Here is a 57145-nt window from a genome sequence, read left to right on the forward strand (position 1 = left end):
CCGAGTCGTGGAGGAGCAGCCATTTCACGATTGATGAATTGTACCCATAAGTGCTTGCGGACTAATGGGCTTATTCCTTGTCCTCACCTTCACTAGGCTCTGTCCCCAGAAACACTCAAGGCCTGAACGCTCTGAGCGTTTCATCCTACGCCGACTGCTGTGCGAACACAGCCCCTTGGACAGAGCCTTATGATGAAAAACAAATTAGCAATTGCTCCGCGCTACAACCGCTCGCTAACGGGCTTACTGGCCCTGACCTTGTGGGTTGGCATGGCACCTGGATTTGCGGCACAAACTACCGCGTCAACAGGTGGAGCCCCTCAAGGCCAAACTACTGCGAACGTACTTTCTTCCAAACAACAGGCCATCCCCCGGATTGCAGCTGCCATGGCCACCAGTGACCTGCCCAGGCTCAATGAAGCGTTGAACAGAGGATTGGACGCAGGGCTGACCATTAGTGAAAGCAAGGAAATCCTTGTGCAGTTGTACGCGTATGTCGGCTTCCCGCGCAGCCTTAATGCCCTGAATGAGTTGATGCAGGTGGTGGAGGCACGCAAGCAGCGGGGTATCCAGGATGACCCTGGACGTGAGCCCAGCCATCGCGCACCAACAGGTGATGCCTTGTTGGAAGCCGGTACAGCAAACCAGACCCGAATTTCGGGTGGCGCCGTAAAAGGGCCGGTATTTGATTTCGCCCCCGTCATCAACCAGTTTCTTCAGGCCCATCTGTTCGGCGATATCTTCGAGCGCGACAACCTTGATTGGCAAAGCAGAGAGCTGGCAACCGTCGGCGCACTGGCGGCAACGCCTGGCGTAGAACCGCAGCTGCGCTCCCATATGGCTGCCAGCCTGCGCGTTGGGTTGAGCGCATCGCAACTGCGGCAGGTGGTCACACTGCTCGAGGAAGCTGGAAATGAACAAGCGGCCAGACGCGCAGACAACGCCCTTACTCAGACATTAGCTGCTTTGGAGGACTGATCATGACAGTGAGAAGGAAACTGCTTTGCCTTACCCTGCTGAGCATGGTTACCGCCTGCTCAACTCAGTCAGTAAGTACCAATAACGGCAATGCCCCTCTGATGATTGCGCAACAAGGCAGCTTCGCCGCCGGCGGTATCGTCACTACCGCGCCGGGCACGTTCGATCCGCGCAAGCCTTTGAACCCTGCGGGCCAGACTTACCACGGTGACCATGCCTATGCGTTCTACCAGATACCGGCAAACGCGCGAAAGCTCCCTATCATCATGTGGCACGGCGCAGGCCAGTTTTCCAAAACCTGGGAAACCACGGCAGATGGCCGCGAAGGCTTTCAGAACATTTTTCTGCGACGCCAGTTCGGTGTGTACCTGATTGATCAGCCTCGTCGCGGTGGTGCTGGGCGCAGCTCAGTCGAGACCACCGTCACGCCCACGCCCGACGAACAGCTCTGGTTCAATCAGTTCCGGATCGGGCTGTGGCCCAATTATTTCGACGGTGTGCAGATGGCCCGCGATGCACAGTCGCGGGAGCGGTTCTTCCGTGCGATGACACCTAACACCGGCCCATTCGACATGAACGTGGTTGCCGACGGTGTGTCGGCCGTGTTCCAAAGAACCGGCCCCGGCATCCTGTTCACCCATTCGCAAGGAGGCGGGCCCGGCTGGCTGACCGCGATCAAGAACGACAAAGTCAAGGCAATCGTGGCCTTCGAGCCGGGAAGCAGCTTTATCTTCCCCGAAGGTGAAGTCCCGGCGCCGATGCCCAGTGCATTCGATACGGTGCAAGGTGCAGCGGTACCGATGGCACAGTTCATGGCGCTCACCCGCATCCCGATCCTTGTGCTGTACGGCGACAACATCCCCGATCACGCAGTGGACTTGCCTGCACAAGACAGTTGGCGTGCACGCCTGGCGATGGCCCGGGCATGGGCCGATACCGTCAATCGACATGGCGGCGACGTGCGGCTGATTCACCTGCCTGAGATAGGCATCAAGGGCAACACCCATTTCCCCATGTCGGACCTGAACAACCTGGCGATCGCCGACCTGGTGTCCAAGTTCCTCAACGAGAAAAACCTGGACTGACTTCCCCTTTGACCCAAGCGTTTTCGTCCCAAGAGGCTTATTCATGCGAAACACTATTGTAAAGGCCACGTTCATGGCCGCCATGGTCGGCTTGTATGCGGGCCCAGCCGCCGCAGCCGATTACAAGAAAAATCCCTTTACCTTGGCGTATGAGGGCGCCCTCACGAAGAATGAGCCAGGCAAGGTCAATATCCACCCGGTCAGCTACAAGCTGAATGACCTGGCTATCGCGGCGAACGTATACACCCCGGCCAATTACGATCCAAAGAAGCGCTACCCGACCGTGGTGGTCGCTCACCCCAATGGTGGCGTGAAGGAGCAAGTCGCCGGGTTGTATGCCCAGCGCCTGGCTGAGCAGGGTTATATCACCATTACTGCAGATGCGGCCTACCAGGGTGCCAGCGGTGGCCAGCCGCGCAGTATCGACAAGCCAGCCTATCGCATTGAAGACATCCACGGCATGGCCGACTTCATCACCCAGTACGCCGGGGTCGATGGCAACCGTCTGGGCCTTCTGGGTATTTGCGGCGGCGGGGGCTACTCCTTGGCGGCGGCGGAAACCGACAAGCGTTTCAAATCGGTAGCGACCGTCAGCATGTTCAATTCCGGTCGGGTGCGGCGCAATGGTTACAACGATTCGCAGCTGGATACCATCCCGCAACGTCTGCAGCAGGCCTCTGCCGCCCGCGCACAGGAAGCAGCCGGTGGCGAAGTGCTCTACTCCGGTGACGCCAACCTGACCGATGAGCAGATCGCAAAACTCCCGTTTGATCTGTATCGTCAAGGCTACGAGTACTACTGGAAAACCCACGCCCACCCCAACTCAACCTTCAAGTACACCACCAGCAGCCTGCTGGATCTGATGCGCTTCGACGCGACCAACCAGATCGAACTGATTGATCAGCCATTGCTGATGATCGCCGGCAGCAAGGCCGACAGTCTGTACATGACCCAGGATGCGTTCCCCAAGGCTATCGGGGCAAAAGACAAGGAAATGTTCATCATTGAGGGTGCGACGCACATTGAAACGTACTGGGTTCCCAAGTACGTGAGCGCGGCAATCGGCAAATTGACCGCTTTTTATGCTCGAACGCTCTGAGTTTCGAACCTACAGTTGAACAATACATGCCATACGATCCAGTGGGACAGGATTGCATGGCATGAACCTACGCCAGCTCAAAAAAGGTCATCGTCGATGTCCCGCTCGAACCTGAACGACCTCCAAGCCTTCGTGATCATCGCTCGCGAAGGCAGCTTCACCCGCGCCGCTGCCCAGCTCGGCATATCGCAGTCGGCCTTGAGCCACACCATGCGCGCGCTGGAAACCCGGCTTGGCGTACGATTGCTGACGCGAACCACCCGCAGCGTTTCACCCACTGAGGCAGGCCAACGGCTGTATCTGGCCATGGCACCGCGGTTTGAAGAGATAGAAATGGAGCTCGCCGCAGTCAGCGAGTTTCGCGACAGCCCTGCAGGTAGTGTGCGCATTTCTGCTTCCGAGCATGCCGCGAACAACATCCTCTGGCCGAAGCTGATGAAGGTTCTCCCGGACTATCCAGACATCAAGGTCGAAATCACTGTCGACTATGCGCTGTCCGACATTGTTGCGCAGCGTATCGATGCAGGCGTGCGCCTGGGTGACCAGGTGGCCAAGGACATGATTGCCGTCGCGATCGGCCCTCGCCTGCGTATGGCAGTCATCGCATCACCCACGTATTTCCAGAAACGGCCTGCGCCACAAACGCCGGGAGATCTGGCCGCGCACAACTGCATCAACCTCCGCCTCGCCACCCATGGCAGCTTGCTGCAATGGGATTTCGAGAAGGATGGCCACGAACTGAAAGCGCGTGTCGACGGGCAATGGACCTTCAACAGCAGCGTCCCGATCTTGAGAGCTGCAGTGGCAGGATGCGGATTGGCATTTCTACCCGAGGACATGGTGGCCAGGGAGCTCGCCGAGGGTAGCCTGGTCCGGGCCATGGAGGATTGGTGCCAGCCCTTTGCGGGCTACCACATCTACTTCCCCAATCGCCGCGAACACTCGTCAGCATTCAGGGTAGTGATTGATGCATTGCGTCATAGCGAATGATCTAGGCTCTATACGCAATCCCAAGAAACCGAGTCGCCGCCCCTCCAGCGCTGAGATTTTGTAGAGTCCTCCGCCGTCGACGGAAAGGAATCCCGTGATGGCAAAGCGTTACGAACTCTCGGATGAGGCCTGGGCTGTGGTTGCTGATCTCTTCTCCGAAACCCATGGCTGGGGGCCGCCCCGCCTGAGCGCCCCCTGATGCTCTGTGGTTTATTGATCGCTGCCCGCTTCGACAACCTGCCAACTGTCATCCGGATCGAAACGTTTCATGCCCTTGGCCAACGCTTCGCCCTCGGGCCCCAGGTCCTTCTCGAACACCTGCCCGTCATGGCTGACCATGAAGCTCATCACGCCGGTGTCGTTGTACCTGGCCGGCCAGGCGACCATGGCGAAGCCACGGCTCATATGCTTGCCGATCAGGTAACTGTACGCACCACCCGGTGCCGAAGGGCCTTGAGCCTCGAGGATGCGGAAGTGGTAGCCGTACCAGTCATCACCGGGTGCATTCTGGCCGAACAGCGGGCCCAGCGGGCTGACCTGCCCGCCCGTTTCGTCCGCCCAGTACAAGCCGTCGCGCTTGCCGGGTGTGCTGAAAACCTGCCGGGCGTACTCCAGTGCGCCATCACCGTTATGGTCCTGCGTGGCGTAGTCCATCTGCGCATCGTGATAGGCAAGCAGCGACTGCACAGCGGCCAACTCGTCGCGGCCAATGCGCCGGGCACGAATCTCGGCACTGCCGGCCTTGAGGTCAAAGCGCCAGCCGCTGGCAGTTCGAGTGAGCGGAATGGGCAAGGTCCACTGCTCGCTGCCCACCGCCAGAATGGCCTGCCGGTCACCGTGCATCTGGATCTGGTGCTGCTGGTGGTACTGCTGCACGAACGCATCCACGTCGCTGCGCTGCACACCTTCGCGGGGGATGTAGGTGCGCCAGTCGTCACCGAGCAACTGCGTCAGGCGCGCCTGGTCTGCCTGCTCCACCCCCAGCGCCTCGACGAAGGCTGCGGCGGCCTTCTCCGGCGTGGAGAATGCCTGCTGCGCGGTGGCCAGGCATGACCAGGCGGCGCCAAGGGCAAACAGCCACAGGCCCAGCGACGACTTGCTTTGGCTCATGTTCATCGACGCCCCCCTCCACCACGGTGCATGGCCGCACTGGGCCGGGAGATGGTATGGCCCGCCGCACGCGATGCACTCGGCCGCTTGGCGAGCGCCTGGCTGGTGCGGCCACGGTTGGCCTGCGCCGCAGAGCGTGAGGGGGATCGCACGCCGTCGAACGCATTGTTCTTCGCCCTCCCAGCGCTATTGCCCGGTTTGTTGTGCAGCGCCTGGCGTGCCTGGCCGTTTGCCTGCCGGTGCTCCGCAGCACGGGGCCTGCTGGCCTGGGCTTCGCGAGCCCGGTCACGGGCTTCACGATTGCTGGTGGCCGGGCGTTCGATACCCGCCCGGTCCATCGAAGCACGGGCGCGATCGCGTGCCTGTGCACGCTGGGCATCGTCGCCACGGTAAGCTGCACGCTGGCTGGCACCGTCGAGCTGGCGGCCGAATTGCTGGCGGCTGCGGTTGTCACGGTACGGCACCCCATCGCGGTGCACGGCGTTGTGCTGCCAGGTGTTCTGGTTGTTGGCGATGCGGTTGTTGACGTTGATGTTGTTGTAACGATTGACGTCGATATCGATGTCGTTGCGCCCCCAGTCGCAATCGCCCCACAGCGAATTGACGATCGCAACGCCAGTACCGAACGCAAGCCCGGCCAACAGCGCGCTGCCGGCGTAGTACAGCGGCGATGGCGGGTAATACACCGGCGGTGATGCGGGGTAGGCCCAGGTTCCGTAAGCGGTGGTCGGGTTGTAGGTGGGCACATACACCACCTGCGGGTCGGCCGGCTGGATGATGATGGTGCTGGAGGACGAACTGCTGGCCGGCGCCGCTTGCGAGCTGGGCGCGGCTGCCGGGGCAGCCTGCACCGTGACGTTCTGGTACTGGTTGCTCTGCAGGTTGCCTGCGGCCTTGGCCTGCTGGCGCAGACGCTGCACGGCACCCATCACATCATCAGGCTGGGCCAGAAACGCATCCCCAAGGCGCTGCACCCACACCGGGTCCTGCCCGAGAACCACCAGTACCTGCGGGAACGCCACCAATGCCTGGACACTCGGGTCCCAGGCCTGCGTCGCCACTTGTTTGACAGCCTCATCACCCTGAGCCTTGGGATTGGCCTTGGACCACGTCACTGCTTCGGCCACTTCACCGGGATAGGTGGCGGCCATCAGTACCTGTGCCAGCAGCGCGTCGGGATACAGCGCAATCGGCGCGAGCATCTGGTCCAGTTGCTCGGGGTTGAACACCGCCTGCTTGGCGGGTGCCGCCTCGGCGGCCGGTGCAGGCTCTTGCGCCTGGACCAGGCCTGGTTCACCACCCAGGCAAAGCAGAAGCGCCACGGCACATAACAATGGCATGCGCATCACAGTATCCCTCTGGCCCATACCGCGTGGAACTTAAGGTTAGCAAAGGCTGCCGTTCTCACACGGTGCTATCGATAGTCACTATCGAGAATGGCAATTTCTAATGATCGCGTCGGCTCAATAATCTTGCTCCATCGATTCGTCACACACCCATCTCCCGAATCCTGGAGCTTGCCGATGAACACTACGGCCCGCCTGCTGTTCGCCACCCTGTCCGCCGCTGCCATTGCCGTGCTCAGCGGTTGCGCCACCCACCCCGAACTGCGCCCCTACACCGCAGAAGAAACCCGCCAGCTGCAGCTCGAAGCCATCCAGCGCCAGGCACTCTCCCTGGATGAGTACGAGCTGCGCAAACGCGTGATCCTGCGCGCCGCCAGCGAACAGGTGGTGACCGAGGTGGCGGAGCCGGCCGGGGCGATAAAAGGTTGAATTGAAAGCCAGGCCATACGCTCACGTGCGGCCCCTGATCGACATCACCACCCGTTTGAAGCAGACCACGCTGTTTTCCCCGCCAGCCAACACGGGTATCCTGTGCCGCTCAAGCGCAAGCCTTCCAGGACGGTGACCATGACCAGGCCCCTTCTGTTGCTCAGTGCGGCCCTGCTGTTCAGCCCGGTGCTGCAAGCGCAGCAGATCCAACGCCAACTGGGCGATTTCGACTTCAAACTTGGCACCACGCCTTCACGCAGCATGGCCCAGGGGCTGATCTCGCCCAGCGCCAGCGGCGCCTTTCACGGTGGCCTGGACCTCAGCCACCCAAGCGGTTGGTACGTGGGCCAGTACGCGCCGAGCATGGGCGTGACGCCTGATTCCACACTGCGCCTTGACAGCTACCTGGGCTACAAGCACCACTTCGACAGCACACTGGGTTACGAAGTAGGCCTGATCCACTACAGCCAGCCGAACATCGCAGGGCCGGACAGCTATGCGTTGTATGGCGGCATTTCGGTCATGGGCAGCCGAATCGGCGGGGCCTGGCGTGACAACCCGGACAATCGCACCGGCACCCTGTTCGCCGATTTTGGCCAGCTGCCGCTGTTCGACATCGACCTCACGGTCAAACTCGCCCATCACCGCCTGGGCACGCCCTTCACCATCGGCGACGGCAGCCAGGTGAATGCGTTCTCCGACTGGTCGCTGGAGCTGTCGCGCCCCTGGCTGGGCATCGACCTGAACCTGATCTACAGCAACTCCGACCTCAACGGCGGGGGCTGCGGTGCCTATGCCGGTATCAACACGTATTGCGAGAGCATGCTGACGTTCAAGGCTCAGCGCAGTTTCTTCTAGGGGGCCGGGGGCGGTTGCAGTGCGCTGTCTGCCCCCTCAGGCATCAAGGTGGCGATCAACGCCCTCACCGTCCCTGGCAACGCATCCAGCTCGCGCACCAGAATGCTGCGCTCGCGCACGGCCCACGCTTCATCCAGCTCGATGGTGACCAGGTTCATGGTCTGGCTGTGCCGGACAGCCGCCGACTCGGGGATGATGCCAATCCCCACGCCCGCCTCCACCAGCCGGCATATGGCCTCGAAGCTCGACAGCTGGATACGCAGCGACAGATTCAGGCCCATGCGTTCGACATGGTCGCGCAGGAAACTGAGCAAGGTGCTGCCGTCGTGCAGGCCGATATGCTGAAACGCCAGTGTCTGCTTGAGCGTGACCTGCCTGCTGGCAGCCAGCTCATGCCCTGCCGGCACGATCAGTACCAGCCGGTCGGTACTGAAGTGCAGCACCTGCAAACCGCTGGCTTCCACGGGGCCGGCAATGATGCCCATGTCGCTGCTGCCATCGAGTACACCGCGCACGATATCCCGCGACAGGCGCTCCTGCAGGTCCACGGTCACGCCGGGACGTTTGGCGAGAAAGCCCGCCAGCACTTCGGGCAGGAATTCGGTGACCGCGGTGGTGTTGGCAAAGATGCGGATATGCCCGGCCGAATCGGTGCCGAACTGGGCGAATTCGGCTTTCAGGTAGTCCACCTGGCGCATGATCAACCGCGCGTGCATGAGCAGTTTTTGCCCGGCCGGGGTCAGTTCGACGCCGCGACTGTCGCGGTACAGCAGGCGCGTGTCGAGCTGCGCCTCCAGGGCCTTGACGCGCGCACTTGCAGCTGCCGGTGAGAGGAATGCGCGCCGCGCGCCTTGGGTCAGGCTCGGTGACTCGCCGATATGAATGAACAGCCTCAGGTCTGCCAGATCAAAATGCATGGGCCTATCCGAATGTGGAGCAGGCGTTCAGCATACATGAACGCTGCCTTACATAAATGCAAATTCACAGAATGCCAGGTGCCTCGCATGATCGCTGCATAACAACAAATGCAGAGGCCAATGGTTATGACTGCTACGCACCCGCCCACGGATTACAGCGCCTGGATCGGCCGCACGGAAGAGGCCGTCGATGAGCTCAGCCGCAACCTGATCAAACGTATCGCCGCCACCTTCGGCGAAGCCGCCCCCGCCGTGGGGCAGCCCCTGCCGCCGCTATGGATGTGGTGCTTTTTCCAGGAACCGGTGGCCGAAACGCTACTGGGCAGCGATGGTCACCCGGCGCGCGGCGGCTTTCTGCCCCCCGCCGATAACCGCAACCGCATGTGGGCCGGGGGCCGTGTCGAGTTCATTTCCCCGCTCAAGGTCGGCGCCGAGGCCCATCGCCTGTCGACCATCGTAAATATCGAGGAAAAGCATGGGCGCAGTGGCGCATTGCTGTTCGTCACGGTGCGCCACGAGTACTCCCAGCAGGGCGAACTGTGCGTACGTGAAGAGCAGGATATCGTCTACCGCGAACCGAACCCGCCCAAATTGAGCAGCGCCGCGCCAACCGCCCCAGGCGACTGGAGCGAGGCCGTCACGCCCTCCCCGACTCTGCTGTTCCGTTACTCCGCCGTCACCTTCAACGGCCACCGCATCCACTATGACCACCCCTATGTCACCGGCACCGAAGGCTACGCCGGCCTGGTCGTGCACGGCCCCTTGATCGCCACCCTCACCCTGCGCGCCTTCCTGCGCGCCAACCCTGGCAAGCGCCTGCGCCAATTCGCCTATCGCGGCGTACGCCCACTGACCGTGCCCACGCCATTCGAAGTGGCCGGGCGCATCGGCGCACCGGGCCAGGCGCAACTGTGGGCCGGCAATGCCGACGGCGTGGCGCAGAGCGCCGACGTGTTTTTCGACTGAGAACTGGACAGGGAACCCCGCATGCATACGTACGACAGTGATGACCTCAATGCCATCCGCGAAGGCGTGCGCGCCTTGTGCGCCGAATTCGACGCCAGCTACTGGCGCAAAATCGATGAAGAAAAAGGCTTCCCTGAAGCCTTTGTAAAAGCCATGACCGATGCCGGGTGGCTGTCGGCGATGATTCCGGAGCAGTACGGCGGATCGGGCCTGGGCCTGGCTGAAGCCTCGGTCATCCTCGAAGAAGTGAATGCCTGCGGTGGCAACTCCGGCACCGTGCATGGGCAGATGTACAACATGTTCACCTTGCTGCGCCATGGCAGCGAGGAACAGAAGCGCCACTACCTGCCCAAGCTGGCCAGTGGCGAGCTGCGCCTGCAGTCGATGGGTGTGACCGAGCCCACCACCGGTACCGACACCACCAAGATCAAGACCACCGCGGTGCGCCAAGGCGACAAGTACGTGATCAACGGGCAAAAAGTGTGGATCTCGCGGGTCCAGCATTCCGACCTGATGATCCTGCTGGCCCGCACCACGCCTTTGCCTGAGGTGAAGAAAAAGTCCGAGGGCATGTCGATCTTCCTGGTCGACCTGCGCGACGCCATTGGCAAGGGCCTGACCGTGCAGCCGATCGCCAACATGGTCAACCACGAGACCAACGAGCTGTTCTTCGACAACCTGGAACTGCCGGCCAGCAGCCTGATCGGCGAAGAAGGCAAAGGCTTCAGGTACATCCTCGACGGCCTCAACGCAGAGCGTACCTTGATTGCCGCCGAGTGCATCGGTGACGGCCGCTGGTTCGTCGAAAAAGCCAGCGCCTATGCCCGTGACCGCGTGGTGTTCGGCCGGCCGATCGGGCAGAACCAGGGTGTGCAGTTCCCCATCGCCGAAGCGCACATCGAAATCGAAGCCGCCGACCTGATGCGCTGGCGCGCCTGCGCCGAATATGACAGCGGGCAGAATGCCGGGGCCAGCGCCAACATGGCCAAGTACCTGGCGGCGAAGGCCTCGTGGGAAGCCGCCAATGCGTGCCTGCAAACCCATGGCGGGTTTGGCTTCGCCTGCGAGTACGACGTCGAGCGCAAGTTCCGCGAGACCCGCCTGTACCAGGTGGCGCCGATTTCCACCAACCTGATCCTGTCCTACGTGGCCGAGCACCTGCTCGAACTGCCGCGCAGCTTCTGAGGGCCTGAGCATGCAGCATACCCACGCCCTGGCCGGCTTTCTCGCCGACCTGCGCTACACGCACCTGCCCGGCCACGTGCTGGACCGCACTGAAGACCTGTTCCTGGACTGGCTTGGCTCGGCCTTTGCCAGCCAAGGCGCGCACCCGATCCCGCTGTTCGAGCGCTATGCCGAACGCATGGGGCCTGCGCAGGGCAATGCTCGAGTATTGACCAGCGGGCGCACGTCATCCCCCTACTTCGCTGCCCTGGTCAATGGCGCGGCCTCGCACCTGGTCGAGCAGGACGACCTGCACAACAGCTCGGTGCTGCACCCGGCGACCGTGGTGTTTTCTGCCGTACTGGCGGCGGCACAGGACCTTGGCAAGTCTGGCCAGGACCTGCTGCTGGCCGCAGTCGCCGGCTATGAAGCCGGCATCCGCATCGGTGAATTCCTCGGTCGCTCGCACTACCGCATCTTCCATACCACCGCCACTGTCGGCACCCTGGCCGCAGCCGTCGGGGTGGGCAAACTGCTGGGCTTCAACCAGGCGCAGTTCATCAACCTGCTCGGCAGCGCCGGCACCCAGGCCGCCGGGCTCTGGGAGTTCCTGCGCGACGCCGCCGATTCGAAGCAGTTGCATACCGCCAAGGCCGCCGCCGACGGCCTGCTGGCCGCCTACCTCACCGCCGATGGCCTGAGCGGTGCACGCAATATCCTCGAAGGCGAACAGGGCATGGCCGCCGGCATGTCCAGCGATGCCGACCCGGCGCGCCTGAGCGACCGCCTGGGCACGCGCTGGGCGCTGGTGGAAACCTCGTTCAAGTACCACGCTTCGTGTCGCCACACCCACCCCGCCGCCGATGCCTTGCTGCTGCTGATGCAGCGCGAAGGCCTGGGCCATGAACAGATCGCCAGGGTCGTCACCCGCGTGCATCAGGGTGCGATCGATGTGCTTGGCCGCGTCACCACACCTGCCACCGTGCACCAGGCCAAGTTCTCAATGGGTACCGTACTCGGCCTGATTGCAGTGCATGGCAGTGCGCAACTCATCGACTTCCGTGACCTGGCGCTGACCGACCCACAGGTCGCGCACTTTCGCGAGCACGTAGAGATGCAACTGGACGCCGAAGTGGACGCCGCCTACCCCAAGCGCTGGCTGGGCCGCGTGGACGTTACCTGCACCGATGGCCGCAGCTTCAGCGCCGCCATCGACGAACCTAAAGGCGACCCCGGCAACACCCTGTCGCGCCCGGAGCTTGCGGCCAAGTTTCAGCGCCTGCTGGCGTATTCCGGCGCGCGCAGCCCGGCCCAGGGCCAGGCATTGATCGAGCGCGTCTGGCAACTGCGCGACGCCCGCTCGCTGGCTGATCTGCACTGAACACCAACAGGTGACCCTATGACCCAAACAACGCCCCGCCCGCTGGACGGCATCACCGTGATCAGCCTGGAGCACGCCATCGCAGCGCCCTTCTGCACCCGCCAACTGGCCGACCTCGGCGCCCGCGTGATCAAGGTCGAGCGCCCTGGCAGCGGCGACTTCGCCCGCGGCTACGATCAGCGTGTCGATGGCCTGGCCTCGCACTTCGTATGGACCAACCGCTCCAAGGAAAGCCTCACCCTGGACCTCAAGCAGGACGCCGCCGACGGTATTCTCGAGGCCCTGCTGGCCAAGGCGGATGTGCTGGTGCAAAACCTCGCACCGGGCGCGGCAGCGCGCATGGGCTTGTCGTTCGACGCCCTGCACGGGCGCTTCCCACGGCTTATCGTGTGCGATATCTCGGGGTATGGCGAAGGCGGCCCTTATGAAAAGAAAAAGGCCTACGACCTGCTGATCCAGAGCGAAGGCGGCTTTCTCTCGGTAACCGGTGGCCCTGGCGAAAACGACATGGCCAAGGCCGGCTGCTCGATCGCCGATATCGCCGCCGGCATGTACGCCTATACCGGCGTGCTCTCGGCGTTGCTGCTGCGTGACAAGACCGGCATCGGCAGCCGCATCGACGTGTCGATGCTCGAAAGCCTGGTGGAGTGGATGGGCTACCCGATGTACTACGCCTACAACGGCGCCCCGCCTCCCCCGCGCGCCGGCGCTTCGCACTCCACCATCTACCCGTATGGGCCGTTCCCAACCGGCGGTGGCGGCACCATCATGCTTGGCCTGCAGAACGAACGGGAATGGGCCTTGTTCTGCGAAAAGGTGCTGCTTGACCCGGCGCTGGCCAGTGATGACCGCTTCAATGCCAACTTCAAGCGCTCAGATAACCGCGAGGTGCTGCGGCAGATCATCATCGAGGGCTTCGCCAGCCTGTCGCTGGACGAGGTAGTGGCACGCCTTGAAGATGCGCAAATCGCCAACGCCCGGGTCAACGACATGCACGGGGTGTGGCAACACCCGCAGTTGCAGGCCCGCGGCTGCTGGCGTGAAGTGGACAGCCCGGCCGGCAAGCTGCCCTCGCTGCTGCCACCAGGGCGCAACGCGGCCTTTGCCCCGCGCATGGACGCCGTGCCGGCGCTGGGGCAACACACCCAGGGCATCCTCGGCGAGCTGGGCTTCAGCCCGGCAGAGCAAGCCAGCCTGGCCGCAGGTGGTGTGGTATGAACAGCGTGCGCTCTGCACTGTTCGTACCCGGCAGCCGGCCTGAGCGTTTCGCCAAGGCGCTGGCGGCAGGGGCCGATGCCGTCATCGTCGATTTCGAGGATGCCGTGGAGGAACCCCTCAAGCGCCAGGCCCGGGACCACCTGGAGGCGTTCCTGCAGGCCACGCCATTGGCGTCGGTGTGGGTCCGGGTGAATGCGCCGCAGCACGCCGAGCATGCGGCAGACCTGGCCTTCTGCGCGCAGCAGCCTGGCATCGCCGGCGTGCTGCTGCCCAAGGTGGAAAACGCCGCACAGGTGGCCGTTGCCCGGCACACCGGCAAACCGGTATGGCCCATCATCGAAAGCGCCAAGGGCCTGCTCGCGCTGGAGCAGATCGCCCATGCCGAGGGGGTCGAGCGGTTGTCGTTCGGCAGCCTCGACTTGGCGCTGGATCTACACTTGAACACCGACAGCGCTGCTGCCAGGCAGTTTCTCGACCAGGCGCGCATGGCCGTGCAGCTACACTCGCGGGGTGCCGACCTGCTGCCGCCGCTCGATGGTGTGTTTCCTGCCATTGGCGACGCCGAAGGGTTGCACCAGGCGATGCGGCATGCCTACGACCTGGGGTATGGCGGGGCGTTGTGCATTCACCCCAGGCAAGTGCCGGTGATTCACGCGGCACTCGCACCCGACGCCCAAGCGCTGGCCTGGGCCCGGCGGGTGCTGGCGGCGAGCGCCGCAGCGAACGGGGCCGGTGCGTTTCAGCTGGACGGGCAGATGGTGGATGCGCCGGTCGTGTTGCGGGCGCAGCGGTTGTTGGCACAGGCGTCCGGTTGAACTGGGTTGGCGTTCGGCTATACCGAATGCCGCCTTACACAAATGCTAATTCACCACACGCAAGCCATTGGTCCATCGTTACATCCATCCTCCTACAAAAATAAATCAGAGGTGACATCGATGTTCAAGCTGACCCAGGCGCTGTTCTGCGCCGCCGCAGTGTCCATGGCCGGCCTTGCACAGGCTGCCGACCCGATCATCATCAAGTTCGCCCACGTGGTGGCCGACAGCACGCCCAAAGGCCAAGGTGCACTGATGTTCCAGAAGCTGGTGGCGGCGGACCCGCAGCTCAAGGACAAGGTCAAGGTCGAGGTCTACCCCAACTCGTCGCTGTTCGGCGACGGCAAGGAGATGGAAGCGCTACTGTTGGGTGATGTACAGATGCTGGCGCCTTCACTGGCCAAGTTCGAGCACTACAACAAACAGGTGCAGATCTTCGACCTGCCGTTCCTGTTCGACGACCTGGCGGCCGTCGACCGCTTCCAGCAAGGCCCGCAGGGCAAGGCACTGCTGACCTCGATGGACGACAAAGGCATCCACGGCCTGGCCTACTGGCACAACGGCCTCAAGCAGCTGTCGGCCAACAAGAAAGTGATCCTGCCCAAAGATGCCCGCGGCCTGAAATTCCGCGTGCAAGCCTCCAGCGTGCTCGAAGAGCAGTTCAAGGCGATCCGTGCCAACCCGCGCAAGATGAGCTTTGCCGAGGTTTATCAGGGCCTGCAGACCGGCACGGTCAATGGCACCGAAAACACCTGGTCGAACTACGAAAGCCAGAAGGTCAACGAGGTGCAGCCGTTCTTCACCGAGACCAACCACGGCCTGATCGACTACATGGTGATCACCAACGCCAAGTTCTGGAACGGCCTGCCTGAGGACGTACGTGGCGAGCTGCAAACGCTCATGGACCAGGTCACCGTCGAGGTGAACAAACAGGCCGAAGCCCTCAACCAGACCTCCAGGCAGAAAATCATCGATGCCAAGACCAGCGAGATCGATGCCCTGACTGCCGAGCAGCGCCAGCAATGGCGTGAGGCCATGCGCCCGGTGTGGGACAAGTTTTCCGATCAGATCGGCGCTGACTTGATCAACGCAGCCGAGGCCGCCAACAAGGCTTCCTGACAGCCGCCCGCCCTGCCCCGGCCACCTGTTGCACAGGTGGCCAGCCCTCTCTCTGTCTGGAGAATTCCTATGCAATCGCTCAGGCGTGTCTGGGAGCACTTCGAGGAGGGCATGATCGCCCTTCTCCTGGCGGCCATGACCTTGGTGACCTTCGTCTACGTAGCACTGAACAACCTCTATACCGTGTTCTACACGCTCAGTGACCACTGGGCTTTTGCCAGTGACCTGCTGCTGGGCATCGGCGACCACCTGATGGGTTACGCCCAGGAAATGACCTGGAGCATCGCCCTGACCAAGGCGCTGTTCGGCTGGCTGATCTTTTTCGGTATTGCCTATGGCGTGCGCACCGCAGGCCACCTGGGGGTGGACGTACTGGTGCGGCGCACCCGCAAGCCAGTGCAACGGGTGCTGGCGATGATCGCCTGTGCCTGTTGCCTGGCGTACGCCGGGCTGTTCCTGGTGGCCAGCATCAAATGGGTAAGCGCAGTGCTGGTGGCCGGCATCGGCGCCGAAGACCTGGACCGCTATGGCATCAAGGTTGGCCATATTGCGCTGATCGTGCCCTTCGGTTTCGCCTTGGTCATTGTCCGCTACCTGGAGATCCTCTATCGCCTGTTCACCCATCGCCAGTATGGCCTGGGCCTGGCCGACGAGGCTGCAGAGGCGAGCAAGCTGGCCAACCCGGGTGAGGAGCATCACTGATGACGGTTATCTGCCTGTTCCTGTTGTTGTTCGTGTTCATGTTCCTGGGGGTGCCGATCGCAATTTCGCTGGGCTTGTCGGGCGCACTTTCAATCCTGATGTTCAGCCAGGACTCACTGAGCTCGCTGGCGATCAAGCTGTTCGAGACCTCCGACAGCTACACCTTCCTGGCCATCCCGTTCTTCCTGCTGTCGGGCGCGTTCATGACCACCGGTGGCGTGGCCCAGCGGCTGATCGACTTCGCCAACGCCTGTGTCGGGCACATACGCGGCGGCCTGGCCATTGCCGCAGTGCTGGCATGCATGCTGTTCGCCGCGCTGTCGGGCTCGTCGCCGGCCACGGTCGCGGCGGTGGGCTCGATTGCCGTTGCCGGCATGGTGCGCTCCGGTTACCCCCGCGAGTTCGGCGCGGGGATCATCTGCAACGCCGGCACCCTGGGCATCCTGATTCCGCCATCGATCGTCATGGTGGTGTACTCGGCGGCGACCGAGACCTCGGTAGGCAAGCTGTTCATGGCCGGTGTGGTGCCAGGCATCCTGCTGGGCCTGGCGCTGATGGTGACGATCTACATCGTCGCCCGGATCAAGAAACTGCCCGCACAACCTCGTGCCAGTTTTGCCGAATGGTTGAGCACCGCCAGGCGCGCGTTCTGGGGGCTGTTGCTGCTGGTGATCATCCTGGGCGGCATCTACAGCGGCATGTTCACCCCCACCGAGGCGGCCGCCGTGGCAGCGGTGTACTCGGCGTTCATCGCACTGTTCGTGTACAAGGACATGCGCCTGCGCGACTGCCCGAAGGTGTTGCTGGAGTCGGGCCGGCTGACCATCATGCTGCTGTTCATCATCGCCAACGCCATGTTGTTTGCCCATGTGCTGACCACCGAGCAGATCCCTCAGCAGATCACCCAGTGGGTGATGTCCGAAGGACTGACGCCGATCGGTTTCCTGATCATGGTCAACGTGGTGCTGCTGGTGGCGGGCAGCTTCATGGAGCCGTCGGCGATCATCCTGATCCTGGCGCCGATCTTCTTCCCGATCGCCATGAAGCTTGGGATCGACCCGATTCACCTGGGCATCGTCATGGTGGTGAACATGGAGATCGGCCTGGTGCATCCGCCGGTGGGGCTGAACCTGTTCGTGACTTCAGCGGTGACGGGCCTGACGCTGGGGCAGACGATTCGCGCCGCGCTGCCGTGGCTGTCGATCCTGCTGCTGTTCCTGGTACTGGTGACTTACGTGCCGTTCATTTCGCTGGCACTGCCGCAGTGGCTGGGCATGCCGTAATGCACTGACCTTCCGGGCCCCATCGCCGGCACGCTGGCGACGGGGCCGTACAGGCTTCAGATCCCTCCCCCCTCCAGCACCTGCGACATCACCTGGGCCAGTGCCGTGACCATCACATCCGCCGTCGGCCGGTGGACGATGACGATTTCGTAGCTGTCCACCTCCGGCAACCCGTGTTGCCTGCCAAGCACCCGATGCTCAAGGGTCGCCGCCCGTGGTGGCAACAGGCTGATGCCCATGCCGTCGGCCACCGCGGCCTGGATGCCACTGAGGCTGGAGCTGGTGAAACTGATGCGCCAGCGCCGGCCCATGCCTTCGATGGCGGTGATCATGTCATCGCGGTACAACCCGCGTGGCGGAAAGGTCACCAGCGGGATCGGGTCGAGCTCGAAGGACGGCATGCGTGCACTGTCGATCCACTGCAGGCGCTCGGGCCAGCACGCCACGCCTTCGCGGCTGTTGCGTCGCTGCTTGAGCAATACCAGGTCAAGTTCGCCGTTGTCATAGGCCTGGCTGAGGTCGCGGCACAGGCCGCTGGTGACCTCCAGCTTGACCTGCGGGTGCAGCCGGCTGAATGCCGACAGCGCGTTGGTGGTGCGCCCGCCAACGAAATCTTCGGGAACGCCCAAACGGACGGTGACGCCGACCATGGCACCGGCCAAGGCTTCGAGCATCTGGTCGTTCAATGCCAGCATGTGCCGGGCGTAGCCGAGCAAGGTCTGGCCGGCGTCGGTCGGCAACACGTCACGGTTACCGCGCACCAGCAGGCGGTGGCCGACCATGTCCTCGAGACGCCGGACTTTCTGGCTGATGGTCGATTGCGTCGAATGCAGGCGTGCGGCAGCGGTGGTGAAGCTGCCACAATCGGCCACCACGACAATGGCACGCAGCAGGTCGAGGTCGAACAGAGCCCTATTCGATTTAACGCTGATAGACATCCTGGTATTCAACTTTTGAATGACAAGGTTGTCTTCTACCATGGCTAATCGCCAAGCGCCACGCCTTCGCGCCGCGGGTCGGCGCCCCCCGCCCAGCCTGCGCCGGTACGCTGGATGATCTGCATGCCGCTGGTCATGGTCATGGGCGTCACCTCATGGCCCCAGGCCGCCAATTGCCGGACCAGCGCCGGGCTGGTCAGCCCGGCTTCCACTTCGGTACCGGCGTTACGGCTGCCGAAGTTGGGCAGGTTGCTGGCCTGTTGCGGGTCGAGCCGCCAGTCCAGCAAACCCACCAGCGCCTTGTTCACGTAGCCGATGATCTGCGAGCCACCGGGTGATCCGAGGCTGGCCACCAGTTCCCCGGACGCCTGCGAAAACACCAGGGTCGGGGCCATCGCCGACAACGGCCGCTTTCCCGGTTCAACCCGGTTGGCAACGGGCTTGCCGTTCTCCTGTGGGATGAAGGAAAAGTCGGTCAACTGATTGTTCAGCAGGAAGCCCTTGACCATCAGGTGCGAACCGAATGCCGCCTCTACCGAAGTGGTCATAGCCAGCGCCTGACCGCTGTCATCCACCGCCGAAAGGTGCGAGGTGGAGATGCGCAACGGCGAACGGTCCGGGGCCAAGGCCAGGTCCGCGCCCTGCGGCTTGCCCGGTCGCGCATGTTTCATGCTGAAGTCGCCGATCAACTCGGCCCGCCCGGCCAGGTACCCCGGGGCGGTCAATGCCTTGAGCGGTATCGGCACATAGTCGCTGTCGGCCAGGTACTGGGCACGGTCGGCGTAGGACAGCCGTTCGGCCTCGGCGATCAGGTGAACGGCCAGCGGCGCAGGCTCAAGGCCTGCCGGCGAAGCACTGACGCTGGGCGGCAGCTTCGCAAGGTCGCGTTGTGGCATGGCGTGCTGCAGCGCCTCGAGGATGCCCAAGGTCTGCAGCACGGTCACTGCACCTGACGATGGCGGCGGCATGCCGCAGATCTGCCAGGCCTTGTAAGGGCCGCATAACGGCGTGCGCTCCTTGGCCTGGTACTGGCGCAGATCCTCCAGTGACAGGAGCCCGGCATTGGCATGCGCCTGTACCTGGGTGACGATCGCTTCGGCAATTTCACCGGTATAGAACGCATCGACGCCCTGCTGTGCGATGCGTTCGAAGGTATGCGCAAGTTCGGGGTTGCGCAGCAGCGCCCCCACCGCCAGCGGCTGGCCGTGCTCATCCAGGAAATAGCGGGCCATGGTGGGTGAACCGGCGATGAAAGGGTCACCCGCCAGCAACGCATGCAGGCGCTCGGACACAGGGAAGCCACTGCGCGCCAAGGCAATGGCCGGCGCGAACAGTTGATGCCACGGTAGCTTGCCATGTTGCTCGTGCGCCATTTTCAAGGCACGCAGCACCCCTGGTACGCCTACCGAGCGCCCGCCGATCTGCGCTGCGCGGAACGGCATCGGGGTGCCGTCCGGTTGCAGGAACAGCGTTGGCGTCACTGCGGCCGGCGCGGTCTCGCGGCCGTCGAATGCCTGTACCCGTTTGCCGTCCCAGTACAGGATGAACGCCCCACCGCCAATGCCGCTCGATTGCGGCTCGACCAAGGTGAGTACCATTTGCATGGCAATTGCCGCATCGATGGCACTGCCACCGGCGCGCAGCATCGCCCGCCCGGCTTCGCTGGCCAGCGGGTTGGCAGCCGCCACCATGTGCCGGGTGGCGTGAACCGGGTGCAGGCCGGAGCGGTAACCTGACCCAAGCTCCGGGGGCGCGGGCAGCGGCTGGTCGGCCCAAGCCCATTGGCTGGCCAGGGCAAGGCACAGGGTGCTGATCAATCGGGTTGACGATGGCATTGGTGGCGTCCTGTCGAAGTGCATGCCTTTGGGCGCCCAACATAAACCAGGCCATGTACTGCGCAAAGCGCCGCGGCACCACCTCGACATTCAATGCAGAATTTTTCGTATACAAAAATGAACATTTCTGGTTACATCAACCCGCGCCTACGACAGTGGTAATCGCCGCTGCGTATTGCGACAGGCTAAAGCCATGCATTACCCCTATCTGCTCAATCCCTTCGAGCGCCCTCTGCGAATCGACGCATTCGCCGTTCACCCGTCGCCCTATGCACCCATCCGCCGTCTCGCGCCTAGTCTTTGTGACTCAGTGGTGTCGGCGCGTGCGCGGCTGCGCTGACTGGCCCTGCTGCCCACGCCGTGTTTTCCACACCGAGCCTGGTTGCCCTCGAGAAAAAACCAGGTGTCCGCACTGACGAATTGCACCCCGCCCTTGGCGGGAAGGAATACCTATGCCCAAGACTTTGCTGATAAAGAACGCCGAACTGCTGGTGACGATGGACGGCGAGCGCCGCGAGATCAGACGCGGCGGCCTGTTCATAGAAGACAACCTGATCAAGCAGGTCGGCCCCAGCGACGAGCTGCCCCAGCACGCCGACGAGATTCTGGACATGACCGGCAAGGTGGTCATCCCGGGGCTGGTCAACACCCACCATCACATGTATCAAAGCCTCACCCGCGTGGTCCCGGCGGCCCAGGACGGTGAACTGTTCAACTGGCTGACCAACCTTTACCCGATCTGGGCACGGTTGACGCCCGAGATGATCGCGGTATCGACCCAGACCGCGATGGCCGAACTGATTCTCTCCGGCTGCACCACCTCCAGCGACCACCTGTACATCTACACCAATGGCTGCAAGCTCGACGACAGCATCCACGCCGCCGGGGAAATCGGCATGCGTTTCCACGCCGCACGCGGCAGCATGAGCGTGGGCCGCAGCCAAGGCGGGCTGCCGCCGGACTCGGTGGTGGAAAAGGAAAGCGACATCCTCAAGGAGTCGCAGCGCCTGATCGAGGACTACCACGACGCCAGCCATGGCTCGATGCTGCGTGTGGTCGTGGCGCCCTGCTCGCCGTTCTCGGTCAGCCGCGACCTGATGCGTGAAGCGGCGGTGCTGGCTCGCAACTACGGGGTTTCGCTACACACCCATTTGGCTGAAAACGTCAACGATATCGCTTACAGCCGCGAAAAGTTCGGCATGACCCCTGCCGAATACGCCGAGGACCTGGGCTGGGTCGGCCACGATGTGTGGCACGCGCACTGCGTGCAACTCGACCAGCACGGCATCGAGCTGTTCGCCCGTACCGGCACCGGCGTGGCTCACTGCCCATGCTCAAACATGCGCCTGGCCTCGGGTATTGCACCGATCCGCAAGATGCGCGACCACGGGGTGCCCGTAGGCCTGGGCGTCGACGGCTCGGCCTCCAACGATGGCGCCAGCATGATCGGTGAAGTGCGCCAGGCGCTGCTGCTGCAGCGTGTCGGCTTCGGCCCTGATGCGATGACCGCACGCGAAGCGCTGGAAATCGCCACCCTCGGCGGTGCCAAGGTGCTCAACCGTAATGACATCGGCGCCTTGGCGCCGGGCATGGTCGCCGACTTCGTCGCCTTCGACCTCGGCCATGTCGCCTACGCAGGCGCCCACCATGACCCGCTTGCGGCCTTGGTGTTCTGCACCCCGACTCAGGTCGATACCAGCGTGATAAACGGCCGTGTAGTGGTCAAGGACGGCCGCATCACCACCGTCGACCTGCCGCTGGTGCTGGAGCGCCACAACCAGTTGGCCCGTCAGTTGGTTACCGGCGATTGATAGCGGCCTGCAAGCCTGTAGAGCGGCGCGCAGGCGCCGCTTTTACTGCCCCTGTGCAAGGCGCTGTCAAAGCACCTTCACCGCTCGACCGATGAACTGCACAGGCCCGGTTGGGCGTCCGGTCGGCGAGCCGCCCGCTCTTTCCAGGGTCAGTTCGAACAGTTGGTTGGGCTCCAGGGGAGGCAGGTCATGCGCGGGCACGCGATATTGCTCGCCAGGTTTGACCAGGCCCAGCGACAGTGGCGCCTGCCACTGTTCGCCCTTGGTCCAGAACTGCAGCACCTTGTCGCTCGGTACCGCGAACTGCCCCAAGGGAATCAGTTGAATGCTGCGGGCATCGCTTGCCTGTACCACCCACCCCGGGGCACTGTCTGCCGGCGCAACCAGCACCACAAGGTAGGAAGGCTCCGGCGCCTTGGCGGTCAGCAGCGTGAAGGCCAACAGCAGGCTGGCAACCAGGCCTGCACCCGCCAGGCCTTGCCATAGCACCAGGCGATGCCACCAGCGCCTTGGCTGTGCTGACGCCGCCTTGCGCTGTGGCTGTGGCTGTGACTGTGACTGTGACTGTGCATCGACGCTGCGGCTGATCCGCCCCCACAAACGTGGGCTGGGTGGCAAAGGCTCAGCGAGTGCGTTCAACGCCAATAGCCGCTGCTCCCAGGCATCCACGGCACCACGCAACTGCTGATCCTCCGTCAGGCGCTGGCGCACGGCCTCATGTTGTTCGGCCGACAAGGTACCCAACACATACTCCCCGGCCAACTCATCAAGTGCCTCGGCGGTTTCGCCTTGTGGCTTCTTCATCCCATGCACTCCCGCAACGCCTTCAGGCTGCGTTTGATCCAGGCTTTGACGGTACCCAACGGCGTGTTCAGCAACCCGGCGATTTCGGCATGGCTGCAACCGTCGACATACGCGTGCAGGATGCACAGCTTGCGTGAGGGTTCCAGTTGCTCAAGGCAACGGTGAACCTTGGCCGAGTCCGCCATAAGATCGATATCACTCGCGAAGGGCAACGGTACATGTGCACTGCCAAACGCCCCTTCATCCAGCACGACTTCGCGCCGGGTGTCGCGTATGTAATTGAGCGCCAGGTGCCGGGCCACGCTATAGATCCAGCCCCGCGCAGAGCCGCGTGCAGGGTCGAAGCTAGCAGCCCCGGACCATATCCGAATGAAGGCATCGTGCAGGATGTCTTCTGCTGTAGCGTGGTCGCGGGCGATACGGCGCACCACACCTAGCAGGCGTGCGCCCTCCTCCTCGTAGAGTGCATGCAGCGCTCGGCGGTCTCCCCGTGCGCAGGCTTCAAGGCAACGCTGAAAGTCGAAAGGGGGCAAAGGTGAGTTCACTGCAAGGTCAGCCCTATAGTCCCTGGACGGTTCCCCCAGCCATTGGGCCGGGGGGCTGTCGATCAGCGTAGACGTCAGTGGCTCACCTGCCTATGCGCACTGCCATCATTTTGCCGCCCAGAAGATATAGTCAGCCTGGTAATCAACGATTTTGCGCTCACCTTTGTTTTGCATCGAGCAGGCAGTTGCCGGCGCAACACCGCCGCGGGTGGCCACGCGCTGGATATAGCTCACACCGGTCATGGCCCCTTTACCTTCGGCCGGGCTGGCCTGAACCAGCTGGTAAGGCAGGTCGCCCTTGGCCGCTGGCGCCACGGCCAATTGGGTGCCGGTGACCTTCGAGCCGTCTTTGGCCTGCCAGGTGGCGGGCGGCCCGAAATAGTCGCCCACCGCCTTGCCAGACCTGTCCTTGAGTACCGCTTTGGGGCCGACGAATGTCCACTCGGTCTGGCCGGGGGCATTGGCTTTGTCGCGGCATTCGTAGGTGACCTGGCCCACACCGACGGTTTCCAGCATGACGGCGTGGCCATCCGGAACCTTGACCGCGTCGGGCAAGGCGGATTGAGCGTGAGCGGCTTGGCTGGCCACGATCAGGACAAGACCGCCTGTGAGCATCAGCATGGTAACTGGGCTGTTCATGGTGCAAATCTCCTGGCGAGTAATCGACAGCGCGAAGTCGCGCTACCTGTAATACCCGCCAGGTTGCAGATTGGATGCACCTGTGGAAAAAAATTGTGCATCCACCCGTACGTTGCCCGGCTTGCCTGTCAGCCTACCTGGGCCGGTGCCGTCTTGGCTGCCTTGCGCAGGCTCCACACACCCCATGCCAGGCCGATCACAGCAGCAATGACCGAGCCCGAAAGTACGCCAAGCTTGGCCGCGCCCAGAACGCCAGGGTCAGAGAACGCCAGGTTGGCAATGAAGATCGACATGGTAAAGCCGATGCCTGCCAACAGCCCGATCAGCGTGATGCCGTGCCAGGTAACGCCCGCCGGCAACGCGCACCAGCCCAAACGTACCATCAGCCAGCTGATCGTCACGATACCCAACGGCTTGCCCAGGACCAGCGCCACAGCGACGCCTGTCATCACCCAGTGAGGACCATCGGCAGACAGGTCGACACCAGACAACCCGACACCGGCGTTGGCCAGGGCGAACAGCGGCATGATCGCGAAAGCCACCCAAGGGTGCAGATGGCCTTGCACGCGCAGCACTGGGGCGACCAGCTCGCGCTGCGCCACACGCAGGTTTTTCAGCGGGCTCATGAGTTCGCTGTCATCGATCTGCGGTGCCTTGGCGCGGCCGAGCAGGTCGTCGGTGAAGCGGGTGACGGCCTCCAGTGGGCGCTCGCCCAAAGGCATGGCCCGAACCGGTGTCATCAGGCCAAGCACCACGCCCGCCAAGGTGGGGTGGGCACCGGTCATCAACATGCCCAGCCAGGTGATGAACCCGGGGATGATGTAGGCATAGGCCGAACCGACACCTATCTTCTGCAGGCCGAGCACCAGCAGCAGGCCGATGGCGGCGACGCCGAAACCGCTGTAATCCAGGCCACCGGAGTAGAAGAAGGCAATGATCAGCACCGCGATGATGTCGTCGATGATCGCCAGGGCAAGCAGGAACACCCGCACATTGGAAGGGATCGACTTGCCCAGCAGCGCCAGCACACCCACTGCAAAGGCGATGTCGGTGGCAGTCGGCACTGCCCAACCCTCTTGCGCGGGAGGCGAATGATTGAACGCCAGGTAGATGAGCGCGGGTACCACCACACCGCCGACAGCCGCCGCCATCGGCAGCGTGGCCTGGCGCAGGCTGGACAGCGCGCCTTCATGAATTTCGCGACGGATCTCCATACCGACGACCAGGAAGAAGATGGTCATCAGGCCGTCGTTGATCCAGAAATGCAGTGACTGGGAATAGACCAGCGAGCCGACACCGAAGCTTATCGGCGTGTGCCAGAGGGCGTCATAGCTTTCGGCAGCGGGCGAATTCGCCCAGATCAGTGCTGCAACGGCGGCGATCAACAGTACGACGCCGCTCACGGCCTCGATATGCAGAAAGCGTTCGAAGTTGGCGAATGCGCGTTGGGCAATTTGCTGGGCACGGGGCATTACGTGTTTTTGCATGGGCACAAGAACTCCCGCACGGCGGCCCGACCTGCGTAGTTATTTAACCTGCGTCACTGCGTCATGCAGCTAGCACCCGCGGGCATTCTAACCAAATGGCCTGCCCCAGTCATCCATTCACCGTCTCAAGCCGGCCAAGTCAGGTGAATGAACAAATCTTCATACAGGCCTTCAGCGCCCTGATGCCGGGATGAAACGCCGGATACCCGGCTTCGCGCATCGCACCTGTCTTGAGGCGCGCCCCCGGCACGCGTAGCATCGCCGCCCCGCATCCTTGTGGGAGCCGGCTTGCCGGCGATTCGAGTGCATGGCACTCGTCTACATCCATGTTGGCTGGCCTGGCGTAGTCGCCGGCAGGCCGGCTCCCACAGGTTTGCGTTCAACCGACACACCACCGCCCATGCCCCAACCGATCCCCCTCAAGGACCACGAAAAGGAAAAGCACCTGGTCAACCGCCGGCTCCTGGCTTGCGCTGTCCTGGTCTTCAGCCTGGTCGCCGTGCTGATCGGCCGTCTCTACGTGCTGCAAGTGCTGCAACACGACCAGCAAAGCGCGGTATCGGAAAACAACCGCGTGCACGTACTGCCCATCGCCCCCGAGCGCGGGCTGATCTACGACCGCAACGGTGTGGTGCTGGCCGACAACAAGCCCAGTTTCGACCTGACCATGACCCGTGAGCGCGCCGGCGACTCGGCCAAGGTGCTCGATACCCTGACCCAGGTCCTGAGCTTGGGCGAGGATGACCGCAAGCAGTTCGACAAGGACCTGCGCCGTGGACGCAAGCCGTTTGAACCGGTCACCCTGATGGTTGGCCTGACCGAGGAGCAGATCGCCCTGGTGGCGGTCAACCAGTTCCGCCTGCCGGGCCTGGATGTAGAACCGCAGTTCATCCGTGAATACCCGCTGGCCGAGCACTTCGCCCATTCGGTCGGCTACGTCGGGCGGATCAACGAAAAGGAAGCCAAGACCCTCGACAGCACCGAGTATCGCGGCACCCAATCGATCGGCAAGACCGGTATCGAACACTTCTACGAAAGCCAGCTGCACGGCCACGTCGGCTACGAAGAGGTCGAGACCAATGCCCAGGGCCGGGTGATGCGCGTGCTCAAGCACCAGGCCCCTACCCCAGGCGAAGACATTGTGCTGAGCCTCGACGCCCACCTGCAAGTGGCTGCAGAAAAAGCCTTGGGCGACCGCCGTGGGGCGGTGGTGGTGCTTGACCCGGCCAACGGCGACGTGCTGGCGATGGTCAGCAACCCCAGTTTCGATCCCAACCTGTTCGTCAAGGGCATCAGCTTCAAACAGTACGCGGCCCTGCGCGATTCCATCGACCGGCCGCTGTTCAACCGCGTGCTGCGTGGGCTGTATGCACCGGGGTCGACGATCAAGCCGGAAGTGGCCATCGCCGGCCTCGACAGTGGCGTGATCACCCCCGGCAGCCGGGTGTTCGACCCCGGGTACTACGAGCTGCCCAACTACGAACACAAGTACCGTAACTGGAACCGCAGCGGCGATGGCTGGGTAGACATGTACACCGCCATCATGCGCTCCAACGACACCTACTTCTACGACCTGGCGCACAAGCTCGGCATCGACCGCCTGCACGACTACATGGCCGAATTCGGCCTTGGCCATAAGGTCTCGCTGGACATGAACGAGGAGGCTTCGGGGTTGATGCCGTCTGCCCAGTGGAAACGCGCCACCCGCCGCCAGGCCTGGTACCCCGGCGAAACGCTGATCCTGGGCATCGGCCAGGGCTACATGCAGGTCACCCCGCTACAACTGGCCCAGGCCACCAGCCTGCTGGCCAGCAAGGGCGTTTGGCACCGCCCGCACCTGGCCATGACCGTGGGGGGTGAGACCCCGGTGGACCCGAACCCGATGCCCGACATCGTGCTGCACGACCGGCATGCCTGGGACCAGGTCAGCCAGGGCATGCAGATGGTCATGCACGACCCGCGCGGCATTGCCCGCGCCGCCGCCGCCGGCGCCCAATACCGCATCGCCGGCAAGAGCGGCACCGCGCAGGTGGTGGCGATCAAGCAGGGGGAGCGCTACAACCGCAACAAGACCCTGGAGCGCCACCGCGACAACGCCCTGTTCGTCGGCTTTGCACCTGCCGAGCACCCGAGCGTGGTGGTGGCGGTGATGATCGAGAACGGCGAGGCCGGTGGCAGGGTGGCCGGGCCGGTCGTGCGCGAGGTGATGGATGCTTACCTGCTGGATGACCAAGGGCAGCTGAAACCGCAGTATGCCGGTGGTGCAGTGCCCAAGCAGGTTCCGCACACCTGAGGCAGCCCGACAGCTTAGCGCTGGCACGCCCATGGTCACATTTCGGTCACGCCACTGTCGTAATCTGCCGGGCAACTCTGTGCCAAAGGTCGCCCGGCATGCTCCGTCTGTTGCTCTTGCTGCTTCCCCTGCTCCCCCTGACGGCCGTGGCCGCGCCTGTGCACCTGCGCGTGCAAGGTTCCAACACCATCGGCGCGGCCCTGCTGCCTGCGCTGGTGCAGGGGCATTTGTGGGCACAGCAGGCAACGGCGATCGAGCAACGGCCAGGCGCTGTGGCAAATGAGACCGTGATAACCGCCGTTGATGCCCAGGGCCAGCTTCTGCGCATCGACATCGCGGCGCACGGCTCGAGCACCGGCTTTATCGCGCTTGGCCGTGGCGAGGCCGACCTGGCCGCAGCGTCTCGTCCCATCAACGATGCCGAGGTGCGCCAACTCAAGGCGCTGGGTGATTTGCGTGCAGCCGGTGCCGAGCAAGTGATCGGTCTGGATGGTGTTGCAGTGTTCGTCCACCCCGATAATCCCCTGCCACAGCTCACCACCGAACAACTGGCACACATCTTCTCGGGGCGGATCCAGTATTGGGAGCAACTGGGCTTGGCAGGCGGCCCGATACACCTCTATGCACGCGACGACCGCTCCGGTACCTTCGAGACCTTCAAGGCACTGGTGCTGGAACCGCACCGCAGTGAACTGGCCCAGCAGGCGCAGCGTTTCGAATCCAGTGATGAGTTGGCCGATCGGGTACGTACAGATCGCCAGGCCATCGGGTTCAGCAGCCTGGCAGCGGTGCACGGAGCCAAGGTGCTGGCGATCGCCGAAGGCGATGCGCCAGCCATGCTGCCGGACCGCCCGCTGGTGGCGAGCGAGGATTACCCCCTGTCACGCCGGCTGTACTTCTATTTGCCCGCCAACGCCAAACCCCAGGCCAGGGCCTTGGCAGAATTCGCCCAAAGCCCTGCCGGCCAGGCCATCGTCGCCGAGCAAGGTTTCGTCTCACAGCAGGTCAAGTCCCTGGCCGTACCGGCGCAGGTCGACATGCCGCCGCGCTACCGCAACTTGGCGCAGAAGGCCCAGCGCCTGAGCGTCAACTTCCGCTTCCAGGAAGGCAGTGCCAGCCTCGACAACAAAGCGCTGCGCGACATACAGCGCGTCGCCGACTACCTGCGCCAGGCCGGCAAGCTGCACAGCAAGGCGGTGCTGGTCGGCTTTGGCGACACCAAGGCAACACCGGGCCGTGCCGCCCTGCTCTCGCGCCTGCGAGCACAGGCGGTACGCCGTGAGCTGGCGCGCGATGGCGTCGAAGTGCTGGAGGTGACCGGCATGGGCGACGAGTTGCCGGTTGCGGGTAACGAGCTGGAACAGGGACGCTTGCGTAACCGCCGGGTGGAGGTTTGGGTGTACTGAGGCAGGCAGCCGCGCACAGGCTCAGGCAAAAATTTGTAACAGCGCGCCATTCGGCATCACGGGGAAATGGGTCTAGGCTCAAACCCATGTGATACCGGGCCCCTCTGACGGCTACCGCGCCGCCATGTCGGATCACTGTTGCCATGCAACGTCGACAATCAAGGAGGGGCTCATGACAGCTCTACACACATTTCTCACAACACCATTCCTCGGTACCAGCACCTGGTTGTGGCTGGTGTTCATGGCCATCGTCATCGGCCTGCTGGTACTCGACCTGGGCGTGCTGCACCGCAAAGAACGTGAAATCGAAATGCGCGAAAGCCTGCTGCTGTACTCGGGCTATTTCAGCGTGGGCGTGCTGTTCGGCGCGTGGGTCTGGTACCAACTGGGCGCGCAGTCGGCGCTTGAGTTCTACACAGGTTTTTTAGTCGAACAGTCCTTGTCGATGGACAACGTGTTCGTCATGGCGATGATTTTCGGTTTCTTCGCCATCCCCCGTCGTTACCAGCATCGGGTGCTGTTCTGGGGCATCCTGGGGGTGGTGTTCCTGCGTGCGATCATGATCGGCGTGGGCGCAACACTGGTGCAAAACTTTGAATGGGTGCTGTACATCTTCGGGGCATTCCTGCTGTTTACCGGGGTAAAAATGGCGTTTTCGAAAGAAGACAGCCACCCCGACCTGGCCAACAACCCGGTGCTCAAGTTTGTCAGGCGGCACATGCGCGTGACTGACCAGATTCACGGTTCACACTTCTTCGTGCGCCTCACCCCGCCAGGCGAGAGCAAGGCATTGCGCTATGCCACACCGCTGTTCCTGGCGCTGGTGCTGATCGAGCTGGCCGACCTGGTGTTTGCCGTCGACAGCGTGCCTGCAATCTTCGCCATCACGCAGGATCCGTTCATCGTCTACACCTCGAACATCTTTGCCATTCTTGGCTTGCGTTCACTGTACTTTGCCTTGTCGGCATTGATGCACCGCTTCGTTTACCTCAAGTACGCGTTGGCGCTGGTGCTGATTTTCATCGGCTGCAAGATCTTCTACCACGGCATGGTGGGCAAGGTGCCAGCACTGCTGTCGCTGGGCGTGACGTTCGGGTTGTTGCTCGGTGGGGTGGTGGTGTCGCTGATCAAGACGCGTGGGGAGAAAGCGGTCATGGGTGAAGCGCAAGGGGAACAGCCCCCATCCGCACAGACCAAGAGCGCCAAGAAGGAAGAAGACCCGCAATTGCGGGTCTGACCTTCCCCTTTCCCCTGAGTTTCCTCGATAAACTCAGGACAGCCGGATCAATTCATTTTGGAAAACTTCATCACTAACGCTGCAACTGTTAACCAACCGAAACCAATGATGGTCAGCCATGCAGATATGGCCAGCCGGCGTTTTAGCGCGGCGGGGAATGCTTTTAGCTCCTCAGCATCCACCTGCCCGCGACGCAATACAAAACCTGGGAAGTTGATCAGATTGCCGATCGTACACACCAATAAAAAACGCCACTTGAAACTGGAAGTACCCCAAGTAACCTTTAAGGCCTCAACATATGAATTGCTTGTAATGGAAGAGCAAACAACATCATAGTCGCGCGTCAAAGTGATATATGCATTCATCGCAATTCCGGCCAGAGAAATCACAAACGGCATAATCAAGAATGTTAGTTTTACGGCTACGGGCCAAGCATCAAAACTCATCATCTGAAGACTCAAAAATGTATTCGCCAATACCCTCACCGGCCCACTCACCTAACTTTCCGCCAGCAAAACCGCTTCCTCCGACTACTAAAACACCGCACAGTGGCACCGCTAATCCGCCGGTCCCAACGGCAAATCCAGCACATACTGCTCCGGCAGCCCATGTCGCCAGTGCCGAAGCCGCCATTCCACCCCCTACCCCGCCGCCAAACTTTCCAGACTCTACGAAGCGGGCCTTCCTGCACGCCTCAGTGCTCCCGGCTTGGCAGACCTCCCTCACGTTGAGGTACGACGATGCCGCACCGAGCCCAATGGCTACATTGCCACCTTGCTTGAGATACTTGGATAGCTTCGCCACCTTGTCCAGATGCGTTGCATACCCCGGTATCTGCCCGGCCCCACCCGCCTTCGACCAATGATGAACAAGACTCTTCGTCGAAATATTCAGGCTTTTCTTCAGCCGCTCGTAACTGCCAAGATTCAGCTGTTTATTTAGAAACGCCACCTTCAGTTGACTGTCCAACTGCTGCAACAACTGACGCCGCGACGCAAAAAACTCTCGACTGTTCAAATGCCCATGTCGCAAAAATTCGCGTTGGTGCAATTGCTCTATCTGGGTCAGGGTATTCCTTACCTGTTTCAATCCCTGGTCCAGCATGTCCTTGCCCACCCCCATCGACTGGCTCGCGCTACTGAGCAACCCGGCAATCTCAGCCTGGTGCTGCACCATGAAATCCGACTCCGCAAAATCAAGTGCCGCTAACGCGTGCCGCACCTGTTGAGCGGCCGCCATCAATTTGGCTTCCTCGCGGGTACAGGCATCACCATTGTCCGGGTCTGCGATGACGAAGATTTCTCCGGCCTTGAAACCTTGGTCGAACGTGGGGTTCAGCCGCTGCAGACGGGAAATCGGCAACGTAGCGTCATGCTCGAACAGTTTGAGCAACACCTGGGAGAACGACATGCTTCGGGGGACGATAAAGAAACCCGGCTCCAGTGAACCGGGCATTGCAGTTGCAAAACTTTGCGAAAAGCTCTGCGGGTAAGCAGCAGGCGATACTGCGGTGGTCAGCCCGCGATTGGCGGCATATGCCTGCCTGGCTGAGGGTGCCTCGCCCAGCGGTGCAACGACCCGATTGCTACCGGGCGGGCAGCCGCAATTGACCCGTGCGCCATCCATGGCCACGGCACGACCGTCGGAAATGAAATGCCACACACCTTCGGCGACGGTCCCTGCCTCGCCGCAGAGGGGGCAGGGTGTTGTGCTGTCTCCCACCCTGAGGACCATGCGCCCATCAGTCAAAGACCTGGCCCCGGTAGCGATACAAACAGCGCCAGTGGTAGTGGTGTCCCCATCTACCGCCTGGCCTTTCCCATCCAGGTTGAAACGCATTGGCAAGTTCCCTGTGCATTGGTGAGGTTTCGAAACCTAACACCTGCAACAGGGCTTCCAGTGCCTGAAACTGAAAACGAGACGCTTCCTACATCTGCCGCTTACCTTACTTACAAAGACACCCAGAAAAAGTTCGTCGAGCGCGCCCTCACCGCCCGCTACGCAACATTTCCACCGGCACATACTTGCCGATCTCATACTTGCCAATCGCCGCCCGGTGCACCTCATCCGGCCCGTCAGCCAGGCGCAAGGTACGCTGCATCGCGTACATGTACGCCAGCGGGAAATCCCCACTCACCCCTGCCCCACCATGGAGCTGAATCGCACGGTCGATCACCTTCAATGCGACATTCGGCGCCACCACCTTGATCTGGGCGATCTCACTGCGCGCCACCTTGTTGCCGACCGTGTCCATCATGTACGCCGCCTTGAGGGTCAGCAGCCGCGCCATGTCGATTTCCATGCGTGAGTCAGCGATCTTGTCGACATTGCCGCCCAGCCGTGCCAGCGGCCGGCCGAAGGCGGTGCGCTCGACGGAGCGCCTGCACATCAGCTCCAGCGCCCGTTCGGCCATGCCCACCGAACGCATGCAGTGGTGAATACGGCCTGGGCCCAGGCGCCCCTGAGCGATCTCGAAGCCGCGCCCCTCACCAAGGATCACGTTTTCGTAGGGCACACGCACGTTCTCGAACAACACCTCGGCGTGGCCATGGGGTGCGTCGTCGTAGCCGAAGACGGGCAACGGCCGAACGATCCTCACCCCCGCTGCGTCGGTCGGCACCAGCACCATCGAGTGCTGCTGGTGGCGCGGGCCATCAGGATTGGACAGGCCCATGAAGATCATCACCTTGCAGCGCGGGTCGCAGGCCCCGGAGGTCCACCACTTGCGGCCGTTGATCACCCACTCATCACCGTCACGCACGGCAGTGGCGGCCATGTTGGTGGCGTCCGAGGAGGCCACGTCCGGTTCGGTCATGGCAAAAGCCGAGCGAATCTCGCCCCGCAGCAGAGGCTCCAGCCACTGGCGCTTCTGCGCCTCGCTGCCATAGCGCACCAGCACCTCCATGTTGCCGGTGTCCGGCGCCGAGCAGTTGAAGGGCTCCGGCCCCAGCAGCGAGCGGCCCATGATCTCGGCCAGGGGCGCGTATTCCAGGTTGCTTAGGCCGGCACCGTACTGCGACTCGGGCAGGAACAGGTTCCACAGACCCTCGGCGCGGGCCTTGGCCTTGAGTTCTTCCATGATTGCGGTGGGCTGCCAGCGGTCACCCTCGGCGACCTGGCGCTCGAACACCGGTTCGGCGGGATAGACATGGGCATCCATGAACGCAGTGACGCGCTCGCGCAGAGCCTGGACCTTGGGTGAATAGGCGAAATCCATCGGGGCTACCTTCACGGTTCGAAGTACATGGGCAGAGCCTAGAGCAGTGCAACTCAATCCACCTAGTCTATTTTCTGCGTGTATAAACATTCATAACCGATATATGATCGGCCGATAATTCCAACAAAGAGCGGCGCCCATGAACCTCAGCAAGGTCGACCTGAACCTGTTCATCGTCTTCGATGCGATCTACACCGAAGCCAACCTGACCCGCGCCGGGCAGATCGTCGGTATTACCCAACCAGCGGTGTCAAACGCTCTCTCGCGCCTGCGCGAAACCTTCAACGACCCTTTGTTCGTGCGCACCGCCCAGGGCATGGTGCCCACCCCCATGGCGCAGAACATCATCGGCCCGGTGCGCAACGCGTTGGCGCTGCTGCGCACCTCGGTGCAGGAAAGCCGCATCTTCAACCCGCAGCAGGCCAACAAGACCTTCCGCATCAGCATGACCGACCTTACCGAAGCGGTGATCCTGCCCCCGCTGTTCCAGCGCCTGCGGCGGCTGGCGCCTGCGGTGCTGATCGAGAGCTTCCTGTGCAAGCGCCGCGAAACTACCAAGGAGCTGGCTGCAGGGCGCCTGGACTTCGCCGTCGACGCACCCTTGAACACAGATCCGCAGGTGCGCCATGTCAAGCTGATGCAGGACCGATACGTCTGCGCCCTGCGCCAGGGCCACCCGCTGGCCGACGCCAAACTCACCGTCGAGAGCTACCTGGGCATGACCCATATCCATATTTCCAGCCGTCGAAACGGCCTGGGTTATGTCGACCTGGCGCTAGGCAAAATGGGCGTGCAACGCAAGGTCGCCCTGCGCTCGCAACATTACCTGATGGCTTCACAGGTGCTGCAACAGACCGACATGGCGATGACCGTGCCAGAACGGTTTGCCCGTCGCCACCAATTGCGCTACCAGCCCTTGCCGGTGGAAGTGCCTGCGCTTGAAACGCACCTGTACTGGCATGAAAGCACCGACCAGGACCCGGCCAACCGCTGGATGCGCGAGCAGATCATCGAGTTGTGCCAACGGGTGGTGGCGGAAGAAGAACGGGCGCCGGAACCCGTGTGACCCCTCCTGCACCTTCTAAATGGCCTACGATCAACCGCCTTTGGAGAATATTTTTCTACAAAACCTGTTAAATCATGAAATCAAGGGCAAAAATTTTCGCAGCGCCGAGGGTACGCTTGCTGTCAGGATCGCCGAACCCGCGGCGACAGCGACGGACCCACCGCCATGCCCAGCTCCCCACTCTATTTCGACTACGCCGCCACCACACCGGTAGACGAGCGCGTCATCGAAACCATGCTCACCTGCCTCGGCCGCCAGGTGAACTTCGGCAACCCCGCCTCCTCCGGTCACGCCTATGGCCAGAGCGCCCGCGAAGCCGTCGAGCAAGCTCGCCAACAAGTGGCCGACTGTGTCGGGGCGAGCTCTGAGGATCTGGTCTGGACATCGGGCGCCACCGAGTCCAACAACCTTGCACTCAAAGGCATCGCCCAGGGCATGGGCCAGCCAGGCCACCTGATTACCAGTCAGCTCGAGCACAAGGCCGTGCTCGATACCGTCAGCGAACTGGAGCGCCAAGGGTGGGCAGTCACCCGCCTGGCACCGGATGCTGCCGGCCTGATTCAGCCCTATGACGTACAAGCGGCCCTGCGCGACGATACCCGCCTGGTGTCACTGATGGCGGTCAACAACGAGCTGGGCACCGTCACCGATTTCGCTGCCATTGGCGAGCGCGTGCGCGCCCATGGCGCCCTGCTGCACGTAGATGCGGCCCAGGCAGTGGGCAAGCTGGCCATCGATTTGCGGGCGATGGCGGTAGACTTGATGTCGTTTTCTGCCCACAAGGTCTATGGGCCAAAAGGCATCGGTGCGCTGTATGTCGGGGCTCGCGCACGTGCCTTGATGCGTGCGCAGATTCACGGTGGTGGCCATGAGCGTGGGCTGCGCTCAGGCACCCTGCCTACCCATCAGATCGTTGGCATGGGCAGCGCCTTCGCCCTGGCCGGCCAGCCTGGCGACAGCGAGCACCAGCGCATCGAGCGGCTTGCCAGGCGGCTGCGCGAGGGGCTGCTGGCAGTGCCAAGGGTCAGTCTAAACGGCTGCGCCGACCAGCGCATTGCGCATACCTTGAACCTGTGTATCGAGGCCCCGGGCTTCAACAGCATGGCGCTGGCCAGTGAGCTGGCGCTGTCGACCACCTCGGCGTGCAATTCGGCGAGCCACGCGCCGTCGCATGTGCTGCTGGCGTTGGGGCTGGATGAGGCGCAGGCGCGCAAAAGCGTGCGCATGAGCATCGGGCGGTTTACCAGCGAAGCCGAGGTGGAAAAGGCGATCGCGGTGTTTGAACGCACAGTTGCGGGCGCTTCACCGGCCTTGTGGTGAACCCGGGCTTTACCGCCTGCTGAACCGGCCTCTTTGCGGGCAGGGCCGCGAAGAGACCGGTACTAATGACGCTTGCCTTAAAGGAAGGTAAATACCTTCGCAACCGGCAAGCGCGATTTGTTCAGCCCGGCATTGAAGTCCGACTCGCTGCGATAACCCAGGCTCAGCACCACCACACTGGTGTAGCCCTGCTCACGCAGGCCCAGTTCGGCATCCATGATCTTGCTGTCGAAACCTTCGATCGGCGTCGCGTCCAGGCCATGGGCGGCAGCGCCGAGCAACGCAGTGCCCAGGGCCAGGTAGGTCTGCTTCTCCATCCAGTGCTGCAGGTCTTTCTGATCGTAGCGGTGCAGGTTCACATAATGGCGACGGCTCTGGTTCTGGCCGGCACGGGCCTGATCATCGCGAAAACGTCCGTCAGCCGCTTCCTGGTCGAGCACGGCGTCCAGGTGTGCTTCGGTCATGTCGGTGCGGGTGCAGAACACGATCACATGGGAAGCATCAAGGATCTTCGACGTGTTGTAGGCAAAACCGTCCAGCGTGCTCTTGGCCAGACGTGCCTTGCCCTCGGCGCTGTCGGCCACGATGAAGTGCCATGGCTGCGAATTGACCGAGGATGGGCTGTGGCGCAGCTGCTCGAGCAAGGCGTCGATGGTGGCCTGAGGGATCTTGCGGGCAGCATCGTACGCCTTGGTGGTGTAGCGGCGCTTGGCCAGAGAAACGGTATCCATGTTGCAACTCCTTAAGCGGAACGGGACGTGTGGCGCATATTATCTTTCCTGCAAACCAGAAAAAGCGGCAAAATGCAGCAACACTTTCACCCATGGAGTGAAAATGCTCCGCATCGCCGACCTCGAACTGTTCGTGCGCAGCAGCGTACTGGGAAGTTTCACCGCCGCTGCCCACGAGGCAGACCTGCTGCCCGGGCAGGTCGCAGCCGCCATCAAACGCCTGGAGCGCGACCTCGACGTGCGCCTGTTCGCACGTACCACCCGCAGCCTGCGCCTGACGGCCGAGGGTGAGCTGTACCTGCCCACCGCGCTCAGCGTGCTGCAGAGCCTGCGCCAGGGCCGCGATAACCTGCACGGCGCGCACAGCACCCTGCGTGGGGTGCTGCAGGTGTCGGCGCCCTCGGACCTTGGCCGCAACATCCTGCTGCCGTGGTTGAGTGATTTTCGCCGTGAGCATCCTGAGCTGACCCTGCGGCTGCACCTGTCCGACCACGTTGCCGACCTGTTCCGCGACCCGGTGGACGTGGCCATACGTTATGGCCTGAACGAAGAAGCCAACTACATCGCCCTGCCCCTGGCACCGTGGAATCGCCGCGTGCTGGTGGCCTCGCCGGCCTACCTGGCGCGTCATGGGCGGCCGCAGACGCTGGATGACTTGCAGCAGCACGCGTGCCTGCTTTACCTGCAACAGGGGCGAACCTACGACAAGTGGCGGCTGGGCAACCGTACCGTGCAGGTGAGCGGCCCGCTGTTCAGCGACGATGCCGATGTGGTGCGGCGCTGGGCCGTGCTCGGCGAGGGCATTGCCTACAAGTCGTGGCTGGATGTCAGCGCCAATGTGGCGACTGGCGAACTGGAAGTGCTGCTGCCGGAGCACCCGGGCGAACTGAGCCCGGTAACCTTGGTGTGCCCACACCGCAAGCAGCTGTCGCCTGCGGTATCGCAGTTGCACCTGTGGCTGCGGGAGCGTTTCGCAGCACAGCAGCCGCACTGAAGCCTGCGGTGCACAATTGTTCTAAACGCAGGTGGGGTTCTGCGTTAAGGTGAACTGCCCTACCCTCTGCAGCCTCGCCGCCATGCCCGACTGGATCGACCTCAAGCAAGACGCCGACACCGGCATCGAGTCGGTGCGTGCGCATTTCGTTGGCCACGCCTACGACCCGCACTGGCATGAGAGCTTTCTGGTCGGGGTCACCGAGCAGGGTGTGCAGCAGTTCCATTGCCGCCGTACACGCCATCACAGCACGCCCGGGCAGGTGTTCTTGCTCGAGCCAGGCGACATTCACGACGGCGATGCGCCAACGGCGGAAGGCTTTACCTATTCGACCCTGTACCTGGAGCCAAAATGGCTTGAGGCCGAGCTGCGCGTGCTGTTCGAGCAGGCGCCCAGTGACAGCCTGCCAAGCTTCGCCGATACGCTGTGCGATGATCGCCAGCTTGCCCGCGCAACTACCCTCGCCTTTCAGGCGGTGCATGGTGGCGAAATGCGCATCGTGCGGCAAACCGCCACCGATGACCTGCTCAGTTGCCTCACCGGCCACCTGCACTGGCGCAAGCGCTTGAACCCCGACCCGCGCCTGCCACTGGCGGCACAGCGGGCGCGCGACTTCCTGCATGCCCACCTCGACCAGGACATCGGCCTGGACGACCTGGCACTGGCCTGCGGCGTGGACCGCTTCCGCCTGACCCGTGCGTTCAAGGCCGCCTTCGGCCTGGCGCCGCACGCCTATCTGATCCAGCTGCGCCTGGCCCGTGCCCGGCGTTTGCTTGCCCAAGGCCAGACACCGACCGAAGTGGCCATGGCGCTCGGCTTTGCTGACCAGAGCCACCTGGGGCGCTGGTTCCGCCGTGCCTACCGGCTCACCCCAGCGGACTACCGGCGCCGCTGCTCAAACCTTCCAGACTGACACGCAGCAATCGCCGAGCATGGTGCCCTATTCAACAGGAGCCGTTCACCATGTCGCATTCGTTGTTGCCGTTCATGCTCTTCGCCCTAGTCGCCAGTATCAGCCCCGGGCCTACCAACCTGCTGATCCTTGCCCATGGCGCACGGCAGGGCCTGCGCGCAAGCGTGGCGCCGATCCTGGCGGGTTGCGGCGCGGCGGCAGCGGTCGTGTTGCTGGTCGGCCTGGGCCTTGGTGACTTGCTGGTGCGTCACCCGCTGGCCCAGCAGGTGATGAGCTGGACCGGAGTGCTGTGGTTGAGCTGGCTGGCATGGCGCATTTTGCGCAGCGCGGGGCAGCCCCTGGATGTCAGCGCAGCCAAGCCTTTCGACGCCCTCAGTGCAGCGTCGCTGCAAGTGGTGAACCCGAAAGTGTGGATGATGGCAGTGGCGGTGATCGGGGTGTTTGCCGCGCCGTCGCTGCCGGTGTGGCAATTGGCACTGGTGTTTTTATTGATCGCCCTGCCGTGCATGACAACTTGGGCACTGTTGGGGGTAGGCAGTACGCGCTGGCTGCAGGCGCCGAGGCGGTTGCTATGGTTCAACCGGGGGTTGGCGGGCATGTTGCTGGTGTCAGCCTGGGCCGCACTGCTTGGCTGAGTTGAAGGTGGGCTGTACCGGCCCTGTCGGCTGCAGCCGACGATAGGGCCGGTAACGTCAATCAATGACTCAGGGCCTCGCGAAAGCGCCGGGTACTGGCCATTGCCAGCAGCAAGCCGACCACCGCCACACTGCCGCCGGCCCATCCGATAGAGGCCACCCCCATCTGGCTGCTGACGATACTGCCCAGCAACGCCCCACCGCCAATGCCGATGTTATAGATGCCCGAGAACAGCGCCATCGCCACGTCCGTGGCATCGGACGCCAGCTTCAGGGTCTTGGACTGCAGCGACAGGCTGAAGCTCAGGATCGCGACTCCCCAGAACATGCTCAGCCCGGCAAACAGATAGAAGTTGCTCGCCAGCGGCAACAGCAGCAGCAGGCAAGCCGCCAGCAAGCCGATCGAGCCTACCAGCAGGCCATGCGGAAAGTGGTCGCTGTAGCGGCTGAACAGCACCGAGCCAAACACCCCTGCACCGCCGAACAGCAGCAGCAACAACGTGATGCGCTCACCACTGATCTGTGCCACCTGCAGGGCAAACGGCTCAATGTAGCTGTACGCCGTGAATTGCGCAGTGATCACCAGGGTCACCAACACATACGTGATCACCAGTGCAGGGCGTTTGAACAGGATCGGCAAGCTGCGCAGCGAACCGGAGTTCTGGCTAGGCAGCAGCGGCAGCGATTTCATCAGGCAAAGCATGGTGGCCAGCGCCACCCCGGCAATGCTGAGGAAGGTGACCCGCCAGCCCAGCGCCTCGCCCACCACGCGCCCCAGCGGGATGCCCAGGACCATTGCCAGGGTCGTACCGGTAGCCAGCAAGCCCAACGCTTTCGCCTGCTGGCCTGGCGGCGCCACACGCACCGCCAGCGAGGCGGTGATGGACCAGAACACGGCATGCGCCAGGGCGATGCCGATGCGGCTCAGCAGCAGCATGGCAAAACTTTGCGACAGCCACGACAGCAGGTGGCTGACCACGAACACCAAAAACACGAACAACAGCAGGCGCCGACGCTCGATGTTGCGCGTGAGCAGCATCATCGGCAGCGAGGCCAAGGCCACCACCCAGGCATAGATGGTCAGCATCAGGCCGACCTGAGCGGTGCTCATGTCGAAACTGCGGCCGATGTCGCTGAGCAGCGCCACCGGGACGAACTCAGTGGTGTTGAAGATGAAAGCCGCAAGGGCCAGGGCGATCACACTCAGCCAGCTGCCGCCACCGGTGGTTGGCGCAAGGTTGGTGGGGACAGGTCCGTTCATGGGGCGAATTCTATTCTCCGCAGGCAAGGCGAAAGGACGCGCGTCAGGGGCCAAGTATCGGCCGCGCTGAGGCACGGGTTTGTTATTGGAGGGAATGCCGGCATGGTACGCGTCAACAGCGCGCCTCACAACCAGACGCGCAGACGTGCGCAGGGAAATGGGCGCAGCCCCCAGACCAGATCGCCCATCTGGTCTGGGGGGGCACTGCTTGGCTGGGATGGGTCAGCCCTGCAGCGTCGCCATGTCGATGACGAAACGGTACTTCACATCACCGGCGATCATGCGCTCGTAAGCCTGGTTGATATTGCGGATATCCAGCATCTCGATATCGCAACGGATATCGTGCTCGGCACAGAAATCCAGCACTTCCTGGGTCTGGGCGATACCGCCAATCAGCGAGCCTGCCAGCACGCGGCGTTTCATCACCAGGTTGGCTGCGTGAAGCGCCGGGTCAATCGGCTCGATCAGGCCCACCAGGATATGCACGCCATCGAACTTCAGGGTCTCCAGGTACGGGTTCAGGTCGTGCTGCACCGGAATGGTGTCGAGCAGGAAGTCGAAGCGGCCGGCAGCGGCGCGCATCTGCTCGGCATCGGTGGACACGATCACATGGTCGGCGCCCTGGCGACGGGCTTCCTCGGCCTTGGCCTGCGAGCGAGTGAACAGGGTCACTTCAGCGCCCAAAGCCTTGGCCAGCTTGATACCCATGTGCCCCAGGCCGCCCATGCCAAGGATGCCGACCTTGTGGCCAGGGCCGACGCCATGGTGCTTGAGCGGCGAGTAGGTGGTGATACCGGCGCAGAGAATCGGCGCCGCGCTGGGCAGGTCCATCCCGGCCGGGATGCGCACCACAAAGTGCTCGCTGACCACGATGCTGCTGGAGTAACCGCCCATGGTATTGCTGCCATCGACCCGGTCCGGGGTGGCGTAGGTCATGGTCGGGCCTTCCAGGCAGTATTGCTCCAGGTCCTTGGCACAGGCCTCGCAGTGGCGGCAGGAATCGACCATGCAGCCGACGCCGACCAGGTCACCGACCTTGTGCGCCGATACCTTCTCGCCCACCGCCGTGACGCGGCCGACGATCTCGTGCCCGGGCATCAGCGGGTACACGGCAATGCCCCACTCATTGCGGGCCTGATGGATGTCGGAGTGGCAAACGCCACAGTAGAGGATCTCGATGGCGACATCGTCCGGGCGCGGGCTGCGACGCTCGAAGGTCATGGGTGCCAAAGGGCTGGTCGGGGTTTGGGCGGCGTAACCGATAGCAGTGTACATACAAGACCTCAGATGCAAATGAAACGATTCAGTCGATACATTTTCCGCATCCTCGCCCTCCCCGGCCACAGCAGATCCTCCGAGGTGAATGCCTGATTCTCCGAACCTGGCCAGAGCCACCTGGCGCCAAGCCTCAAATCTGAGATGATGCAAGTGTCTGATTCTCTGCCCATGGTCCATCATGCAACTGACCCGCCACGTCGACGCCAACGCCACGCTGTGCGCCCTGATCCGCAGCCTGGCCACACGCCCGGGCTTCGTGCCCACTCATCTGCCACAGGTCCAGGTTTTGAGCTGGGACCATTACGTGGCCAGCAGCCCGCAGATCTACGAGCCCAGCCTGATGATCCTGGCCCAGGGCAGCAAGCTGGCGCGCCTTGGCCCGCGCACCCTGGAGTACGGCGCCGGGCATTACCTGGTGCAGGCGCTGTCGGTGCCGTTCATGTGCGAAACCTTCGCCACCGCCGAAGCGCCGTTGCTGGGCGTGGCTGTGGACATCGACCGTGGCGTGCTGGGTGAACTGGTACAGAGCATGGCGTTGGCGCCTGACCCCGCAGTGCAGGCGCAGACACCGCAGTCGATGACCTCGGCAGCGCTGGATGTGCCCATGCGCGAATGCGTCGAGCGGCTGTTACGCTGCCTGCAGGACCCGATAGACGCCAAGGTGCTCGGGCCGGCGCGGGTGCGCGAGGTTCTGTACACCGCACTGCGTGGGCCGCAGGCCGGGGTGTTGCGGGCGCTGGTCGAGCAGCAGGGGCACTTCGCGCGCATCGGCGCCGCCCTTGCTCACCTGCGTGAACACTACACCGAGCCGCTGAGTGTCGAGGCGTTGGCAGCGCGGGCGAACATGAGCGTGTCGACCTTCCACGAGCACTTCAAGCGCTGCACCGACATGGCGCCGATGCAGTACCTCAAGCGCCTACGGCTGCTCAAGGCGCAACAGATGCTGATCGGCGAAGGCCTTGGCGTGGCGCAGGCGGCGCACCGGGTGGGTTACCAGAGCACCTCACAGTTCAGCCGCGAGTACAAACGCCAGTTTGCCCGTAGCCCGGGAGATGAGCAGGCCTATCAGAGTTTGCCTGCCTGACTGTACGGGCGACAAGCGGGCCCAGCCAAGGCCGTCGACCAAGACATCGATACGCGCTGAAGCCCCGTCACGCTGTCAACGGCCACTGCGCCAGCGGCAGGTACTGGCCTTTGCGCGACTCGTAGAGCGCGAAGTACCGGGCGGCGATGAAGAAGTCGGGCGCCACGCTGGCCTCGGGCGCCTGGCCGCGAAAGTCCCGTGACAGGGTCAGGTGTGGCCGATACTCACGGGCCTGCTCGGCAAAGCCCATGGGCAGCAGTGCCTGCTGCAGCCCATAGGCCAGATGGCGCAGCGCAGCCGGGGGCTGTTGCGGCTCGAGCACCAGGACGTTTGCCCGCGGCCAGACCTTGAGCTGATCGAGCAGCAAGCGCAGGGGGGCATCAGGGCGCGCCAGGTTGTCCACCGCAGCGCAAATCGCCGGTACCTGCGCTGCATCCACATCGCCTAGAAACATCAGGGTCAGGTGGAAGTTCGCACTGGGCACAGGTTTGCCGCTACGCAGCTGGAGGCCACGCCGCCACTGGGCTATCGCACGCTGCTGGGCGTCGGTTACCGGCAGGGCGAAAAACAGCCGTTTGAAGGGGGCGCCACTGCGGCGCGGGTCCTGAACCATGCGTGCTCCTTTACCTTAAACGTTTGCGCAAACTGCGGCCATTACACCTTGGTCGGCCGCAAATCTCGCCAACCTCGGTACAAACTATCTGTACAAACTCCCCCCATGATTGTTTATGCTGGCGGGCTTATGCCATGGCGCATGGCCATTTTTCGACAAGTAATCGTCCATGAAAATTGCACTCGTACTGATCTTTGCCCTCTCGATCGCCTATGTTCATCTGCGCGGTCGGGTACGCCACAAGCTCACCCGCCAATTGGGTGACCACTCCAGTTTCCTGGCCCCGGTCAACAGCTTCCTTTACCTGTTCTCCAGGCACCCGGCCAAACCCTATCTGCCGGTAGAAGCGTTCCCCGAGCTGCAGCCGCTCAAGGACCACTGGCAGGAAATCCGCCAGGAGGCCCAGCAGTTGCTGCATGTGGGCGAGATCAAGAAGTCCGATAATTACGACGACGTTGGCTTCAACTCCTTCTTCAAGACCGGCTGGAAGCGCTTCTACCTGAAATGGTACGGCGAAAGCCACCCGTCTGCGATGAACCTGTGCCCGCGCACCACCGAATTGCTGCAGGGCATCGGCACGGTCAAGGCAGCCATGTTCGCGACCCTGCCGCCGGGCGCCAAGCTGGTGCGCCACCGCGACCCTTATGCCGGCTCCTACCGCTACCACCTGGGCCTGGATACGCCGAACGACGATGGCTGCTACATCGATGTGGATGGCGAGAAGTATTCCTGGCGTGACGGCGAAGCCGTGGTGTTCGACGAGACCTACATCCACTACGCCGCCAACACCACCGAGCACAACCGGATCATTCTGTTCTGCGACATCGAGCGCCCGCTGAAATACCGCTGGGCGACTGCGTTCAACCGCTGGTTCAGCCGCAATGTGATGGCTGCCGCGGCAGCGCCGAACAATGCCAATGACAAGACTGGCGGCATCAACCGCCTGTTCACCCGGATCTACAAGATCCGCGAACGGGGCAAGGCACTGAAAAAACGCAACCGCATGCGCTACTACCTGGAGAAGTGGCTGGTGGTGGCGGCGTTGGTGCTGGCGTTCATCTATATCTGAGCAGGCCGGGAGCCTTTTGCCGCCATGATCCACATCCGCCCCATGACGCCCGAGGACTTCGAGCGTTTCTGGCCCACCTTCCAGGCCGTTGTCCAGGCCCGCGAAACCTACGCCTACGACCCTGCCCTGAGCCTCGAACAGGCACGCCAGCTATGGCTGGAGCTGCCTTTGCACACGCTGGTGGCCGAGCAGGACGGTGAGTTGCTGGGGGCATACTATCTCAAGGCCAATGCCGCCGGCCCCGGTGCCCATGTCGGCAATTGCGGCTACATGGTCGCCGAAGCCGCCCGTGGTCGCGGCGTGGCCAGGCTGATGTGCGAACACTCACAGAAACTGGCGCGCCAGGAAGGCTTCCTGGCGCTGCAGTTCAACTCGGTGGTGGCCAGCAATGAAGTGGCCGTGGCGCTATGGCACAAACTGGGCTTCGAGACCGTCGGCCGCTTGCCCAAGGCTTACCGCCACGCCCGCCTGGGCCTGGTGGACTGCCTGGTGATGTACAAATGGCTGGCCGACGAGCCGGTAGTGGAAAAACCGCCGCTGCTGATTGGCCGCAAGAACATCGAGGCGCGCGTGTCGCGGCGGCGTGGCCGCTAAACGCGTTGATACCCTGGCCCGCGCCACCGGATTTGCACTTTTCTGCGAACCCGTGGCATAGATGCGGGTCAACGCCTGTATGTGACCGTCTGCGCCACTCAAGGAGCCCCTGCATGAGCAAGTCCCCCTATGTTCCGCCCAAGGTCTGGCGCAATGAGTCAGCCTCTGGCGGCCAGTTCGCCAGTATCAACCGCCCGATCGCCGGCCCTACCCACGACAAGGCGCTGCCTGTTGGCAAGCACCCGTTGCAGCTGTACTCGCTGGCAACCCCCAACGGCGTGAAAGTCACCATCCTTCTTGAAGAACTGCTGGCCCTGGGCCACAGCGGCGCCGAGTACGACGCCTGGTTGATCCGCATCGGCGAAGGCGACCAATTCTCCAGCGGGTTCGTTGAGGTCAACCCCAACTCGAAGATCCCCGCCCTGCTCGATCGCAGCGTCGAGCCACCGGTTCGGGTATTCGAATCGGGTTCGATCCTGCTGTACCTGGCCGAGAAATTCGCAGCCTTCCTGCCCACCGGTGCGGCCGCGCGTACCGAAACCCTGAACTGGCTGTTCTGGCAGATGGGTTCGGCGCCTTATCTGGGTGGGGGCTTTGGCCACTTCTACGTGTATGCCCCGGAAAAGTTCGAATACGCCATCAACCGGTTCACCATGGAAGCCAAGCGCCAGCTGGACGTGCTTGAGCGGCGCCTTGCGCAAAGCCGCTACCTGGGTGGCGATGAGTACAGCATCGCCGATATCGCCGTGTGGCCGTGGTATGGCCAACTGGTACGCGGCAACCTGTATGGCGCAGCAGAGTTCCTTGCCGTGCATGAATACCCGCAGGTGCAACGCTGGGCCGAGGCGATCGCGCAGCGGCCGGCCGTGCAGCGGGGCACCCGGGTCAACCGCACCTGGGGAGATGAAGCCAGCCAGGTGCCCGAGCGCCATTGGGCGGCAGATCTGGATTAAGCGCGTATGGGCCGCCAAGCGGCCCTTTGCCCAGCAAGCCGGCAGCCGCAGGGCCCGACAATGCCCCGCTGCAAAAATCCATTTGCCCCCGCGCAAACCTGCTTCCGCCCAGCCCTTCTTGTACACTCCTCGCAAAAGCCCCCACCTGCACAAATTTTGGTGAAAGCATGATCGAGGTAACCGAGGTTTCCATTGCCGAGCTGCGCGACGCGCTCGAAAAGGGCCGCACGACGGCGGTCGAGCTGGTCAAGGCCTACCTGGCGCGCATCGACGCCTACGATGGAGCCGATACCCCCACCGCGCTGAACGCGGTGGTAGTCCGCAATCCAGAGGCGCTCAAGGAGGCCGAGGCTTCCGACGCGCGCCGCGCCCGTGGCGAACTGCTCGGCCCGCTCGATGGCATCCCTTACACCGCCAAGGACAGCTACCTGGTCAAGGGCCTGACCGCTGCATCCGGCAGCCCGGCGTTCAAAGACCTGGTGGCCCAGCGCGACGCGTTCACCGTCGAGCGCCTGCGCGCCGGCGGCGCCATCTGCCTGGGCAAGACCAACATGCCGCCCATGGCCAACGGTGGCATGCAGCGCGGCGTCTACGGCCGTGCCGAAAGCCCGTACAACGCCGACTACCTGACCGCACCGTTCGCCTCCGGCTCATCCAACGGTGCCGGCACCGCCACCGCTGCCAGCTTCAGCGCCTTCGGCCTGGCCGAGGAAACCTGGTCCAGTGGCCGTGGCCCGGCCTCTAACAACGGCCTGTGCGCCTACACCCCTTCGCGCGGGGTCATTTCGGTACGCGGCAACTGGCCGCTGACACCGACCATGGACGTGGTAGTGCCCTACGCCCGCACCATGGCCGACCTGCTGGAAGTGCTGGATGTGGTGGTTGCCGACGATGCCGACAAGCGTGGCGACCTCTGGCGCCTGCAACCTTGGGTGCCAATCCCGGCCGCCTCTTCGGTACGCCCGGCGTCCTACCTGGACCTGGCGGTTGACGCCAGCGCGCTCAAGGGCAAGCGTTTCGGCGTACCGCGCATGTACATCAACGCCGACCCCGAGGCCGGTACGTCCGAGAAACCTGGCATCGGTGGCCCGACCGGCCAGCGCATCAACACCCGTGCCACGGTCATCGACCTGTGGCAACAGGCACGCCAGGCCTTGGAAGCAGCGGGCGCTGAAGTGGTTGAAGTGGACTTCCCACTGGTCTCCAACTGCGAAGGCGATCGGCCCGGCGCACCGACCGTTTACAACCGCGGTATCGTCAGCAAGGCGTTCCTGCATGACGAGCTGTGGGAACTGTCCGGCTGGGGCTTCGACGACTTCCTGCGTGCCAACAACGACCCCAAGCTCAACCGCCTGGCCGATGTCGACGGCCCGCAGATCTTCCCCCACGACCCAGGCACCCTGCCCAACCGTGAGGACGATCTGGCTGCCGGCATGGACGAGTACGTCAACATGGCCAAACGCGGCCTGAAGCGCTGGGACCAGATCGAAACCCTGCCCGACGGCCTGCGCGGGCTGGAAAAGACCCGCAAGCTGGACCTGGAAGACTGGATGGACGCCCAAGGCCTCCATGCGGTGCTGTTCCCGACCGTGGCCGACGTTGGCCCGGCCGATGCCGATGTGAACCCGGCCTCGGCGGACATCGCATGGAGCAACGGCATCTGGGTAGCCAACGGCAACCTCGCCATCCGCCACCTGGGCGTACCGACCGTCACCGTGCCGATGGGCGTGATGGCTGACATCGGCATGCCGGTGGGGCTGACCTTCGCCGGGCGTGCCTACAGTGACAATGCGCTGTTGAGTTTTGCGGCAGCCTTCGAAGCGACCGGCTCACGCCGCATGATCCCGCCACGGACACCGGCGCTGGGGTGATGGTCGCCTGACAGGCCAATTTCTTGCGCACCCTTGAGATCGAGCGCCGCACAGGCGCTCGATTTGCGCAGCACCGCAAACCGCGGGTCAGCCCGCCTACGACCACACAAGCCTCTGGACTATTTCTCGATACAGAAGCTCGCCACCAATCGACGCAACTCCCCCGAACGCCCATCCAGTTTTTCACACACTCCCAACGTCTGCTGTTGGCCCGCCTGCACATGCTGATTGAGCGTGACGATTTCGCCCACTTCGCGACCGATCGACTCGACCACTGCACGTTGCTGATCCGTGGCGGCAGCGACGGACTGGTTCATGTCAAAACCTGCGCGAGCGGGTGACTCGGCTGTTCGAAGCGGTCGGCAGCGCCAGTTGGATGGAGCACGAGGGCCTGCTGGATACCGTGACGGCGTTGTCCGGCAGCGGCCCTGCCTACTACCACCTGTTCAGCGAAGCCCTCGCCGCCGCAGGTGTAGCGTTGGGCCTGAGCCCGGAACTGGCAAGGCCCCTGGCAGCGCAGACAGCGCTGGGTGCCGCGACGCTGCAAACCCAGCCAGGCGCAGACTTTGTAGAGTTGCGCACCGCAGTCACCTCGCCCAATGGCGCCACGGCGGCGGCGATCGCCTCGTTTGAACAGAATGAGGGCTTGCGTCGGCTGGTCGACGCTGCCATGCAGGCCGCACATTCCCGTTCACAAGCACTCTCACGCGAGTCCTGAAAGCCCTGGGCAGAGCCCGACCGGTCTCAGTCGGTAATCTGCTCTGCTGTGCTATCGGCGGTAGAGGCCGGGGCACTCGCTTCTGACTTCACACGCTTGCGTCGGCCCTGGCTACGTTGGCGCGAAGCTTGTTGCTTGGCATGCAGCGCCTGAGCGGCGGTCACAATGCCAGACGGTTGCCCATTCAAGTCCAGGCGCGGCGCATTCTCCACCATGGCTGCCCAGTATCGAGCTCCCTTGCACCAGGTAGAAATACCCAGCTTGAGCTGTTCGCGGGTCAAGCCGAGCAGTTCGAGGTGCTGCTCGGCATCCTTGAAAATACCCTCCTTGAGCGGCACCTTGGGCGCCGGATTGACGGGGAAGGCCAAGGGAAAATGCTTCTGCAAGGGCCAGATCGCTTGCACTGCCGGATCAAGGTCGCGAGGCTTCGCCTGCGGGGAAGGCTTGCGCTTGGGGTGTTTCCCACCCTCAGCCTTTACCTGCTCTTTTTCCGACCGGAGACGGTCACGTAGCTCTGCTAGTTGTTCAAAACCCATCGTTCAATTCACTGCTTCGAAGTTGATTGCGTGGCGTAAGGATATGCCATGCACGCCTTGAAAGCAGCTAGAACAGGATGAGTCGCCGCGGGTTTGGTGAGCGCACCATGGCCGCGCCTGGCTCAAAGCAGCTTTTCGCGGCCGTCTGCTGCACGCCCTGATGGGCTATTTGCACTTGGGCACCTGTTTGCCATCGCCCTGCATCTTGCTGGGCAATGGCGTATCTGCTTGGCAGTTGATATACCGCGTGAGAGCACAAGCTGACCTCGTACCCCGTGAGCCCTTCAACGGTACGAACGTTGAAGGGCTCATCGGATTTTGTAAGTGAAGGTGTTTTTTACATTGGCCACCGCCACCGCCTGCCCACTCACCAGCCGGGGCTGGTAACGAAAGCGCTTCGCCGCCGCCAGCGACGGCTTGACGAACAACGGATGGCACTGGCCAACAACGTGCGGGTTGCTGACCCGGCCTTGCGGGGTAACGGTGTAGGCCACCGTGCATTCCCCTTCGATATTGCGGTCCAACGCCCGCTGCGGGTAGTCAGGCGCCTGCTTGGCGATCGGCAGGTACTGTCGGCTGGCCGCATCAGCTGCAGCACGGGCCTGGGCAGCCGCCGCATGCGCCTGGGCCTGGGCCTGGGCCTCACGAGCCTGCTGCTGACGCGCCTGTTCCTGTTGCGCCAGTTGCTGCTCGCGGCGTTGCGCCTCCTCGCGCTGCTTGCGGGCCTGCTCCTGGCGCTGTTGTTGTTCGCGCTTGTGTTGCTGCACGCGTTTGAGCGCCAGTGCGGCTTCATCCACAACTGGCGCCTGCGCCTTCGGTGTCGGCGCCACGGTCTTCTCGACTACCGGCTCCGGCGCCGGTGCAAGCTCGGACATCTTGGGTTCGGGTTCAGGCACCGGCACAGACGCCGGCAAACTCACCAACTGGGTCTGGATAACGGCAGCCTTGGCCGGTGGCAGTTCAGGCGTATGCGACAGGTTGAACAACAGGTAGACCAGCCCTGCATGCAGTGCCAGCGCCCCGGCGAAGGCGGTTCCATGGCCGCGCCAGGTGGAATCCAAAGTCAGGATATTCATGTTCACGGCGCCTCGGTGATCAGTCCCAGACGGCTGACACCGCCGCGTTGCAGCTCGGCGATGCCGGCCACGACCGCGGCGTAGTCGGTGTTGCGGTCGGCACGCAGGTACACCTGGGTCTGCGGATCCTGGGCAACGATGGCGGCGATCTTTTCGCGCATCTGCGCGGTATCGACGGCACTACCGGTCTGGGTGCGAGTATCGACCTCGCTGCCGAGGTTCCAGTAATAACCGCCATCGGCCTTCACCGACAGGGTGACGATCCGCTGCTGACTCGGCGCCGGCAGTGCCTCGGCAGCCACCTTCGGCAACTCGATCTGTACACCCTGCACCAGCATCGGTGCGGTAACCATGAAGATCACCAGCAGTACCAACATCACGTCGATGTACGGCACCACGTTCATTTCGGCCTTCAGGCCATGCTTGCGGACGGGTCTGGCGAGCATCGCGTGTTCCTCCTCAGGCCGCAGCCGCCAGGTTGCCGACTTGGCCCTGCAGGCGCCGTTGCAGGCGGCCTTGCAGTTCGTTGCCGAAGGCGTAGTAGCGACTGATCAGGGTCTGGCTGCGTGCCGAGTAACGGTTGTAGGCCATCACAGCCGGAATCGCCGCGAACAGGCCGATGGCTGTGGCAATCAGGGCCTCGGCGATCCCGGGGGCCACCGTGGACAGTGTCGCCTGCTGGACCATGGACAAGCCCAGGAACGAATTCATGATGCCCCACACAGTGCCGAAAAGGCCGATGTAGGGGCTGACCGAGCCGACCGTTGCAAGAAACGGCAAGCCCTGCTCCAGGCGCTCTTCCTGCTCGGCGATGGCGACCAGCAGGCTGCGTTCGACGCCCTCGAGCACACTGTCGGGCTGCTGGCCAGGTTGCAGTTGCTGGAACGCCTGGTAGCCAGCAATGAAAAGCTGCTGCAGCCCGGCATCGACGTGAGCGGGTTGCGTCCTGACGTCCTGGTACAACTGGCCGGCTTCGCTTTCCCGGAACTGCTTCAGAAACGCCCTGCTGTGCGCTTCACTGCGACGCAAACGGCTGCCACGCTGGATGATCAGGTACCAGCTGAGCAGCGAGGCCAGGGCCAGGCACAGCATGACGGCCTGGACTACCAGGCTGGCTTCGCTGACCAGGCCCCAGACGGTGGTGTGTTCAAGGGAAGTTGACGGTTGCATGGAGGATGTCCTTTCAATGTGGGTCTTAGTCAAAGCCAATCAGGTTGCGACGAAATGACACGAGGCGCTTATTCCAGCCCCAATGCTTCAGCCACCGCCGCCCAAGCCACGTACTTGTAGTTCTGGTTGCCTTCGGGCATGCGCTTGCGACCGTCCTGCACCACTAGCAGGCCCTTCGCCCAGGGGCCGCCGAGGTTGGCCGAGGTCACTTCCAGGCCGTCGGTCTCCGAGGCACCATCAATACCGCGCTGAGCATCCAGGCCGACCTGGAAGCTGCCGCGCAGCCGGTACGGCGCTTTGGCATCGACCACCACATAGCGGTCGTTGCCCTGACTGGAAATCACCAGGTAGTCGCCACCCTCGCCGTGGTATAGCCCCAGGCCTTCGATGTCGTCCTTTACCAGGTCGCCCACGCCGATCACTTTGTCCAAACGAGTCGAGCCGTCGGCACGCGCGTCCAAGGTCCAGACCGCGACGTCCTCCTCGCCGATGAACAGGCGCTGGTTCTGATCGTCGGCCACGCAACCTTCCGATTGGGTCGAGGTGCTGAAACTACGCACCAAGGTCCCAGCAGCCTGGCCACTGCTGCCGTCGAGGCGGTATTGCACGAAGCGGCCATCCTTGTCGTTGGCGATGGCGTGTATGGCCGCGTCGGCGTCCTTGAACAGGCACAGGCCGTAGATTTCCTTGAGCTCAGTGGGCACCTGGCCAATGTCGGCCAACTCGCCGCTGGCCGGGTCGATGGCGAACAGGTGCAGGCTGTTGCGGTCGCGGTTGCTGGCCACGGCCAGATCGACCTGACGCTCGCCAAGCTGGAAACCAGTGCGCACGTCGACATTGTTCAGGCGGCCCACACGCAAATCCTGCAACTGCTTGCCGTGCAGGTCGTAGGCCAGCAGCCCGCCTTTCTTGTCGGTGCCCAGTACCCGACTGAGTTCGGGCTTGCGAACATTGACCCAGATCGCCGGGTCGTCCGCCGCATCGCCAAGGCTGGGCACGCCTTCGGTCTGCACCTGGGCCTTGAGCTGTGCTAGGGGAGCCGCAACCGGTGATGGTGTTGGCGTCCAACCCAGGCTCGCAAAGTGTGTGCCTTGGTCATCGGCCAGCAACAGTTCCAGGCCCTTGCCGGTCACCCGGGCGTTTATCTGCTCCGGCTCCCTCAGCGCTCGCAGGCTCACGGTGCCAGCGCGCTGCCATTGCCCAACGCTACGCTGGTACAAGTGCAAGGCGCTGGCGGCCGGGTCCACCACCATCAGCCCCCCGGGCACCAGGGCCATGCCGGCGGCGGCCTTGGCCAGGCCACCGAACGGCGCCACCAAGTCGACCGGTTCACGAACAAGGGGCGCTTCGGCGGCGGCTTCGTAGCGCCACAAACCAACGTTTTCCTCGTTCACATAGAGGCTATGGCTGGCGTCTTCAGCTTGGCAGAACGCACTCTGCGGCGGCAGGCTCATGGCGCGTACCTGGCGTGCTTCGGCCAGCGGCTTGCCCTGTTCAGCGACCAGCCACTGCTCACCGATGCCTTCCTCGCCGATCAGAAACAGGAAGTCGTTGGCGGCGCTGTCGCGATACAGGCACAGGCCCTCGATGGCATAGCGGGTCTTGGGCAGGTAGTGCGGCGCGCTCCAACCGCCCGGAGCCTCGAAACGTGCCAGCAACGCCTGCTGGCGCTTCTTGTCGAGTGTGGCGACCAGCAGGCCGGTGCCATCGGCGCGGTGGTCGAGGGTTTCGAAGCGGCCCGGCAACTCACCGAGCACACGGCCTTGGCTGTCAACCAGTTGCAGCGACTTGGCGGCCAATTGCAGGCGTTCGGCCTGGTTGAATGTCGGGGTTGGCGCCAACCACTGGCTGGTCTCGCTGTCGATGACGCTGCGGCTGAGCGTGAAGCTCGGCGCCGCGCTCGCGCCGCTGTGTGCCAGGGCGACATAAAGCCCCAGCATGGACAAGGTGAACATACGCATGAGCAGGCGATATCCCTAAAGGCTGCGGATCAGAAATGGGTGAGCGTCAGGCCGACCTTGTAGGTCTTGCCGTATTCTTCGTACTGGGCGTTGTAGCGATGGTGGCCGCTGTACACGTAATAGGACTCGTCGGTGAGGTTCTGCGCCTCGAAGGTCAGCTGCAGCTCAGGGGTGAGGAAGTAGCCAGCCTTGAAATCCACGTGCAGTTGGTCATCGGCGTACTGGTCATGGGCCTTGTCGTCGATCGCGCCCAGTTCCAGCAGGTAGCCCGACTTGTAGTTGGCAGCCAGGCGCATGTTGAAGCGGTCGTTCTCCCAGCCAACCATGAAGTTGCCGACCGTGTCGGACTGGTTGGGCAGGTCTATGCTGCGCTTGCCGGTAGGCCCTTGCAGGGTTGCATCGGACTTGCTGAGGGTCAGGTTGGCGCCCAACAGCACGCCGTTCCAGGGGGCCGGCAGCCAGTCGAACTTCTGCGAATAGGCCAACTCCAGGCCATACAGCTTGGCGCCGCCACCGTTTTCGAAGGTGAGCGCTTCGTCAAAGTCCACCCAATTGCCAGTGCCCGCCAGGTCGGTGCTGTAGATGAAGTGGTCGACATCTTTGTAAAAAAGGAACGCCGATGCTGTGCCGGCGCGCCCCATGAAGTGCTCAATGCCCAGGTCGAAGTTCATCGACTCTAGCGGCTTGAGCTCGGGGTTGCCGAACGACGCATCGTTCTCGTCGATGACAAAACCCGGTGTCAGCTGGCCAAAGGTCGGCCTTACCACGGTGTTGGTCCAGGCCGCGCGAATGGCGGTGGTCGGCGATAACTGATAGCGCGCGTGCAGCCCCGGCAGCCAGTGGTCATAGCGGTTGTTGCTGTTGACGTTCTCGTAAACGCCATCGCGCAGGCCGGTGCCCTTGGCCTCGAACTGGGTACCCTCGTAACGCAAGCCGGCAATCAGGCGCCAGTCGCCGATGTCCAGGGTGTTCATCAGGTACGCCGCATTGATGTCCTCGCTCATGTCGAAGTCATTGATGCGCGAGGCTTGCTCATCGTAGTAGGCCGCCCGGTCCAGGCCGCCGATCAGGTCCTCGATGGCGCTGGCGCTGATGCCGTTCCCGAAATTACCCAAAGCGTAATCGACATTGCTGCCCTGATAGCCGGCAAGGCTGATGTCATCGAACCCGTCATAGACCCAGGTTTCGGTATCGCTGGTCTTGTCGCGGCGGCTGAGCTTGCCACCAAACTTGACCTGGGAGGCGTCGGCGAAATCGTAGTCGCGAGCGAGGTCCAGGCGGATGTTCTTTTCCTGGTCCTTGCCGTCAACCTTCTCCCACTCCACTTCATCCAAAGTGAACCGGGCCGGGTCGTAGAAGTCGTTGCCTACGCTGAGCCTTGGTTTGCTCGTACCGTCGAAGCCGACCTCGTCGAAGTCGCCGACGAACTTGGCGCCGGCGATACCACCCGGGTCGTGCTCGGTGGCCTGGCTATAGCCGGCCTGAGCACTGATGGTCCACTGGTCGACAATACGCTCGCCGCCGAGCACGTAGGACTGGATTTCCTGGGTGTCTTCGCGCGACTTCAGGTCGCGCCAGCCCTCAGCCTCGCCACGCTGGCCGGAACCCTGTGGCTCGGCAAACTCAAGGCCCTGCGCGTTGCGGGTCTCGGTGTCCTTGAACTTGCTGTAAAGGGTACGCAGGTAGTAGCTGGAGAAATCGTCGGGCTGATAGTCGAAGTTCAGGCCCAGGCCGGTGCGTTCACGGGTGATCTGGTAGTCGCGAGCCTCGACCTCCTCCAGCCGCGCGCCGTCCTCGAAGTCCCAGTTGCCGCCGGTTTCGACGTTGTCCGAGCCAAACTTGCGCTTCTGCCAGCTGAAGGCCGCCGCCACGCCGAAGTTGTCGGTGCCATCACCCAGGCTGAAGCGGTCGCTGACTGCCCCAGAGAACTTCGGGCTGTCGCGGCTGACGTTGGTATCGTGGCTGGCTTCGCCGCTGAGTGTGTAGAACAGCCCGTCATGGTCGAAAGCCGACAGGCTCTCCACCTCGATGGTGCCACCCAGGGAGTTGGCGTCCATGTCCGGAGTCAAGCTCTTGACCACTGACAGCGACTGCACCAGTTCGGCTGGCAGCACATCCAGCGCCACCGCTCGGCGGTCGCCCTCCGGAGCCGGAACCAGTGTGCCATTGATGGTCACGCTGTTGAGGTCCGGGGCGATACCGCGCACGCTGACAAATCGGCCTTCGCCCTGGTCGCGCTCCACCGACAGACCGGGAATGCGCTGCAGGGCTTCGGCGGCATTGTCGTCGGGCAGTTGGCCGACGCCGTCGGCATGCACCACGCTCTTGATGCTGTCGGCGCTTTTCTGCTCGCGCAACGCCTTGTCGATGCTCGCCGCTTGGCCAATCACCTCGACCCGCTCGACCGCTTCCTCTTCGGCCCAGGCCGGGGCGGTGGTGATAGCGACGGCCAGCAGGCTGACCCGAAATCCGGCGTTGCGGATGTGACGAAACGGCATTGCCACCTTGAAACCCTCGCATGCAGTGACCCGGTGAGCCCGGGAGTGACAACGAAAGCTAGAAAGCGTGTGTGGCACTTGCGTGACAAGGTTGGTCTTGAGGGCTTGAAAACGCTCGTTTTTCGGCGTTTCCGGCGGAGTTTGAGCTGAAATGACCTGAGCTTGGTCGCGCCCCTGCCGCTGCCCGTCAGCCGGTGCGAGGGCGGATTGCCAGCAGAACGCCCTCGAAGGGCAGCCCAGAACTAGAAATTTCTCACGGTCAGCTGAGCCAAATCGACCCCCTGCCCGGTAACAGAACCGTCATCCGCCTTTGTTTCCTTTGCCTCCCATCACGCCTTAAGGGCTCATAGAGAAAAACCCATGCACCGTCCCCTGTTACTGGCCGCCCTGCTTTGCGCCGCCCTGGCCAATGCCCAGGCGAATGACGCCACCTCACTCCCGCGCTCTGTCGGCCTGCCCTACGCCCCTGGCAAGCTCGCCGACCGCATCGTACTCACCCCGGGCCAGAACGCCGCCACGCAGATGGCCATCAGTTACCGCACCGACTTGACCCAGACCGACGCAGTGCTGGAACTCGGGCCGGCCCTGGCCGGCCCGTCACTGGCGGCCAAAGCCAGTCCACTAGGCGGCAACACTCAGCGTCTGGATAGCGAAAACGGTCCGGCCAACTACCACCAGATACGCCTGGAACACCTGCAAGCGGACACGGCTTACGTCTACCGGGTCAAGGGGAGTGCCGGCTGGAGCGAATGGCACCAGTTCCGCACGGCCAAAGCCACGTTCGCGCCGTTCTCGTTCATCTACCTGGGCGACACCCAGAATGACATCCTCGCCATCGCCTCGCGCACGATCCGCCAGGCGCTGCGTAGCGTGGCGCACCCGGCCCTGGTGGTGCACGCTGGCGACCTGGTGGCGTCACGCGATGATCTTGCCCACGATGATGAGTGGGGGGAATGGAATCAGGCCGGTGGCTGGTCATACGCCGCCATCCCGCAGCTGACCGCATTCGGCAACCACGAGTACCTGGAAACTTCAAACCCCGATGGCAGCGAAAGCCGCAGCCTGAGCCCACATGTACCGGCGCAGTTTGCCTTGCCGGGCAACGGTGCCTCCGGGGTAGCTTCAACCAGCT

At 63.1% G+C, this 57145-nt stretch carries 53 protein-coding genes (1 of these 53 only partly in view); 30 read left to right on the forward strand and 23 right to left on the reverse strand.

The window, feature by feature from the left end:
- Positions 1–192 precede the first annotated feature (192 nt).
- The 4 genes from EGJ09_RS10360 to EGJ09_RS10375 all read left to right on the forward strand — a co-directional run bounded on the left by EGJ09_RS10360 (position 193) and on the right by EGJ09_RS10375 (position 4152).
- Positions 193–978, forward strand: coding sequence for a carboxymuconolactone decarboxylase family protein (locus EGJ09_RS10360; RefSeq protein ID WP_125923777.1), 786 nt, complete (start codon positions 193–195; stop codon positions 976–978).
- Positions 979–1022: 44 nt separating this feature from the next.
- Positions 1023–2063, forward strand: coding sequence for an alpha/beta fold hydrolase (locus EGJ09_RS10365; protein ID WP_371928075.1), 1041 nt, complete (start codon positions 1023–1025; stop codon positions 2061–2063).
- A 43-nt stretch (positions 2064–2106) separates the two neighbouring features.
- A complete protein-coding gene (locus EGJ09_RS10370; protein ID WP_125923779.1) occupies positions 2107–3162 on the forward strand; it encodes an alpha/beta hydrolase in 1056 nt (351 codons plus the stop codon).
- A 96-nt stretch (positions 3163–3258) separates the two neighbouring features.
- On the forward strand, positions 3259–4152 hold the full coding sequence (locus tag EGJ09_RS10375) for a LysR family transcriptional regulator (protein WP_125923821.1): 894 nt from the start codon (positions 3259–3261) through the stop codon (positions 4150–4152).
- A 210-nt stretch (positions 4153–4362) separates the two neighbouring features.
- Here the strand turns inward: EGJ09_RS10375 and EGJ09_RS10380 are convergent, their stop codons facing one another.
- Both EGJ09_RS10380 and EGJ09_RS10385 read right to left on the reverse strand, forming a co-directional pair.
- The gene (locus EGJ09_RS10380; protein WP_125923780.1) at positions 4363–5268 is read right to left on the reverse strand and encodes a DUF2950 domain-containing protein; all 906 of its coding nucleotides are present in this window, start codon (positions 5266–5268) and stop codon (positions 4363–4365) included.
- Positions 5265–6608 (reverse strand): DUF3300 domain-containing protein, encoded by a 1344-nt coding sequence (locus tag EGJ09_RS10385; protein WP_119687250.1) that lies wholly within the window; start codon positions 6606–6608, stop codon positions 5265–5267. The genes EGJ09_RS10380 and EGJ09_RS10385 overlap by 4 nt, the downstream gene beginning before the upstream one ends.
- Positions 6609–6785: 177 nt before the next feature.
- Here EGJ09_RS10385 and EGJ09_RS10390 point away from each other — a divergent pair, with 177 nt between their 5' ends.
- Both EGJ09_RS10390 and EGJ09_RS10395 read left to right on the forward strand, forming a co-directional pair.
- A complete protein-coding gene (locus tag EGJ09_RS10390; protein WP_012314889.1) occupies positions 6786–7037 on the forward strand; it encodes a hypothetical protein in 252 nt (83 codons plus the stop codon).
- Positions 7038–7175: 138 nt separating this feature from the next.
- Positions 7176–7895 (forward strand): TorF family putative porin, encoded by a 720-nt coding sequence (locus tag EGJ09_RS10395; protein WP_012314890.1) that lies wholly within the window; start codon positions 7176–7178, stop codon positions 7893–7895.
- Here EGJ09_RS10395 and EGJ09_RS10400 read toward each other — a convergent pair.
- Positions 7892–8812, reverse strand: a complete 921-nt coding sequence (locus EGJ09_RS10400) for a LysR family transcriptional regulator (protein WP_115274526.1) — start codon at positions 8810–8812, stop codon at positions 7892–7894. The genes EGJ09_RS10395 and EGJ09_RS10400 overlap by 4 nt on opposite strands.
- Positions 8813–8938: 126 nt before the next feature.
- Between EGJ09_RS10400 and EGJ09_RS10405 the strand changes: the two genes are divergently transcribed.
- From EGJ09_RS10405 to dctM, 8 genes are all read left to right on the forward strand, one after another.
- Positions 8939–9778, forward strand: a complete 840-nt coding sequence (locus EGJ09_RS10405) for a MaoC family dehydratase N-terminal domain-containing protein (protein ID WP_125923781.1) — start codon at positions 8939–8941, stop codon at positions 9776–9778.
- Positions 9779–9799: 21 nt separating this feature from the next.
- On the forward strand, positions 9800–10963 hold the full coding sequence (locus EGJ09_RS10410) for an acyl-CoA dehydrogenase family protein (protein WP_046785812.1): 1164 nt from the start codon (positions 9800–9802) through the stop codon (positions 10961–10963).
- 10 nt (positions 10964–10973) lie between these two features.
- Complete coding sequence (locus EGJ09_RS10415) at positions 10974–12323, forward strand: MmgE/PrpD family protein (protein WP_115274524.1); 1350 nt, start codon at positions 10974–10976, stop codon at positions 12321–12323.
- A gap of 18 nt (positions 12324–12341) precedes the next feature.
- A complete protein-coding gene (locus EGJ09_RS10420) occupies positions 12342–13541 on the forward strand; it encodes a CaiB/BaiF CoA-transferase family protein (protein ID WP_125923782.1) in 1200 nt (399 codons plus the stop codon).
- Positions 13538–14356, forward strand: coding sequence for a CoA ester lyase (locus tag EGJ09_RS10425; RefSeq protein ID WP_046785809.1), 819 nt, complete (start codon positions 13538–13540; stop codon positions 14354–14356). The genes EGJ09_RS10420 and EGJ09_RS10425 overlap by 4 nt, the downstream gene beginning before the upstream one ends.
- 120 nt (positions 14357–14476) lie before the next feature.
- Positions 14477–15475 carry a TRAP transporter substrate-binding protein gene (locus EGJ09_RS10430; RefSeq protein WP_125923783.1) on the forward strand — a complete coding sequence of 333 codons (999 nt, stop codon included), beginning with the start codon at positions 14477–14479 and terminating at the stop codon, positions 15473–15475.
- Between the two features lie 69 nt (positions 15476–15544).
- Positions 15545–16177 (forward strand): TRAP transporter small permease, encoded by a 633-nt coding sequence (locus EGJ09_RS10435; RefSeq protein ID WP_046785807.1) that lies wholly within the window; start codon positions 15545–15547, stop codon positions 16175–16177.
- Positions 16177–17460, forward strand: a complete 1284-nt coding sequence (dctM, locus tag EGJ09_RS10440) for a C4-dicarboxylate TRAP transporter large permease protein DctM (RefSeq protein ID WP_046785806.1) — start codon at positions 16177–16179, stop codon at positions 17458–17460. Before EGJ09_RS10435 ends, dctM begins: the two co-directional genes overlap by 1 nt.
- A gap of 56 nt (positions 17461–17516) precedes the next feature.
- Here dctM and EGJ09_RS10445 read toward each other — a convergent pair whose 3' ends face one another.
- Entirely contained in the window at positions 17517–18398 is an 882-nt protein-coding gene (locus tag EGJ09_RS10445; protein WP_119687255.1) for a LysR substrate-binding domain-containing protein, read from the reverse strand.
- Positions 18399–18442: 44 nt separating this feature from the next.
- Entirely contained in the window at positions 18443–20233 is a 1791-nt protein-coding gene (gene ggt / locus EGJ09_RS10450) for a gamma-glutamyltransferase (protein ID WP_125923784.1), read from the reverse strand.
- A 452-nt stretch (positions 20234–20685) separates the two neighbouring features.
- Here ggt and EGJ09_RS10455 point away from each other — a divergent pair, with 452 nt between their 5' ends.
- Positions 20686–22044, forward strand: a complete 1359-nt coding sequence (locus EGJ09_RS10455; RefSeq protein WP_125923785.1) for an 8-oxoguanine deaminase — start codon at positions 20686–20688, stop codon at positions 22042–22044.
- Between the two features lie 66 nt (positions 22045–22110).
- Here EGJ09_RS10455 and EGJ09_RS10460 read toward each other — a convergent pair whose 3' ends face one another.
- The 4 genes from EGJ09_RS10460 to nhaA all read right to left on the reverse strand — a co-directional run bounded on the left by EGJ09_RS10460 (position 22111) and on the right by nhaA (position 25519).
- Positions 22111–22848, reverse strand: a complete 738-nt coding sequence (locus tag EGJ09_RS10460) for an anti-sigma factor domain-containing protein (RefSeq protein ID WP_125923786.1) — start codon at positions 22846–22848, stop codon at positions 22111–22113.
- On the reverse strand, positions 22845–23393 hold the full coding sequence (locus EGJ09_RS10465; RefSeq protein ID WP_125923787.1) for a sigma-70 family RNA polymerase sigma factor: 549 nt from the start codon (positions 23391–23393) through the stop codon (positions 22845–22847). Before EGJ09_RS10465 ends, EGJ09_RS10460 begins: the two co-directional genes overlap by 4 nt.
- 105 nt (positions 23394–23498) lie before the next feature.
- Positions 23499–24014, reverse strand: coding sequence for a DUF3455 domain-containing protein (locus tag EGJ09_RS10470; protein WP_371926683.1), 516 nt, complete (start codon positions 24012–24014; stop codon positions 23499–23501).
- A 146-nt stretch (positions 24015–24160) separates the two neighbouring features.
- A complete protein-coding gene (nhaA, locus tag EGJ09_RS10475; protein WP_046785800.1) occupies positions 24161–25519 on the reverse strand; it encodes a Na+/H+ antiporter NhaA in 1359 nt (452 codons plus the stop codon).
- A gap of 400 nt (positions 25520–25919) precedes the next feature.
- Between nhaA and mrdA the strand changes: the two genes are divergently transcribed.
- The 3 genes from mrdA (at position 25920) to EGJ09_RS10490 (ending at position 30455) form a co-directional block, all read left to right on the forward strand.
- Complete coding sequence (mrdA, locus tag EGJ09_RS10480) at positions 25920–27812, forward strand: penicillin-binding protein 2 (RefSeq protein ID WP_125923788.1); 1893 nt, start codon at positions 25920–25922, stop codon at positions 27810–27812.
- 98 nt (positions 27813–27910) lie between these two features.
- Complete coding sequence (locus EGJ09_RS10485) at positions 27911–29218, forward strand: substrate-binding domain-containing protein (RefSeq protein WP_125923789.1); 1308 nt, start codon at positions 27911–27913, stop codon at positions 29216–29218.
- A 172-nt stretch (positions 29219–29390) separates the two neighbouring features.
- Positions 29391–30455 (forward strand): TerC family protein, encoded by a 1065-nt coding sequence (locus EGJ09_RS10490; RefSeq protein ID WP_115274508.1) that lies wholly within the window; start codon positions 29391–29393, stop codon positions 30453–30455.
- A gap of 47 nt (positions 30456–30502) precedes the next feature.
- Here the strand turns inward: EGJ09_RS10490 and EGJ09_RS10495 are convergent, their stop codons facing one another.
- The 3 genes from EGJ09_RS10495 to EGJ09_RS10505 all read right to left on the reverse strand — a co-directional run bounded on the left by EGJ09_RS10495 (position 30503) and on the right by EGJ09_RS10505 (position 33672).
- Positions 30503–30904: a hypothetical protein gene (locus EGJ09_RS10495; RefSeq protein WP_115274507.1), complete on the reverse strand. Its 402-nt coding sequence runs from the start codon at positions 30902–30904 to the stop codon at positions 30503–30505.
- A complete protein-coding gene (locus EGJ09_RS10500) occupies positions 30891–32294 on the reverse strand; it encodes a PAAR domain-containing protein (RefSeq protein WP_125923790.1) in 1404 nt (467 codons plus the stop codon). The genes EGJ09_RS10495 and EGJ09_RS10500 overlap by 14 nt, the downstream gene beginning before the upstream one ends.
- 148 nt (positions 32295–32442) lie before the next feature.
- Positions 32443–33672 (reverse strand): acyl-CoA dehydrogenase, encoded by a 1230-nt coding sequence (locus EGJ09_RS10505; RefSeq protein ID WP_125923791.1) that lies wholly within the window; start codon positions 33670–33672, stop codon positions 32443–32445.
- Positions 33673–33811: 139 nt separating this feature from the next.
- On the opposite strand from EGJ09_RS10505, the gene EGJ09_RS10510 reads away from it, so the two are divergent.
- Together EGJ09_RS10510 and EGJ09_RS10515 are read left to right on the forward strand one after the other, a co-directional pair.
- Positions 33812–34738 (forward strand): LysR family transcriptional regulator, encoded by a 927-nt coding sequence (locus EGJ09_RS10510; protein ID WP_046785795.1) that lies wholly within the window; start codon positions 33812–33814, stop codon positions 34736–34738.
- 165 nt (positions 34739–34903) lie between these two features.
- Positions 34904–36058 (forward strand): cysteine desulfurase family protein, encoded by a 1155-nt coding sequence (locus EGJ09_RS10515; RefSeq protein ID WP_125923792.1) that lies wholly within the window; start codon positions 34904–34906, stop codon positions 36056–36058.
- A gap of 77 nt (positions 36059–36135) precedes the next feature.
- Here EGJ09_RS10515 and nfsB read toward each other — a convergent pair whose 3' ends face one another.
- Complete coding sequence (gene nfsB / locus EGJ09_RS10520) at positions 36136–36789, reverse strand: oxygen-insensitive NAD(P)H nitroreductase (RefSeq protein WP_125923793.1); 654 nt, start codon at positions 36787–36789, stop codon at positions 36136–36138.
- Between the two features lie 103 nt (positions 36790–36892).
- Here nfsB and EGJ09_RS10525 point away from each other — a divergent pair, with 103 nt between their 5' ends.
- The 3 genes from EGJ09_RS10525 (at position 36893) to EGJ09_RS10535 (ending at position 39331) form a co-directional block, all read left to right on the forward strand.
- A complete protein-coding gene (locus EGJ09_RS10525) occupies positions 36893–37783 on the forward strand; it encodes a LysR family transcriptional regulator (protein ID WP_046785792.1) in 891 nt (296 codons plus the stop codon).
- An 82-nt stretch (positions 37784–37865) separates the two neighbouring features.
- Complete coding sequence (locus tag EGJ09_RS10530; protein ID WP_125923794.1) at positions 37866–38696, forward strand: AraC family transcriptional regulator; 831 nt, start codon at positions 37866–37868, stop codon at positions 38694–38696.
- A gap of 50 nt (positions 38697–38746) precedes the next feature.
- A complete protein-coding gene (locus tag EGJ09_RS10535; RefSeq protein ID WP_125923795.1) occupies positions 38747–39331 on the forward strand; it encodes a LysE family translocator in 585 nt (194 codons plus the stop codon).
- A 61-nt stretch (positions 39332–39392) separates the two neighbouring features.
- On the opposite strand, the gene EGJ09_RS10540 is transcribed toward EGJ09_RS10535, so the two are convergent.
- Positions 39393–40592, reverse strand: a complete 1200-nt coding sequence (locus EGJ09_RS10540) for a sugar transporter (RefSeq protein WP_125923796.1) — start codon at positions 40590–40592, stop codon at positions 39393–39395.
- 222 nt (positions 40593–40814) lie between these two features.
- Entirely contained in the window at positions 40815–41867 is a 1053-nt protein-coding gene (gene calA / locus EGJ09_RS10545) for a vanillin reductase (protein ID WP_125923797.1), read from the reverse strand.
- Between the two features lie 181 nt (positions 41868–42048).
- Here calA and EGJ09_RS10550 point away from each other — a divergent pair, with 181 nt between their 5' ends.
- Entirely contained in the window at positions 42049–42954 is a 906-nt protein-coding gene (locus tag EGJ09_RS10550) for an AraC family transcriptional regulator (protein ID WP_119687267.1), read from the forward strand.
- A 67-nt stretch (positions 42955–43021) separates the two neighbouring features.
- Here EGJ09_RS10550 and thpR read toward each other — a convergent pair whose 3' ends face one another.
- Positions 43022–43567: an RNA 2',3'-cyclic phosphodiesterase gene (gene thpR / locus EGJ09_RS10555; RefSeq protein ID WP_125923798.1), complete on the reverse strand. Its 546-nt coding sequence runs from the start codon at positions 43565–43567 to the stop codon at positions 43022–43024.
- A gap of 169 nt (positions 43568–43736) precedes the next feature.
- Here thpR and lpxO point away from each other — a divergent pair, with 169 nt between their 5' ends.
- The 4 genes from lpxO to EGJ09_RS10575 all read left to right on the forward strand — a co-directional run bounded on the left by lpxO (position 43737) and on the right by EGJ09_RS10575 (position 48054).
- The gene (lpxO, locus tag EGJ09_RS10560; protein ID WP_046785785.1) at positions 43737–44636 is read left to right on the forward strand and encodes a lipid A hydroxylase LpxO; all 900 of its coding nucleotides are present in this window, start codon (positions 43737–43739) and stop codon (positions 44634–44636) included.
- A gap of 24 nt (positions 44637–44660) precedes the next feature.
- Entirely contained in the window at positions 44661–45230 is a 570-nt protein-coding gene (locus EGJ09_RS10565) for a GNAT family N-acetyltransferase (RefSeq protein WP_125923799.1), read from the forward strand.
- Between the two features lie 113 nt (positions 45231–45343).
- Positions 45344–46183, forward strand: coding sequence for a glutathione-dependent disulfide-bond oxidoreductase (gene yghU, locus EGJ09_RS10570; protein ID WP_119687269.1), 840 nt, complete (start codon positions 45344–45346; stop codon positions 46181–46183).
- Positions 46184–46350: 167 nt separating this feature from the next.
- Positions 46351–48054 carry an amidase gene (locus EGJ09_RS10575; protein WP_125923800.1) on the forward strand — a complete coding sequence of 568 codons (1704 nt, stop codon included), beginning with the start codon at positions 46351–46353 and terminating at the stop codon, positions 48052–48054.
- Positions 48055–48173: 119 nt separating this feature from the next.
- Here EGJ09_RS10575 and EGJ09_RS10580 read toward each other — a convergent pair whose 3' ends face one another.
- Entirely contained in the window at positions 48174–48371 is a 198-nt protein-coding gene (locus EGJ09_RS10580; RefSeq protein ID WP_177433151.1) for a hypothetical protein, read from the reverse strand.
- A 20-nt stretch (positions 48372–48391) separates the two neighbouring features.
- Here EGJ09_RS10580 and EGJ09_RS10585 point away from each other — a divergent pair, with 20 nt between their 5' ends.
- Positions 48392–48772: a pyrroline-5-carboxylate reductase dimerization domain-containing protein gene (locus EGJ09_RS10585; protein ID WP_218567553.1), complete on the forward strand. Its 381-nt coding sequence runs from the start codon at positions 48392–48394 to the stop codon at positions 48770–48772.
- Positions 48773–48798: 26 nt separating this feature from the next.
- Here the strand turns inward: EGJ09_RS10585 and EGJ09_RS10590 are convergent, their stop codons facing one another.
- From EGJ09_RS10590 to EGJ09_RS10615, 6 genes are all read right to left on the reverse strand, one after another.
- The gene (locus EGJ09_RS10590; RefSeq protein WP_119687280.1) at positions 48799–49308 is read right to left on the reverse strand and encodes a ProQ/FinO family protein; all 510 of its coding nucleotides are present in this window, start codon (positions 49306–49308) and stop codon (positions 48799–48801) included.
- A gap of 308 nt (positions 49309–49616) precedes the next feature.
- On the reverse strand, positions 49617–50384 hold the full coding sequence (locus EGJ09_RS10595) for an energy transducer TonB (protein ID WP_125923801.1): 768 nt from the start codon (positions 50382–50384) through the stop codon (positions 49617–49619).
- Between the two features lie 2 nt (positions 50385–50386).
- Positions 50387–50830: a protein TolR gene (gene tolR / locus EGJ09_RS10600; protein ID WP_125923802.1), complete on the reverse strand. Its 444-nt coding sequence runs from the start codon at positions 50828–50830 to the stop codon at positions 50387–50389.
- 13 nt (positions 50831–50843) lie between these two features.
- A complete protein-coding gene (gene tolQ, locus EGJ09_RS10605) occupies positions 50844–51554 on the reverse strand; it encodes a protein TolQ (protein ID WP_125923803.1) in 711 nt (236 codons plus the stop codon).
- Positions 51555–51622: 68 nt separating this feature from the next.
- Positions 51623–53515, reverse strand: coding sequence for a phytase (locus EGJ09_RS10610; protein WP_125923804.1), 1893 nt, complete (start codon positions 53513–53515; stop codon positions 51623–51625).
- A gap of 29 nt (positions 53516–53544) precedes the next feature.
- Positions 53545–56013 carry a TonB-dependent receptor gene (locus EGJ09_RS10615; protein ID WP_125923805.1) on the reverse strand — a complete coding sequence of 823 codons (2469 nt, stop codon included), beginning with the start codon at positions 56011–56013 and terminating at the stop codon, positions 53545–53547.
- Positions 56014–56373: 360 nt separating this feature from the next.
- On the opposite strand from EGJ09_RS10615, the gene EGJ09_RS10620 reads away from it, so the two are divergent.
- On the forward strand, positions 56374–57145 hold the 5' portion of the coding sequence (locus tag EGJ09_RS10620; protein WP_125923806.1) for a metallophosphoesterase family protein. Its footprint extends 629 nt past the window's final position; only the first 772 of its 1401 coding nucleotides appear in the window; the start codon lies at positions 56374–56376; the stop codon falls past the right edge of the window.

It is taken from the genome of Pseudomonas sp. p106 (assembly GCF_003936645.1).
Taxonomy (GTDB): Bacteria; Pseudomonadota; Gammaproteobacteria; order Pseudomonadales; family Pseudomonadaceae; genus Aquipseudomonas; species Aquipseudomonas putida_E.

Coding starts and splice junctions, on each gene's coding strand:
- EGJ09_RS10360 (WP_125923777.1), top strand. CDS start 193: ATGAAAAACAAATTAGCAATTGCTCCGCGCTACAACCGCTCGCTAACG.
- EGJ09_RS10365 (WP_371928075.1), top strand. CDS start 1,023: ATGGTTACCGCCTGCTCAACTCAGTCAGTAAGTACCAATAACGGCAAT.
- EGJ09_RS10370 (WP_125923779.1), top strand. CDS start 2,107: ATGCGAAACACTATTGTAAAGGCCACGTTCATGGCCGCCATGGTCGGC.
- EGJ09_RS10375 (WP_125923821.1), top strand. CDS start 3,259: ATGTCCCGCTCGAACCTGAACGACCTCCAAGCCTTCGTGATCATCGCT.
- EGJ09_RS10380 (WP_125923780.1), bottom strand. CDS start 5,268: ATGAACATGAGCCAAAGCAAGTCGTCGCTGGGCCTGTGGCTGTTTGCC.
- EGJ09_RS10385 (WP_119687250.1), bottom strand. CDS start 6,608: ATGCGCATGCCATTGTTATGTGCCGTGGCGCTTCTGCTTTGCCTGGGT.
- EGJ09_RS10390 (WP_012314889.1), top strand. CDS start 6,786: ATGAACACTACGGCCCGCCTGCTGTTCGCCACCCTGTCCGCCGCTGCC.
- EGJ09_RS10395 (WP_012314890.1), top strand. CDS start 7,176: ATGACCAGGCCCCTTCTGTTGCTCAGTGCGGCCCTGCTGTTCAGCCCG.
- EGJ09_RS10400 (WP_115274526.1), bottom strand. CDS start 8,812: ATGCATTTTGATCTGGCAGACCTGAGGCTGTTCATTCATATCGGCGAG.
- EGJ09_RS10405 (WP_125923781.1), top strand. CDS start 8,939: ATGACTGCTACGCACCCGCCCACGGATTACAGCGCCTGGATCGGCCGC.
- EGJ09_RS10410 (WP_046785812.1), top strand. CDS start 9,800: ATGCATACGTACGACAGTGATGACCTCAATGCCATCCGCGAAGGCGTG.
- EGJ09_RS10415 (WP_115274524.1), top strand. CDS start 10,974: ATGCAGCATACCCACGCCCTGGCCGGCTTTCTCGCCGACCTGCGCTAC.
- EGJ09_RS10420 (WP_125923782.1), top strand. CDS start 12,342: ATGACCCAAACAACGCCCCGCCCGCTGGACGGCATCACCGTGATCAGC.
- EGJ09_RS10425 (WP_046785809.1), top strand. CDS start 13,538: ATGAACAGCGTGCGCTCTGCACTGTTCGTACCCGGCAGCCGGCCTGAG.
- EGJ09_RS10430 (WP_125923783.1), top strand. CDS start 14,477: ATGTTCAAGCTGACCCAGGCGCTGTTCTGCGCCGCCGCAGTGTCCATG.
- EGJ09_RS10435 (WP_046785807.1), top strand. CDS start 15,545: ATGCAATCGCTCAGGCGTGTCTGGGAGCACTTCGAGGAGGGCATGATC.
- dctM (WP_046785806.1), top strand. CDS start 16,177: ATGACGGTTATCTGCCTGTTCCTGTTGTTGTTCGTGTTCATGTTCCTG.
- EGJ09_RS10445 (WP_119687255.1), bottom strand. CDS start 18,398: ATGTCTATCAGCGTTAAATCGAATAGGGCTCTGTTCGACCTCGACCTG.
- ggt (WP_125923784.1), bottom strand. CDS start 20,233: ATGCCATCGTCAACCCGATTGATCAGCACCCTGTGCCTTGCCCTGGCC.
- EGJ09_RS10455 (WP_125923785.1), top strand. CDS start 20,686: ATGCCCAAGACTTTGCTGATAAAGAACGCCGAACTGCTGGTGACGATG.
- EGJ09_RS10460 (WP_125923786.1), bottom strand. CDS start 22,848: ATGAAGAAGCCACAAGGCGAAACCGCCGAGGCACTTGATGAGTTGGCC.
- EGJ09_RS10470 (WP_371926683.1), bottom strand. CDS start 24,014: ATGCTGATGCTCACAGGCGGTCTTGTCCTGATCGTGGCCAGCCAAGCC.
- nhaA (WP_046785800.1), bottom strand. CDS start 25,519: ATGCAAAAACACGTAATGCCCCGTGCCCAGCAAATTGCCCAACGCGCA.
- mrdA (WP_125923788.1), top strand. CDS start 25,920: ATGCCCCAACCGATCCCCCTCAAGGACCACGAAAAGGAAAAGCACCTG.
- EGJ09_RS10485 (WP_125923789.1), top strand. CDS start 27,911: ATGCTCCGTCTGTTGCTCTTGCTGCTTCCCCTGCTCCCCCTGACGGCC.
- EGJ09_RS10490 (WP_115274508.1), top strand. CDS start 29,391: ATGACAGCTCTACACACATTTCTCACAACACCATTCCTCGGTACCAGC.
- EGJ09_RS10495 (WP_115274507.1), bottom strand. CDS start 30,904: ATGATGAGTTTTGATGCTTGGCCCGTAGCCGTAAAACTAACATTCTTG.
- EGJ09_RS10500 (WP_125923790.1), bottom strand. CDS start 32,294: ATGCGTTTCAACCTGGATGGGAAAGGCCAGGCGGTAGATGGGGACACC.
- EGJ09_RS10505 (WP_125923791.1), bottom strand. CDS start 33,672: ATGGATTTCGCCTATTCACCCAAGGTCCAGGCTCTGCGCGAGCGCGTC.
- EGJ09_RS10510 (WP_046785795.1), top strand. CDS start 33,812: ATGAACCTCAGCAAGGTCGACCTGAACCTGTTCATCGTCTTCGATGCG.
- EGJ09_RS10515 (WP_125923792.1), top strand. CDS start 34,904: ATGCCCAGCTCCCCACTCTATTTCGACTACGCCGCCACCACACCGGTA.
- nfsB (WP_125923793.1), bottom strand. CDS start 36,789: ATGGATACCGTTTCTCTGGCCAAGCGCCGCTACACCACCAAGGCGTAC.
- EGJ09_RS10525 (WP_046785792.1), top strand. CDS start 36,893: ATGCTCCGCATCGCCGACCTCGAACTGTTCGTGCGCAGCAGCGTACTG.
- EGJ09_RS10530 (WP_125923794.1), top strand. CDS start 37,866: ATGCCCGACTGGATCGACCTCAAGCAAGACGCCGACACCGGCATCGAG.
- EGJ09_RS10535 (WP_125923795.1), top strand. CDS start 38,747: ATGTCGCATTCGTTGTTGCCGTTCATGCTCTTCGCCCTAGTCGCCAGT.
- EGJ09_RS10540 (WP_125923796.1), bottom strand. CDS start 40,592: ATGAACGGACCTGTCCCCACCAACCTTGCGCCAACCACCGGTGGCGGC.
- calA (WP_125923797.1), bottom strand. CDS start 41,867: ATGTACACTGCTATCGGTTACGCCGCCCAAACCCCGACCAGCCCTTTG.
- EGJ09_RS10550 (WP_119687267.1), top strand. CDS start 42,049: ATGCAACTGACCCGCCACGTCGACGCCAACGCCACGCTGTGCGCCCTG.
- thpR (WP_125923798.1), bottom strand. CDS start 43,567: ATGGTTCAGGACCCGCGCCGCAGTGGCGCCCCCTTCAAACGGCTGTTT.
- lpxO (WP_046785785.1), top strand. CDS start 43,737: ATGAAAATTGCACTCGTACTGATCTTTGCCCTCTCGATCGCCTATGTT.
- EGJ09_RS10565 (WP_125923799.1), top strand. CDS start 44,661: ATGATCCACATCCGCCCCATGACGCCCGAGGACTTCGAGCGTTTCTGG.
- yghU (WP_119687269.1), top strand. CDS start 45,344: ATGAGCAAGTCCCCCTATGTTCCGCCCAAGGTCTGGCGCAATGAGTCA.
- EGJ09_RS10575 (WP_125923800.1), top strand. CDS start 46,351: ATGATCGAGGTAACCGAGGTTTCCATTGCCGAGCTGCGCGACGCGCTC.
- EGJ09_RS10580 (WP_177433151.1), bottom strand. CDS start 48,371: ATGAACCAGTCCGTCGCTGCCGCCACGGATCAGCAACGTGCAGTGGTC.
- EGJ09_RS10590 (WP_119687280.1), bottom strand. CDS start 49,308: ATGGGTTTTGAACAACTAGCAGAGCTACGTGACCGTCTCCGGTCGGAA.
- EGJ09_RS10595 (WP_125923801.1), bottom strand. CDS start 50,384: ATGAATATCCTGACTTTGGATTCCACCTGGCGCGGCCATGGAACCGCC.
- tolR (WP_125923802.1), bottom strand. CDS start 50,830: ATGCTCGCCAGACCCGTCCGCAAGCATGGCCTGAAGGCCGAAATGAAC.
- tolQ (WP_125923803.1), bottom strand. CDS start 51,554: ATGCAACCGTCAACTTCCCTTGAACACACCACCGTCTGGGGCCTGGTC.
- EGJ09_RS10610 (WP_125923804.1), bottom strand. CDS start 53,515: ATGCGTATGTTCACCTTGTCCATGCTGGGGCTTTATGTCGCCCTGGCA.
- EGJ09_RS10615 (WP_125923805.1), bottom strand. CDS start 56,013: ATGCCGTTTCGTCACATCCGCAACGCCGGATTTCGGGTCAGCCTGCTG.